Source organism: Dongshaea marina, from assembly GCF_003072645.1.
Classification (GTDB): domain Bacteria; phylum Pseudomonadota; class Gammaproteobacteria; order Enterobacterales; family Aeromonadaceae; genus Dongshaea; species Dongshaea marina.
Window position 1 is genome coordinate 4,949,187 of sequence record NZ_CP028897.1, and the last position, 57,671, is coordinate 5,006,857.

50 protein-coding genes and 3 pseudogenes (1 of these 53 only partly in view) are annotated in these 57,671 nt (G+C 50.2%); 14 read left to right on the top strand and 39 right to left on the bottom strand.

Features of this window, described 5'->3' with window-relative positions; all coding sequences use genetic code 11:
- Positions 1-5: 5 nt before the first annotated feature.
- From DB847_RS23245 to DB847_RS23260, 4 genes and pseudogenes are all read right to left on the bottom strand, one after another.
- A complete protein-coding gene (locus DB847_RS23245) occupies positions 6-896 on the bottom strand; it encodes an SPFH domain-containing protein (RefSeq protein ID WP_108652800.1) in 891 nt (296 codons plus the stop codon).
- A 389-nt stretch (positions 897-1,285) separates the two neighbouring features.
- A pseudogene (glmS, locus tag DB847_RS23250) lies at positions 1,286-3,120 on the bottom strand (glutamine--fructose-6-phosphate transaminase (isomerizing)).
- A gap of 3 nt (positions 3,121-3,123) precedes the next feature.
- The gene (locus DB847_RS23255) at positions 3,124-3,912 is read right to left on the bottom strand and encodes a DeoR/GlpR family DNA-binding transcription regulator (protein ID WP_108653080.1); all 789 of its coding nucleotides are present in this window, start codon (positions 3,910-3,912) and stop codon (positions 3,124-3,126) included.
- 130 nt (positions 3,913-4,042) lie between these two features.
- Positions 4,043-4,783, bottom strand: coding sequence for a substrate-binding periplasmic protein (locus DB847_RS23260; protein WP_108652801.1), 741 nt, complete (start codon positions 4,781-4,783; stop codon positions 4,043-4,045).
- Between the two features lie 230 nt (positions 4,784-5,013).
- Here DB847_RS23260 and DB847_RS23265 point away from each other — a divergent pair, with 230 nt between their 5' ends.
- A complete protein-coding gene (locus DB847_RS23265) occupies positions 5,014-5,721 on the top strand; it encodes a Dph6-related ATP pyrophosphatase (RefSeq protein WP_108652802.1) in 708 nt (235 codons plus the stop codon).
- A gap of 40 nt (positions 5,722-5,761) precedes the next feature.
- On the opposite strand, the gene DB847_RS23270 is transcribed toward DB847_RS23265, so the two are convergent.
- Positions 5,762-6,508, bottom strand: coding sequence for a substrate-binding periplasmic protein (locus DB847_RS23270; protein ID WP_108652803.1), 747 nt, complete (start codon positions 6,506-6,508; stop codon positions 5,762-5,764).
- 261 nt (positions 6,509-6,769) lie between these two features.
- Here DB847_RS23270 and DB847_RS23275 point away from each other — a divergent pair, with 261 nt between their 5' ends.
- Positions 6,770-7,480 carry a substrate-binding periplasmic protein gene (locus DB847_RS23275; protein ID WP_159084822.1) on the top strand — a complete coding sequence of 237 codons (711 nt, stop codon included), beginning with the start codon at positions 6,770-6,772 and terminating at the stop codon, positions 7,478-7,480.
- A gap of 57 nt (positions 7,481-7,537) precedes the next feature.
- Here the strand turns inward: DB847_RS23275 and DB847_RS23280 are convergent, their stop codons facing one another.
- From DB847_RS23280 to DB847_RS23295, 4 genes are all read right to left on the bottom strand, one after another.
- Positions 7,538-8,140, bottom strand: coding sequence for a fructose PTS transporter subunit IIA (locus DB847_RS23280; RefSeq protein WP_199911670.1), 603 nt, complete (start codon positions 8,138-8,140; stop codon positions 7,538-7,540).
- A gap of 3 nt (positions 8,141-8,143) precedes the next feature.
- Positions 8,144-9,856: a sugar phosphorylase gene (locus tag DB847_RS23285; protein ID WP_108653082.1), complete on the bottom strand. Its 1,713-nt coding sequence runs from the start codon at positions 9,854-9,856 to the stop codon at positions 8,144-8,146.
- 11 nt (positions 9,857-9,867) lie between these two features.
- Positions 9,868-12,495 (bottom strand): glycoside hydrolase family 38 N-terminal domain-containing protein, encoded by a 2,628-nt coding sequence (locus tag DB847_RS23290; RefSeq protein WP_108652805.1) that lies wholly within the window; start codon positions 12,493-12,495, stop codon positions 9,868-9,870.
- A 62-nt stretch (positions 12,496-12,557) separates the two neighbouring features.
- Entirely contained in the window at positions 12,558-13,961 is a 1,404-nt protein-coding gene (locus DB847_RS23295) for a PTS fructose transporter subunit IIC (protein ID WP_108652806.1), read from the bottom strand.
- Between the two features lie 175 nt (positions 13,962-14,136).
- On the opposite strand from DB847_RS23295, the gene DB847_RS23300 reads away from it, so the two are divergent.
- Entirely contained in the window at positions 14,137-14,784 is a 648-nt protein-coding gene (locus DB847_RS23300; protein WP_108652807.1) for a MurR/RpiR family transcriptional regulator, read from the top strand.
- A 100-nt stretch (positions 14,785-14,884) separates the two neighbouring features.
- Here the strand turns inward: DB847_RS23300 and DB847_RS23305 are convergent, their stop codons facing one another.
- Positions 14,885-15,790 carry a LysR family transcriptional regulator gene (locus tag DB847_RS23305; protein ID WP_108652808.1) on the bottom strand — a complete coding sequence of 302 codons (906 nt, stop codon included), beginning with the start codon at positions 15,788-15,790 and terminating at the stop codon, positions 14,885-14,887.
- A 105-nt stretch (positions 15,791-15,895) separates the two neighbouring features.
- Between DB847_RS23305 and DB847_RS23310 the strand changes: the two genes are divergently transcribed.
- Positions 15,896-16,381, top strand: coding sequence for a GNAT family N-acetyltransferase (locus DB847_RS23310; RefSeq protein ID WP_108652809.1), 486 nt, complete (start codon positions 15,896-15,898; stop codon positions 16,379-16,381).
- Between the two features lie 284 nt (positions 16,382-16,665).
- On the top strand, positions 16,666-17,409 hold the full coding sequence (locus tag DB847_RS23315) for an oligogalacturonate-specific porin KdgM family protein (protein WP_108652810.1): 744 nt from the start codon (positions 16,666-16,668) through the stop codon (positions 17,407-17,409).
- 305 nt (positions 17,410-17,714) lie between these two features.
- Here the strand turns inward: DB847_RS23315 and DB847_RS23320 are convergent, their stop codons facing one another.
- A complete protein-coding gene (locus DB847_RS23320) occupies positions 17,715-18,347 on the bottom strand; it encodes an alanyl-tRNA editing protein (protein WP_108652811.1) in 633 nt (210 codons plus the stop codon).
- A 96-nt stretch (positions 18,348-18,443) separates the two neighbouring features.
- Here DB847_RS23320 and DB847_RS23325 point away from each other — a divergent pair, with 96 nt between their 5' ends.
- The gene (locus DB847_RS23325; RefSeq protein WP_108652812.1) at positions 18,444-19,370 is read left to right on the top strand and encodes a LysR family transcriptional regulator; all 927 of its coding nucleotides are present in this window, start codon (positions 18,444-18,446) and stop codon (positions 19,368-19,370) included.
- A 132-nt stretch (positions 19,371-19,502) separates the two neighbouring features.
- On the opposite strand, the gene DB847_RS23330 is transcribed toward DB847_RS23325, so the two are convergent.
- Complete coding sequence (locus DB847_RS23330) at positions 19,503-19,826, bottom strand: chaperone modulator CbpM (RefSeq protein WP_108652813.1); 324 nt, start codon at positions 19,824-19,826, stop codon at positions 19,503-19,505.
- 9 nt (positions 19,827-19,835) lie between these two features.
- Complete coding sequence (locus DB847_RS23335) at positions 19,836-20,801, bottom strand: DnaJ C-terminal domain-containing protein (protein WP_108652814.1); 966 nt, start codon at positions 20,799-20,801, stop codon at positions 19,836-19,838.
- Between the two features lie 385 nt (positions 20,802-21,186).
- Between DB847_RS23335 and DB847_RS23340 the strand changes: the two genes are divergently transcribed.
- The 4 genes from DB847_RS23340 (at position 21,187) to DB847_RS23355 (ending at position 26,062) form a co-directional block, all read left to right on the top strand.
- Positions 21,187-21,855, top strand: coding sequence for a DUF1007 family protein (locus DB847_RS23340; RefSeq protein ID WP_159084823.1), 669 nt, complete (start codon positions 21,187-21,189; stop codon positions 21,853-21,855).
- Complete coding sequence (locus DB847_RS23345) at positions 21,852-22,901, top strand: nickel/cobalt transporter (protein ID WP_108652816.1); 1,050 nt, start codon at positions 21,852-21,854, stop codon at positions 22,899-22,901. The genes DB847_RS23340 and DB847_RS23345 overlap by 4 nt, the downstream gene beginning before the upstream one ends.
- Positions 22,902-23,676: 775 nt before the next feature.
- The gene (locus tag DB847_RS23350) at positions 23,677-23,901 is read left to right on the top strand and encodes a YgdI/YgdR family lipoprotein (protein ID WP_108653083.1); all 225 of its coding nucleotides are present in this window, start codon (positions 23,677-23,679) and stop codon (positions 23,899-23,901) included.
- 295 nt (positions 23,902-24,196) lie between these two features.
- Positions 24,197-26,062, top strand: a complete 1,866-nt coding sequence (locus DB847_RS23355; protein ID WP_108652817.1) for a putative ATP-dependent zinc protease — start codon at positions 24,197-24,199, stop codon at positions 26,060-26,062.
- 553 nt (positions 26,063-26,615) lie between these two features.
- On the opposite strand, the gene DB847_RS23360 is transcribed toward DB847_RS23355, so the two are convergent.
- Positions 26,616-27,116, bottom strand: coding sequence for a hypothetical protein (locus DB847_RS23360; RefSeq protein WP_108652818.1), 501 nt, complete (start codon positions 27,114-27,116; stop codon positions 26,616-26,618).
- A 1,042-nt stretch (positions 27,117-28,158) separates the two neighbouring features.
- Between DB847_RS23360 and DB847_RS23365 the strand changes: the two genes are divergently transcribed.
- A complete protein-coding gene (locus DB847_RS23365; RefSeq protein WP_108652819.1) occupies positions 28,159-28,383 on the top strand; it encodes a YgdI/YgdR family lipoprotein in 225 nt (74 codons plus the stop codon).
- Positions 28,384-28,438: 55 nt separating this feature from the next.
- Here DB847_RS23365 and DB847_RS23370 read toward each other — a convergent pair whose 3' ends face one another.
- Complete coding sequence (locus DB847_RS23370; RefSeq protein ID WP_108652820.1) at positions 28,439-28,846, bottom strand: hypothetical protein; 408 nt, start codon at positions 28,844-28,846, stop codon at positions 28,439-28,441.
- 24 nt (positions 28,847-28,870) lie between these two features.
- Positions 28,871-29,698: a CPBP family intramembrane glutamic endopeptidase gene (locus DB847_RS23375; RefSeq protein WP_108652821.1), complete on the bottom strand. Its 828-nt coding sequence runs from the start codon at positions 29,696-29,698 to the stop codon at positions 28,871-28,873.
- Between the two features lie 256 nt (positions 29,699-29,954).
- Here DB847_RS23375 and DB847_RS23380 point away from each other — a divergent pair, with 256 nt between their 5' ends.
- Complete coding sequence (locus tag DB847_RS23380; RefSeq protein ID WP_108652822.1) at positions 29,955-30,617, top strand: hypothetical protein; 663 nt, start codon at positions 29,955-29,957, stop codon at positions 30,615-30,617.
- Positions 30,618-30,670: 53 nt separating this feature from the next.
- On the opposite strand, the gene potE is transcribed toward DB847_RS23380, so the two are convergent.
- Together potE and speC are read right to left on the bottom strand one after the other, a co-directional pair.
- On the bottom strand, positions 30,671-32,050 hold the full coding sequence (gene potE, locus DB847_RS23385) for a putrescine-ornithine antiporter (RefSeq protein ID WP_108652823.1): 1,380 nt from the start codon (positions 32,048-32,050) through the stop codon (positions 30,671-30,673).
- 98 nt (positions 32,051-32,148) lie between these two features.
- Positions 32,149-34,497, bottom strand: a complete 2,349-nt coding sequence (gene speC, locus DB847_RS23390; protein ID WP_108652824.1) for an ornithine decarboxylase — start codon at positions 34,495-34,497, stop codon at positions 32,149-32,151.
- Between the two features lie 721 nt (positions 34,498-35,218).
- Between speC and DB847_RS23395 the strand changes: the two genes are divergently transcribed.
- Positions 35,219-35,542 carry a helix-turn-helix domain-containing protein gene (locus DB847_RS23395; protein ID WP_108652825.1) on the top strand — a complete coding sequence of 108 codons (324 nt, stop codon included), beginning with the start codon at positions 35,219-35,221 and terminating at the stop codon, positions 35,540-35,542.
- 60 nt (positions 35,543-35,602) lie between these two features.
- On the opposite strand, the gene glmU is transcribed toward DB847_RS23395, so the two are convergent.
- The 15 genes and pseudogenes from glmU to mnmG form a co-directional block, all read right to left on the bottom strand.
- Positions 35,603-36,964 (bottom strand): bifunctional UDP-N-acetylglucosamine diphosphorylase/glucosamine-1-phosphate N-acetyltransferase GlmU, encoded by a 1,362-nt coding sequence (gene glmU / locus DB847_RS23400; RefSeq protein WP_108652826.1) that lies wholly within the window; start codon positions 36,962-36,964, stop codon positions 35,603-35,605.
- Between the two features lie 331 nt (positions 36,965-37,295).
- Positions 37,296-37,550, bottom strand: coding sequence for a hypothetical protein (locus DB847_RS23405; protein ID WP_108652827.1), 255 nt, complete (start codon positions 37,548-37,550; stop codon positions 37,296-37,298).
- Between the two features lie 35 nt (positions 37,551-37,585).
- On the bottom strand, positions 37,586-38,611 hold the full coding sequence (locus tag DB847_RS23410) for an SGNH/GDSL hydrolase family protein (RefSeq protein ID WP_108652828.1): 1,026 nt from the start codon (positions 38,609-38,611) through the stop codon (positions 37,586-37,588).
- A gap of 343 nt (positions 38,612-38,954) precedes the next feature.
- Positions 38,955-39,383 carry a F0F1 ATP synthase subunit epsilon gene (locus DB847_RS23415; RefSeq protein WP_108652829.1) on the bottom strand — a complete coding sequence of 143 codons (429 nt, stop codon included), beginning with the start codon at positions 39,381-39,383 and terminating at the stop codon, positions 38,955-38,957.
- Positions 39,384-39,403: 20 nt separating this feature from the next.
- A complete protein-coding gene (gene atpD, locus DB847_RS23420; protein WP_108652830.1) occupies positions 39,404-40,786 on the bottom strand; it encodes a F0F1 ATP synthase subunit beta in 1,383 nt (460 codons plus the stop codon).
- Between the two features lie 33 nt (positions 40,787-40,819).
- On the bottom strand, positions 40,820-41,683 hold the full coding sequence (gene atpG / locus DB847_RS23425) for a F0F1 ATP synthase subunit gamma (protein ID WP_108652831.1): 864 nt from the start codon (positions 41,681-41,683) through the stop codon (positions 40,820-40,822).
- Between the two features lie 53 nt (positions 41,684-41,736).
- On the bottom strand, positions 41,737-43,278 hold the full coding sequence (atpA, locus tag DB847_RS23430; RefSeq protein WP_108652832.1) for a F0F1 ATP synthase subunit alpha: 1,542 nt from the start codon (positions 43,276-43,278) through the stop codon (positions 41,737-41,739).
- A 17-nt stretch (positions 43,279-43,295) separates the two neighbouring features.
- Entirely contained in the window at positions 43,296-43,829 is a 534-nt protein-coding gene (gene atpH, locus DB847_RS23435; protein WP_108652833.1) for a F0F1 ATP synthase subunit delta, read from the bottom strand.
- A gap of 12 nt (positions 43,830-43,841) precedes the next feature.
- Complete coding sequence (gene atpF, locus DB847_RS23440) at positions 43,842-44,312, bottom strand: F0F1 ATP synthase subunit B (protein ID WP_108652834.1); 471 nt, start codon at positions 44,310-44,312, stop codon at positions 43,842-43,844.
- A 67-nt stretch (positions 44,313-44,379) separates the two neighbouring features.
- The gene (gene atpE / locus DB847_RS23445) at positions 44,380-44,619 is read right to left on the bottom strand and encodes a F0F1 ATP synthase subunit C (protein ID WP_108652835.1); all 240 of its coding nucleotides are present in this window, start codon (positions 44,617-44,619) and stop codon (positions 44,380-44,382) included.
- 63 nt (positions 44,620-44,682) lie between these two features.
- Positions 44,683-45,465 (bottom strand): F0F1 ATP synthase subunit A, encoded by a 783-nt coding sequence (gene atpB, locus DB847_RS23450; protein WP_108652836.1) that lies wholly within the window; start codon positions 45,463-45,465, stop codon positions 44,683-44,685.
- A 525-nt stretch (positions 45,466-45,990) separates the two neighbouring features.
- Entirely contained in the window at positions 45,991-46,968 is a 978-nt protein-coding gene (locus DB847_RS23455; RefSeq protein ID WP_108652837.1) for a ParB/RepB/Spo0J family partition protein, read from the bottom strand.
- 104 nt (positions 46,969-47,072) lie between these two features.
- A pseudogene (locus tag DB847_RS23460) lies at positions 47,073-47,837 on the bottom strand (ParA family protein); the annotation flags it as partial.
- A gap of 24 nt (positions 47,838-47,861) precedes the next feature.
- The gene (rsmG, locus tag DB847_RS23465; protein ID WP_108652839.1) at positions 47,862-48,482 is read right to left on the bottom strand and encodes a 16S rRNA (guanine(527)-N(7))-methyltransferase RsmG; all 621 of its coding nucleotides are present in this window, start codon (positions 48,480-48,482) and stop codon (positions 47,862-47,864) included.
- Positions 48,483-48,652: 170 nt separating this feature from the next.
- Positions 48,653-50,541: pseudogene (mnmG, locus tag DB847_RS23470) on the bottom strand (tRNA uridine-5-carboxymethylaminomethyl(34) synthesis enzyme MnmG).
- Positions 50,542-51,241: 700 nt separating this feature from the next.
- On the opposite strand from mnmG, the gene DB847_RS23475 reads away from it, so the two are divergent.
- Positions 51,242-53,071 (top strand): cation:proton antiporter, encoded by a 1,830-nt coding sequence (locus DB847_RS23475; RefSeq protein ID WP_108652840.1) that lies wholly within the window; start codon positions 51,242-51,244, stop codon positions 53,069-53,071.
- A gap of 188 nt (positions 53,072-53,259) precedes the next feature.
- Here the strand turns inward: DB847_RS23475 and DB847_RS23480 are convergent, their stop codons facing one another.
- The 6 genes in view from DB847_RS23480 to DB847_RS23505 are tightly spaced (at most 1 nt apart) and all read right to left on the bottom strand, a layout consistent with a single transcriptional unit that may run on beyond the window.
- Entirely contained in the window at positions 53,260-53,964 is a 705-nt protein-coding gene (locus tag DB847_RS23480; RefSeq protein WP_108652841.1) for a 4'-phosphopantetheinyl transferase family protein, read from the bottom strand.
- On the bottom strand, positions 53,957-55,180 hold the full coding sequence (locus tag DB847_RS23485) for a beta-ketoacyl-ACP synthase (RefSeq protein ID WP_108652842.1): 1,224 nt from the start codon (positions 55,178-55,180) through the stop codon (positions 53,957-53,959). Before DB847_RS23485 ends, DB847_RS23480 begins: the two co-directional genes overlap by 8 nt.
- Positions 55,177-55,902, bottom strand: coding sequence for a 3-ketoacyl-ACP reductase FabG2 (locus DB847_RS23490; protein ID WP_108652843.1), 726 nt, complete (start codon positions 55,900-55,902; stop codon positions 55,177-55,179). The genes DB847_RS23485 and DB847_RS23490 overlap by 4 nt, the downstream gene beginning before the upstream one ends.
- A 1-nt stretch (position 55,903) precedes the next feature.
- Entirely contained in the window at positions 55,904-56,362 is a 459-nt protein-coding gene (locus DB847_RS23495) for an ApeP family dehydratase (RefSeq protein ID WP_108652844.1), read from the bottom strand.
- On the bottom strand, positions 56,349-57,533 hold the full coding sequence (locus DB847_RS23500) for a beta-ketoacyl-[acyl-carrier-protein] synthase family protein (RefSeq protein WP_108652845.1): 1,185 nt from the start codon (positions 57,531-57,533) through the stop codon (positions 56,349-56,351). Before DB847_RS23500 ends, DB847_RS23495 begins: the two co-directional genes overlap by 14 nt.
- Positions 57,533-57,671, bottom strand: the 3' portion of a protein-coding gene (locus DB847_RS23505) for a DUF3261 domain-containing protein (RefSeq protein WP_108652846.1). 443 nt of this gene lie beyond the right edge of the window; 139 of the gene's 582 nt are visible here — the last part of the coding sequence; the start codon falls outside the window, past its right edge — the gene reads right to left on this strand; the stop codon is at positions 57,533-57,535. Before DB847_RS23505 ends, DB847_RS23500 begins: the two co-directional genes overlap by 1 nt.

The following is a 57,671-nucleotide window of genomic DNA, read 5'->3' on the forward strand; positions in this document are numbered from 1 at the left end:
CAGGATTAACCTTTGGATTTACCACCCAGATTCAGTAGCGGGAATGGCTGTGGACTATCGCTGTTGAGGAAATACAGCTTAGCGGCAGGATCTTTTGCCATCTTCGCCAGCGTATCAAGCGCCTGAAGCTGGATATATCCTTTGGAGTTTGCAATCGACTTCTGGATTGTTTTGATCTTGTATGCCTCAGCATCCGCCAGGATGCGGATCCCCTTTGCCTTTTGAGATGCAGCAGCGGCCTCAGCCTCAGCCTGAGCTACCTTCTGCTGAGACTGGATCTGAACTCGCTGAAGCTCTGCTTTTTCCTGCTGAACCTGTTGCTGGCGAACCTTCTTGCTCTTGATCGCCTGCACGATATAAGAGGGTAACTGGGTATTACTAAGAAGAACCTGCTGAATATCCAGGCCGTACTGGGCGAGGCGATCCTGCAGGATCATCAGCATCTGAGACTGCAGTCGGTTCTGAGTCGCACTGTCAAAAAAGTCTTCTGCCCTGGGTACCGTTTTTGCTGCATCACGCAGCACAGAGTAAACCTGGGACTTGAGCTTTACATCGACCAGCTGCTCAGCGTTACCTGTGTTCTCCAGGATCTTTGGAGCTTGGGAGGAGATCAGGCGATACTGGATCCGCACATCAATCTTGGATGTTAGCTGGTCTTGTGTCGGCACAGGAACGCTGCTGAACAGCAGGGTCTTGTTGCGAACATCAAAAGTTGTGAAGTTATAAAATGGATTCACAAAATGAAAACCATTTTGATAAACCTTAGCTTGCACCTTTCCAAAGAGAGTTGCCACTCGCACATGACCAGCAGGCACAGAGGTGAAGCAGTTCATCAAAATCCCGAGAATGACGACGACGGCAACTATGACCGGAATCAACTTCTTTTTACTCAGCATGATCTGGTATTTCCTTATATTGAGGGAAGGGCTGTCAGCATAAGATCGTAGCCCACTGGAGAGCCTTGCTCTTGGGAAGCTTATATCTCGAGCAATGGCTGCTTCAAGCTTGTCCGCAAGTATCTGTCACTCAAAAGTCTCAAAGGTTGTAATAAATAGATGGATAGTATCCACTGAGCCAGGCACTCTACTCTCCGCAGATAGTTGCACTACGACTCAGGCTTTTACTCAACAGCACTGTCGGCTTTCAAGCATTGAGTTGCGTATTCAGAAACGAGCGGTGTATAGCTGTCAGAATCCCGGAGTTGCACCAAACAAAAACAGCCACTAATTGTGGCTGTTTTTAATCCTGATAGTGCTATTGCGCAGGTAATCTGAGCGATAGGCTCTTACTCGACCGTCACTGACTTCGCCAGGTTGCGCGGCTGGTCCACATCTGTGCCCTTGATCAGAGCCACATGATAGGAGAGTAGCTGCAGCGGAATCGTGTAGACGATCGGTGCGATGATCTCGGGAACATGAGGCAGGTTCACCACCTTCATGGTGTCATCGGACTTAAAGCCTGCATCCTGATCGGCAAACACATACAGCACACCACCACGGGCCCGCACCTCTTCCATGTTTGACTTAAGCTTCTCTAAAAGCTCATTGTTAGGTGCCACCACCACGGTCGGCATCTCTGAATCAATCAGTGCCAGCGGGCCATGCTTAAGCTCACCCGCTGCATACGCCTCGGCATGGATATAGGAGATCTCTTTGAGCTTGAGCGCCCCCTCCATGGCGATCGGATACTGATCCCCACGCCCCAGGAACATGGTGTGATGCTTCTCAGCAAAATCCTCTGCCAGCTTCTCAATGGCGCTATCCAGAGTCAGGCTGGTCTCAATGGCTGCGGGAAGGTGCTCCAGTGCCAGGCCGATCTCCTGCTCCTGAGCCGGGGTCAGTGAGCCCTGCTGGCGTGCGATTCCCATAACCATCATCAGCAGCCCCACCAACTGAGTAGTAAAGGCCTTGGTGGAGGCAACACCAACTTCGGCGCCGGCGCGGGTCATCAGAGTGAGATCCGACTCACGAACCAGAGAGGAGCCGGGCACATTACAGATCGCAAGGCTCGCCATGTATCCCATCTCTTTAGCGAGGCGCAGCGCAGCCAGGGTATCGGCGGTTTCACCGGACTGAGAAAGGGTCACCAACAGGCTGTTGGGACGCACCACCGACTTGCGATAGCGAAACTCGGAGGCGATCTCCACGTTACAGCTGATCCCGGCGATACTCTCGAACCAGTAACGGGCCACCATGCCCGAATGATAGGAAGTACCACAGGCGATGATCTGAATATTCTCAACCTTGGAGAAGATCCCCTGAGCGGCATGACCAAACGCCTCAGGGATCACCTGACGATCCTGCAGGCGACCATCGAGAATATTAGTGATCGCGGAGGGCTGCTCGAAGATCTCCTTTTGCATATAGTGGCGATACTTGCCCTTATCGGCCACATCATGACTCAGATCCGAGTCCTGGATCTCCCGCTCTACCGGCTGCTCATTTTGGTCAAGGATCTGGATCGAGTGACGGGTGATCTCCGCTACATCCCCCTCTTCAAGGAAGATAAACCTTCGGGTCACCGGCAGTAGCGCCAGTTGATCCGAGGCGATAAAATTCTCGCCGATCCCAAGGCCGATCACCAGAGGGGATCCGGATCGAGCCACCACCAGACGATCCGGATCCGCGCTATCCATGATCACAGTCCCGTAGGCTCCCTCAAGATCCTTAACCGCTCGCTGCACTGCGGTGATCAGAGTATCACTCTGCTGATAGTAGAGATGCACCAGATGGGCAATCACCTCGGTATCTGTCTGTGAGCTAAACTGATACCCCAGCCCCTGGAGGCGTTCGCGCAGCTCCTCATGATTCTCAATGATCCCATTGTGTACCACGGCTATCTCATCGGAAGAAATATGAGGGTGCGCATTTGCCTCAGATGGCTCTCCATGGGTCGCCCAGCGAGTATGAGCTATGCCGATCCCCCCTCCAGAGGAGTTGCTTCATAGGCATCGCTCAGCTCCTTTACCTTCCCCAGGCGGCGAAGCCGGCTCAGTCGATGATCATGGTCGATGATTGCCATTCCGGCAGAGTCGTATCCCCGATACTCCAGACGGCGCAGACCCTCCAATAAAATTTCAGCCACATCGCGCTGAGCGACGCCTCCAACAATTCCGCACATGCTCTACTCTCCTGATAACTGTTTGTTGCTTTGGGCGCAGATCACAGTGACGCCCGAACGTTCAATTTGAGCCCTGCTAGCTTCATCAATCCCATCATCTGTGATCAGGGTATCGACCTGTGCCCAGGGCAATTCCAGATTGGGGATCTTGCGCCCCAGCTTTTCAGATTCCACCATGACGATCACCTCCCGGGCGACCTCAGCCATCACCCGGCTCAGACCCACCAATTCATTAAAGGTGGTAGTACCACGCTCAAGATCGATGCCATCGGCACCGATAAACAGCTGATCAAAGTCATAGGATCGTAGCACCTGCTCGGCAACCTGCCCCTGGAATGCTTCCGAGTGTGGATCCCAGGTTCCCCCTGTCATCAACAGGGTCGGCTCGTTCTCCAGATCGCGCAGCGCATTGGCAACGCTCAGAGCATTGGTCATCACCACTAGTCCATGGCGTTTTCCCAGCAGGGGGATCAGCGCCCGTGTGGTGCTACCACTATCTATGATCAGACGGTTGTGATCGCGAATTCTGGCTGCCGCACAACGGGCAATCGCCAGCTTTTGATTCGAAACTTTTTGTGATTCCGATTCCACCACCATCTCACTGGGAATGGGAACAGCTCCGCCATAGCGACGTAGCAGCAAGCCATTTTTTTCGAGGGCCGCCAGGTCCTTGCGGATGGTTACTTCTGAGGTTTGAAAGAGTCCAGCCAGCTGTTCAACTGTGACTTCACCCTGTTCATTGAGTTGTCGCACTATGGTGTGACGACGCTGTTGAGTATTTCGTTTCGTCATGGAAGATAATAGGTTTCGCTTCGAAACAAAACTATAGCAGCGCGCTGCGCCCTCGATCAAGTTAAAGAGAGCATATGATCAGAAAATGATCTGAATCCCGCTGGGCCGGAATGGTCATCATACTCATAGATCACTGCCGAGATGTCGGAGGAAGCAGCTCTGCATAGGAGCTCAGGATCTGCTGCCAGCGCTCACTGGCGTGCAACTTAGTTAGGCTTTCATTGACTATCCTGAACACTTGTTCCGCTTCGGGATGTTTGCGGGAGATCCCCACATATAAAAATTTCTCTTCGAGGGGAGGTGGATACCAAACGATCTGCCTTACCTCACTTGGATGGTGTTGGCGTATCAGGTACTGGGCAACGCTGTACTCAATCACCGCAAGATCGATCCGTTTTCTGATCAACATATCCAGTAACTTGCTGTCATCTTTCACCATCGAGATATTGAGATCCATATCTTGCAGGGACTGTGGAAGCAGATAGCCTCTCACGTTGCCAATCAATAGTTTTTGGTAGTCCAGATGTGCCGGTATTTTATCCCGATGAGCATAAAAGCCGATTTTGTTTAAAAGAAATGGCTTCGGATAATAAAACCAGTGCTCTCGTTCACGGCTCCTCCATAGACAGAGGATCCCGTGAGCAAGACCGAACTGAGCTTCCTTGTATGCTCTGGACCAGGGCTTAAAGTCTACAACCAGGGTATGTCCCTGAGCATCCAGGGCACTACGAAGCAGATCAATGACAATACCACTGCCCTCCAGCTTCTGACTGCAATAGGGGGGATATTCAGCAGCGGTGAGCTTAATGGCCATCGACCATGCTGAGCCGATGCTACAAAGAAGCAGAGGAATCCATAATAATAATCGCATCACAAAGTCCGGAGCTGACCTGACTTATTGTTAGTGTATATCTCAAGTGGCCTTCCGGCGGTGAAACTCCTGGCAAAAGAAGAGGATCTTAACAGCCTCAGCCGCTTACAGACTAACCAGAGATCAGGGCTCGCCATTGGCCAGGAGCCGATCTAATGCTAGTGTCAGGACTCAAAACCTCGCCGATTTGAACCCGGCATGATCCAGAAACAACCCCGGAAAAATACCCTATGCTCAATCATCCAACAGCAGCCAATCTTTCCCTAGAGAATGTCCAGATTCATGACCAGCCTTGTGTTGTCTCCTGGAGCGGCGGCAAAGACTCCTGTTTAGCCATGTACCGGGCGATTCAGTCCGGAGCCAAGATCCGGATGCTGCTCAACATGAAGATCGAGGACGGTGAACGCTCCCGCTCTCATGGGCTGCGCAGCAGTGTTATTGAGGCCCAGGCCAAGGCGATGGGGGTCCCCCTGATGGGAGCCGCGACCTCCTGGAGTGATTATGAAAACTGTTTTGTTGCGGCACTGAGCAGACTCAGAGAGCAGGGGATCACCCATGGAATATTCGGTGACATTGATCTCATAGAGCACCTTGAGTGGGAGCAGATGGTGTGTAAAAAGGCTGATATGCTCCCTTACCTCCCGCTCTGGCAGCAGGATCGTCTGCCTCTGGTCAGGGAGTTTGTTGATGCGGGTTTTGAGGCACGGATCGTGGCTGTGCGCGCCGATAAGCTGGATAAAAAGTATCTGGGGCAACTCCTGACTCATCAGTTGCTCGAAGAGTTTGCAGCGCTTGGTATCGATCCATGTGGAGAGAATGGTGAATATCACAGCGTGGTGACTAACGGTCCCCTGTTTGAGTGGCCACTTGAGCTGACTGTGGGAGAGCAGGTATTGCGAGACGGGCTGTGGTTCCAGGATTTTGAGCTAGAGGACTGAAGAAGACCACAGGCAGAAAATTCAATGGCTATACAGAAGATTATTGAGCGTAATACTTATCATAAATTGTTGAATAGCGACTTGAACTCTTGGTCTTCTCTAAGGCGTCCGCCCACTGCTTACTATCAATCAATGGGGAATTTTTACTGGCAGCCAGCCATAAGGGCAGAGTCTGGATCACCTCCCCGAATTGTAGCTTGCCCGGATACCCGGTAACTCGCCACCCCACCACCGCCTCTGGCCCGGCGGTATAGATCGCATCAACCCTGCCCCTTGCCAGGAACTCATACAGATACTTCCCTTTGACACTGGCAATATTTAAAAAACCCATCCTCATCAATTTATCTTCCTGAGGGGTTCCGGTAATCACCCCAATTTTTTTGACCTTTCTGGCTTGCTCAATACTGGAGATCACAGGCCTCCCCTGACGGTTGATAAACATCACGGGGACATCGAAGATCTTCACTATCCATCGATAGTGATCCTCCCTTTTTTCGGTTCTGGTTAAAGGGAAAATCATGCCGTTTGGGGTATTGCTCGCCATCTGCTGAGCTCGCTTCCAGGGCAGAAACTTTATCTGGGGCTGAATACCCATCAGATGAGTCATCTCCCTAAGAAGCTCCAGTAAAAACCCTGGATGAGTCGTTGAGCTAGAGGTATAGATGGGTTCATCTTCCAGGTAAAAGGTGATTGGGTGCTGTGGATTTGCCATCACAGGGAACTGCCAGCTCAGGAAGAGAGCCGTGCAGCAGATAAGTAGTTTGATTCGCCAGTAATCGCTACTCATTCACCAAGCCTTATCCCCAGGGCTTTCATCAATAAAGAGATTTTGACTCACAACTAACTCCCAAATCCCCCTTTATTAAAGGTAGCAGCTGCCCCACACAGAATGGTTAATTACAGCAAAATGGGTCAGCTCCATACGGGCCCCTTCTCGCACCAAAGCTTTATCAGAACTAGGCTTTGATTAGATGACTGATGAGAATTGATCCAGATCATGAAGCAACTTAGGTGGATATACTGTTTACTTCTGCTCACCCCGAGCATCGTGAACGCAGCAGTAAAGTGTGAGCAGTTCACCATCAACGGGGCTCAAAGCTGGCACCCCTACTCCTATTTTAAAAATGGTAATCTGGGTGGCCCCTATATGGGACTCATCGCCGACGTGACCCGGGCGGTGATGTCTGAGCTTGGAGTCAAGGTGATAGCTGGTAAGCCCCGCCCCTGGAAGCGGTTGCTTAAGGATCTGGAGTTTGGGCAACTCGACGGCCTCTCCGGAGCTTACTTTACCGAGCTCAGAGCTAAGCAATTTATCTACTCTCCGGCCATAGGTAATGACAAGATCAGCATCTTTGTTAAAAAGGGCCACGAATTTAACTTCCAAACCCTAGCTGATCTGCTTGGCAAAAAGGGGCTAAGGCCCGCCGGCGGCTCCTATGGCGAGACTTTTGATAAGTATGCCAGGGAACACCTGCTGTTTATCGAGAGTAACGAAGATCAAAGGATGGCCTCCATGCTGATGCGAGGCCGGGCAGACTATATGGTGCTGGCTTATCACCATGGTAAAAAACTGCTTCGACAGATGGGTCTCGAGGATAAGATTGTCGCCCTGAAAAACCCCGTCACCAGCAATAATGTTTACCTGCTGTTCTCCCGAAGCTCTCCCTGTGCGGAATTGAGTGATGACTTTAAAGAGACATTTAACAAAATGATGGAGAACGGCAAGCTCGACCCCATCTACCAGAGATACCACCAGTAACTCTATGCCATTCACCTCTCCCTCCAGCGGGGCGCGGATAGCGTCCCGCTCCCGAGATCAGAGCATGAAGAATAGTATAAGCACCAGGATCACCCCAACCAGTAACACCAGAGGATAGGCCTTGTCACTATAGTCCCTGGCCAGCAGCTCACCTGCTGACGGATCACCCTGCTCTGTTTCATCCCCGGTGATCTCAGCTTCGTCGCCACCCAACAGGCACATCACCTGCTCAGGGGTTTTCGCCCGCATCAGCAGCTCGCGAAACTCATCCTCCACCAGCGAGGAGGTGAGTGTGGTCAGGACCTCCATGTGCGTCGAACCGGCCTGTGCCGGGGGAATGGCCAGCAGGAAGATCATGGTGACCGGCTCATCGCCATCGAGCCCCTGCCAGGCCAGCTCATCTTTTAGCAGGGCACAGGCAAACACCGGCTCTTTTACCGCTTCAGACTTACCGTGAGGCACGGCCAGCGACTCCCCCAAAGCAGTTGGCCCTTCACTCTCGCGGGTCATCACGGCTTCCAGGAATTTCTGCTTATCATGAAGCTTGCCGCTGTGCTCCAGCCTGTCGCACAAAGCCTCAATGGCACTTACCCTATCCTCAAAGCTGGCATCAAGCATGATCAGCGACTCTGAGGTCAGGCTGGCGAGTTGAATAGTCATATCTTAGACCTCCTTTAACCAGACGAATTGATAGGGCTCAAGCTCAAAGTCTTGGGTAAACCTGCTTTGGCTTACCAGATCAAAACCAGGCTTGGCTAGAGCCACCGGCTGCTTGTCGCTGCTGATATTCAAAATATAAGTAATAGTATCGGCCCCGTTGCCACGCCTGAGGGCAAACAGCTTATCCCCAAGCTCCAGGACCTGCTGAGCCGCCATCGGAGAGAAGGCGGCCTGGCCCTTACGAAGCTCCAGCAGGGTGGCAAATTGTGAGAACACCAGCTGGCGCAGCGAGCCAGAGCTATCAAGTTCCTGCTCAAGCGGCTCCAGCTTAAGTTTTTCGCGATTGATCCGCCGGTTAATACCAGATTCCAGCATCCCCTGACGATCATTACTGCTGCCCAGCAAGCTGTGATAATAGATGGCTGGCACACCAATCAAGGAGAGCAGGATCGACTGGGCCGCCAGGAATTTACGCGCCTTGAGCTGATTGCTATCGGTGGGCTCGCACAGGGCACTCAGGTAGTTGATGTTCAGCTCATAGGGGGACTGGCTACCATCGCCGTTGCTCTTATAGGTCACCCGGCCCCCTTTGCGCTCCGCCTCGTGACAGATGAACTGGCGCTCGCTGTCGCTGAGAATTCCCTCGGTCGGCCTCATCCCGATGCCATCATGGCTGGCCAGGAAGTTGAAGTAACTGGTTTTGCGACCAAGACTAAGATTCTCCATCGCCTCTGCCGACAGCTCACGGGCCCACTGACTCAGGATGCTGCTGTCTTCACGCAGCAGTGCATGCAGGGTCAGGGGAGGCAGAGGGAACTGATAGACCATATGGGCCTCATCTCCCGCTCCAAAATAGGAGATATTCTCCTGATGGGGCACATTGGTCTCTGTGATCAGCCGGGTCCCGGGAGCCACCAAGTCAACAATCTGTCGCCACAACTTGATGATCTCATGGGCCTGAGGCAGATGGATACAGCGAGTGCCGAGTTGCTTCCAGATAAATCCGATGGCATCCAGGCGGATGGAGCGACCACCATTTGCGACATACTGGAGCAGGATATCAATACTCTCCAGCAGCACCCCGGGCTCGGAGAAATTAAGATCCACCTGATCCTCAGAGAAGGTTGTCCACAGATGCACCTGCTCGCCATCTTCCTTGGTGAAGGGAGTAAACAGGGGATGAGTTCTGGGGCGTGTCACCGAGGAGTAGTCCTGACTCAAATCGCCCTGGATAAAGAAGTTCCGGTACTTTTCCTCCCCGGCCAGATAGCCCCGGAACCAGTCGCTGCTCTTTGAGATATGGTTGATCACACAGTCATACATGAGATCGAAATGTTCAGCCAGATCATTAAGATCTGGCCAATCCCCCAGGATAGGATCCACCTTCCTATAGTCCAACACACTGAAACCATCGTCCGAGGTGTAGGGAAACATAGGCAGGATATGGATATCGCTGATCTTCCCTTTCAGATAACGATCGGCAAAGATCTTAAGCCCCCGCAGCGTTGGCTGATCCTGACAGGCTATGCTATCCCCGTAGCAGATCAGATAGCAGGTTGTCTCATCGATCCATTGGGCCTTATTACTCGTGCCCTGCCACCTGGCGATCAGATCCATAATCTTCTGGCTGATTGATGACAGATCCTGATCCGGATATATCCGGGCGATCCTCTGCTCCAGCTTATCTTTGAATAGATCAGCCTGTTGTTTGTTCATCTGGATATCCATTACTGATCCTCTCTGAGTATTAACTGCAGATCTATGCTGTTATTGGGTTTTACCAGAGCCTTGGGATTATCCAGATCCTGCTCGCGATAGTTAACGATACGCACCCTGGCAAAATGACTGAATTGCTCAAGGTTCAGTGACTGCGGCTCGAGTCCCGGGTTGTAGAGGCGCAGGATGATCGCATCAGGCTGCTCCAGAGAGTGGGCGATGGATGAAAGCTCCAGCGGCTCTTCAACCTTTAGCAGGCTGAACTCTGATGGCATCTCGCGCTTTGCAAAGTCCACCTGGAAGCGCTCCAGACGATTTTGGAAGCTATTGAGGCTCTGCAGCTGATAACCAAAGGGAGGGTGAAGATAGGCTCGCTCCTGCTCACGGATCGCGGCGTGACTCGCCTGCTCTGTCAGGCTGATGGCAAAACTAAACTCCATGCTCTTTTGTAGTTGGGCATCCGGGGTAAAGACCCGGGTATTGTTGATCCCAGAAGCCCTTCCCGGACGCCACAGCAGATCATTATTGCCCAGCACCCCGACCGACTTAAACAGGGTCAGGGCGATCTGGCTTTGTCCTGAACCTGATAGAACTTGATACTCTTTGAGGCCACGGCCTGTCACCAGCATGGCCCGATTATCCTGAGCAATGGCGACCACCCCATCGGTGGTCTCAATATCCACCGGGCACTCACGGTATCTGTCCCGCCAGTCATCGGCCACGGCAGCCACCGGGCGATTGATGGTGGCAAAAGGCAGGGTGCTGATAGACTCCTCGCTGTGAATATCCGAGTTCAACAGCAGGCGTAACCTGTGATCTTTGATGCCATTGTCGGTCTCAAGGTTAACCTCGAGCCGTGACTGTCCGGCCCGCAACACCAGCTGTAACCTTACCTCCAGCTCGCGGCTTTGCTGCTCAAGCTCGCGTTCCTGCAGATCCGCGGGAAGCTGCAAGCGGGTCTTAAGGATCATCTCCTGACGCAACGGACCCTGCTGACAGCTTATCAGCTCAAAGCCCTCAGAGTAGATTGGTCGGTCTCCCTCAAGGGGCGAGAAATCGTAGGAGTCTCCTGCATCGGCCTGGTTCTCAAAGCGAATCAACTCCCTGATAATGCGATCGCTTTGCAGCTGATGAAGCACCAGCTCTCCCTGCTCTAAGCTGAGTTTGAGCTGGTCATTTTCGATGTAGTTAAGCTGTTTCTCCCGAGCTTTGCCGGAGCATGGCTCAGCGAGTAGCTGATAGCAGCGATAGCCCATCGCCGGTAGCTCTGAGACCTCGGCTTGCAGAACAAAACGGTAGTAGGGTGGAACCGCGATCTCTCTTTCACCATCCTTGGTCACCTCGATGATCCTGCCACCATCCAGGGTTTCACGCTCCAGTTGCTGGCAAGTGAGCTTTTCACCATCCAGGGCCAGACAGATCTCGGGTTCACGACTGAAGATCTCCACCTCAGTGGGCCCGCTATAGGGCTTGATTCGGGAGTTGAAGACTAGCACCTCTCCCTCTTCACAAACCTGGGTGGCGATATTCTTCACCACCAGGTTGTAAAGACCCTGGCTTACCTCTTCGGCCTGCTTTAAGCGATGCATGATATCGGCATTGGTTGCATCACTGTTGCAGCCTCCCATGCTATCGTGGGCATGGCACTCCAGGATCTTCTTCCAGGCCAGATCCACCAGCTCGGTATGAACTTCGATCTGATGCGCCCGGGCGATAGCGATCACCGGCTCCAGCCTCTTTAACAGGAACTGCTCTATCTCGAAGTTGAGCTTCTTGATGTCATAGCGCACCGAACCTATGGTCTTGTGAATCCGCGCATAGCGAGGAGTTTTCAACTCCCCCTGGTAGGTCTCAAACCCAGATCTATGCTTGCGCAGGTAGGCGACATAGTCCTCCATCGAGGAGATCTGGTAGCTGTCCCCAGGTGAGCGCTCACTGGCAGTGGCCAGGATCTCCGGCAACCTGGGGTCTATATTGACCTGATCGCCTCCCGAAGGCAGTAACAACTCATCTAACCCGGACAGCTCGCGGATTTTGTCCACCATGGGAAAAATCTTGTCATCAAGATGAATAGGTGTGTCTTGCATATTCTTGGCAGCGCCATAGCCATGCACCAGGTTATATGCGATCACCTCTTCATCTCCCGGAGAGCGCCACAGGAAATTACACTGGCTCACCTGGGTGTCGTAATCGATACCGCGCCAGAAAATGATGTTATCTATACCAAAACCTTTGAACAGAGTTGGCATCTGCGTGTTGTGACCAAAGGTATCTGGCAGGTAACCCACGGCCATGCTATGGCCCAGCTGCCCGGCAATCTGCATCCCGTATTTGAGGTTTCGAATAATCGATTCGGCGGCCACATTGTAGGTATCGGTCTGGGTGTACCAGGGGCCGATGAACAGGCGCCTTGCTTTCACCAGGGCCGCCATCCGTTCGCGCATCTGCGGCTTTATTTTCAGATAATCTTCAACGATGGCAGACTGACCATCCAGGTGGTAGCAGTGATAGCTCTGCTGACTCTCCAGGGTCTCGATCACCCGGGTGAAGTTATAGCTGGCCAGAACATCACTATCTTGCTGAGTGAAGTACCACTCACGATCCCAATGGGTGTGGGGAATGACATGAACTTTTGCCATGTAGCTGTCTCTTTATTTTACGAAATAGAGGGAAGAGCTGATCCATGCCAGCTCTCGAAGAATCAGTCCCGGGCGCTTGCAGGTTTAGTGCATAGCAGCAGGGAGACGGCGATAAATCCGGAGCCAACGAACACACAGAGGGTATAGCTGATGGGATCGGAAGAGAGAAGCCATCCCCAAACCGCAGGCAATGGCAGGCTCTGCCAAACCTTCAACACCACAGCCAGCTGAGTTCCGATCACGGAGCCCAGGATCATCACGGGGATCATCTTGGGGTTTTTCAGGATGAAGGGGATGGCCCCCTCAGAGATACCGATCAACCCCAGCATGAAAGAAGTTTTACCCACCGTCTGCTCTTCACGGCTGAACACCCGGGGGCGGAACTTCCCATCAAGCAGGGCGGCCATTCCAACACCTATCGGTGGGATCACAATTCCAAGCTCCCGGGCGATCAGGTCAAAATTTTTCCCCATGCCGTTCAGGCCCAGGGCCACCGAACCTGCCGCCTTATTGATGGGCCCGCCGAGATCAAAGGCGGTACCTGCGGCAATCACCATGGAGTAGAGGCCTCGCCCGGCATCTCCCGCCTGGGTAAAGAGATGGATCATCGCCTGGTTCACCGCGCCGAAGAAGGGATTGATCACATAGGACATGGCCAGCACCATCACCACCCCGGCGATGAGTGGTACCAGCAGCATGGTCTTCAGGGTGGTCAGCTCTGTTTTTATCTTGATGTGATCATTGAGATAGCGCACCAGGTAGCCAATCAAAAATCCGATGGCGATGGCACCAAAGAACCCGGAAGGAACCCAGTCGTGGAGATCGAAGAAGCGCTTATAGGGCTCATCTGTCATCACCCCGCCGATAAAGGCCGGGATCAGCGCCGGTTTTCCCGCTATCGAGTACGCCAGATAGCCGGCAAACACCGGGTACATAAACTTGATGGTCATGAAACCCAGATGATCCAATGTCTCAAATGGGGTGCCACTGATATCCATGAACTGCCCGGAGATCTTGGCAATCGCCATCAGCAAGCCACCCAGCACCACCACCGGCAGCATATAGCTGATACCTGTCATGATATGCCCAATGAAGACCTGATAGGCGGAACGCTTCTCATCGATGGGAAGATTCGCGCTGCTAGATGTTCCCTTTTCGCGCTTCATCGCCTCAGGCAACAGGGCCTCGAAATGCTTGATCAGCTCCTGAGTCCGAACCTTCAGAGGATTCGCCTCCTCAAAACGCTCCATCTCAGAGATGGGAACATCGATCGCCAGTACCACGGCATCAGCTGTTGCTATGTCGTGGGCCGTGAGTCTGTTTTTGATCCCATCGCTTCCCTGGGTCTCGACCTTTACCTGATACCCCTGTTTCTCAGCCCAGCTCTGGATCTTCTTGGCTGCCATAAAGGTATGGGCTATCCCGGTTGGGCAAGCGGTAACTGCGACCAGTTTTTTCTGTGCCATGCTGTTGTTCACCCCTGTTCATCACTGGGGTCAGTATAAAAAGCCGCTGACGTACTTGAGTAGGGTTTCCTCGCACAACTCATGTATCGTGATACTTCTGGGAGTTAGCTCACAGAAATTACCGCCTGTTTCACGCCTAATGACCCCCAAATGTTGTAAAGATCCAAGCTGTCACATGAAAACTTTCCAGGGTGTTGAGCGAATCATCTATGAGTTCCTAATCGGTCATGCCGGCGAGCTCGCAACCATCTCAGCCAAGGAGATAGCTGCCAAGGCCTTCACCACTACCACCTCGGTAAACCGGGTCAGTAAGAAGCTTGGTTACGCCAGCTACACTGAGCTGCGCTATAAGCTGGCCAGAGATCTGAGCGAAAATCAGGGCGGTCAGCAGCAACAGCCTCAACAACAGGAGCAGCTTGAAGCCTTTGCTATGGGGTTAAAAGAGGCGCGGGTGGTTTACCTCTACTCCCGGGGCGCCTCTCTGGTGAGTGGCAGCTACCTGTCGCGATTTCTCTCTTTGACCAACATCCCCCATCTGGTGATCACAGATATTCATCAGCTCACCCTGGCAAGCGAGGGAGTCTTGGTGGTGATCAGTAAATCCGGGATGACTCAGGCGGTGATCGAAATGGCGCATAACGCCAAGCGCAAGGGGCTGAAGGTTTTTTCGATAAGTCACCGGGATTCGACCCTGGCCAAGTTTAATCACAGGAATCTTAGTGATGTTGGGGCGATCGACAGCATCTCTCCCTATAGCCGGGAGAGCCAGCTGCATATCCTCAAGCTGGTGGATAGCCTTGGCGAGCTGCTGTTGCGCCCCTGAGGCGGCTTACATCCGATCTTCACCTGCCACTGAAAGAGCGGTCGTTTAGAGGCTGTTTCTGAAAGCAACTGCCCATGCTCCGAGTATCGGCATGAGCGATTTAACAGAGGTTTTGATATTCAGAGAAGCTCTGAATAAACCACTCAATTTTTGGATCGTTATGGCGTGTCTTATGCCAATAAAGTGTAAGCTGATAATTTGGAACCTTCAGAGGCAGAGGGGAGACTTTCAGTGAAAGATTGTCTTTAATTCGCTCGGCATACAGCTTAGGCACCGTCAGTAAATAAGGGGTATTTTGCACAAAGTAGGGAGCCGCCAGTATGCTTGCCGTTTTAATCGAGATCTGACGCTTCTTCTTAGACTTGGCCAGTGAGATATCCACTATGCCTCGTCTCTCGTTCCAGGGCGCAACAAGGATATGCTGAAAGTTTAAAAATGCTTCTAAATCAAGCACCTTCTGAATCGGGTGGGAGTGGCAGCGAACATTCACATAGCAATCTTCCAACCAGGCCATGTAGGCGACACTTTCTGAGAATTCATGCTGATGCGCATAGCCACACACCAGATCCAGGTTAGCTGATTTAAGCTCAGACTCAGGTAACCGCTCCTCAAGTTGTAAAAACTCAACTTTGATCGAGTTGAATCTGTGAGTTAAATAACTGATGAAGGGCTGAATACTCAGACATGTGTAATCTGTCGCAGCAATCTTGAAGGTATGCGGTTCATCCGGGGAGAAGGGGTGTGATTCCTCAAGGCCTTTACTGAGCATGCTTAACCCGGGCAGTATCAGTGAAAATAAGCGGTGAGAGTACTCTGTCGGATGCATTCGATTATCGATGCGGATGAACAGTTCATCTCCGAGGCGCTCCCTGAGTCTTTGCAGTGCATGACTGCAGGCAGACTGGCTCAGACTCAGCTCCTGTGCAGTCAGAGTTACAGAACCTGTTTGGTACAGGCTGGCAAACAGCTTTAGTAAGTTGAGATCAATATTTGGAAAACTTATCATGCATCAGATTCATTTAGTGGTTTGATACTATGCATTTCATTCATCAACATTTTTCAATTACACTCCTGTTGATTCAGTCAAATAGATAACAGATAAGGAGAGTTTATGCTCTTTCTGCGCCCCGCATCAATCAATGATATCGAAAGAATTTCAGAGATAGAGACTCTCTGCTTTCCTCAGTCTGAGGCAGCAGATCTTGATGCCTTTAAGCAGCGATTTGCTGTATTTCCGGAGTGTTTTATTGTTATTGAGGTCGATGGAAAAGTCGTGGGACATATCAATGGCTGTATCAATAATAAATTGGAGATCACCGATGCATTATTCGAGAACGCCTCATTACATCAGCCTGATGGTATGTACCAGACAATTTTTGGACTGGCCGTTGATCCCAAGTTTCAACACCAGGGGTATGCATCCAGGCTTATTCAGGCTTTTATTCAACAAAGCAAGGAGAGAGGCTTGAGAGGCATAGTATTAACCTGTAAAGAGCACCTGGTTAATTATTATGAGCGCCACGGGTTCAAGCTCGAAGGACAATCAAACTCGACCCATGGTGGCTCACTCTGGTTTGATATGACCCTTATTTTTTGAGTCCCAATCAATCCGCTGCAAGCCAGGAAAGCAGCGGAGGGAAGCTGAGCTCAACCCGCAGAGTGACTCTGCCAATCATCATCGCAAATTTCAATGTATTCCAGGATCTGGATGGGAGTTAAACCTTCAGGGGAGATCCATCTACTTTCCAGCGGTTATTTTGCGAGCCGGATCAAACTTGTATCGCCATACAGCGAATGTATTACGGTAGCCTTTACCGGACTTTTTACCGATTCCTATACTGCCCCGGACTCTCCCACTCACAACATTGAGAAAGGCGGCCTATGAAAACTCAACTCCTTGCCTGTGCAACTGCACTCACCCTTGGCACAACCCCGGCCCTGGCCGGTGACACCAAACTGGATGTTCGATTCGGCTATAACACCACATCCGAAAACAAGGATAGCCGGGTCAAGTTTATGCACACCTTCAACAGCGGTTTCTATTTCAGCGCCGAGGCGGCCCAAAGCCATAATGATGGTTACTTCTCAGGCAATGACAGCAATGATCCTGAGATTGAGGGAACCCGGGGAACGGCTCAGGAGTTTGAGGCTAACTACAAGTTTGAGCTGGATAACGGCTGGTATATTACTCCGGCACTGGTGACTGTTCTCACCTCTGGCCGGACCGACTATCGCCCCTACCTCAAGGCAGGTACCAGCTTTGATAACGGTATCTCATTCAGCGCCCGCTATCGATTCAACTGGTCTAATGATGCCAATGGTAAAACCCTGCTCGATGGCAGCGGGACCACCCGCGATTCCTCGAATCAGTTTGATCTGTGGATCTCCAAGAGCATAGGCGACTGGGGACTCACATATAACCCACGCTACCGCTATCAGCAAGGGGTTGATCAGGGAACGGGGCGCGATGATTACTGGGAGCACACCCTGGTGATCAGCAACCAGCTAAACGAAACCTGGACTCCCTATATGGAGCTGGTCTCTCTGGATAAAACCTATGTGAATAGCACCGGCGAACATAAAAATGACTATGCGGTTCGTCTGGGTGTCGTTATCGGCCTGTAATCGCCTCAGAGCAAGGATGCTCGCCCCTCCTCCCTCTTCTTTCAAACCAGATAGCTAATAAGTCGGCCCGGTGAACTTATTGAGGGCTTTTCAGTCTTACCCTATGACTGATCCTGAGCATGTTGCTAAAGAGATAAACCGGAGAGACTATGTCACTCAAATCATTTGGTGTTGGTGCCGCCCTGGTCGCTGTTGGCCTGACTGCAGAGGTACTGTTCTTTATCTTTTAATACTCGGGCTGCCTGGCAGCAGCCCGCAATTTGAATAGAAGAAAGATATCCCGAATGTTGCTATTGAGCGATCGCTTAACCCTCAATGTCATAGCGAATCGTAAGCTTCCCCTTCTTATTTTTTATACCCATAATTCTGATACTCCCAATATCTGTTAAATCATCAACATGCGTACCACCACAGGGATAGGCAATCAGATCATCAAAGCCAACCATCCGGTAACCCTGACCGTCAAAATGTTGATTCTGCTTTCCCCCTTGCCGGATTAATTGATTCACCTGATACTCCAACTCTTCCGGCTGTGGTAAATCAGCGGCATCATAACCTGTGAATGCGACTCTTCCCTCTCCGGGGAAGTGGTGTCCCTGAATGGCTCTCCACCCCAATGTTTCCCCCAGGTAACCAATGACGTGACCAGCGCTATGCAATCGGGAATGAACTTCACGAGCCTGTGTATCTAAGATAATTTCCGCATCACCCAGCTTCACCGGGTTAGCAAGCAGATGATAGATCCCTGTATCACAACATCGTACAGATATAACCTCCTCCCCATTTATCGTTCCCTTATCACTCGGCTGTCCCCCACCTTGAGGATGAAAGATCGTATCATCCAATATGACCCTATATCCGGATTCGACCGGATCACATTGAACAACCTTTACATCGGCTCTGATATTGCTGCTGTCATAATAAGAACGTATAGACATTAGGTTCCCCCATAACTGGATTAATCTCTGGTCATCAAGGATAAGTGCAGGCTAAACTCGTGACAATAAACTAAAAATAGAAAGGGGTTTTGCTCTGTGCGCAACAATAAAGCCATAGATCATCTCTATGAAATGGCGATCCTCGTCCAGGTTGTCAAAACAGGGAGCTTTTCCGAAGCGGCCAAACGCTTAGGCCTTGCTCCCTCTTCGGTAAGCCGAAGCATTAAGAAGCTCGAAGCTGCGCTCAATGTCTGTATATTACAAAGAACAACCCGAAAATTCAGGTTGACTGAACAAGGCAAACAGATCCACCAGCATTGTCTGGACATGTTAATCTCTGCCGAGCAAGCGATTGAAACATCAAACAAAACCGTCCAATCCCCGAAAGGGACATTGCGCATTGCCGTTCCTAAAGCTGTGGCCTACTCCTTTATTCACCCCCATATACCAGCCTTTTTAGAGCTGTATCCTGATATCAATATTCATCTGATACTGGATGATTTAGATCGTGATATCGTCGATCAGAGAATTGATATCCAATTCAAAATAACCCAGTCGCCTCCTCCGGGAATGATGGGAAGATCCATGATACCTATCCAGCATGTATTGTGCGCCTCTCACCAATATATCAAGCAACGTGGTACACCTAATCACCCAAGGGATTTGGCGAATCACAGCTGCTTGTCTCTTGGCCAGCACCCCGCTGATGCTAAATGGCGCTTCACAAAGGATCAAAAGAGCACTCAGGTAGATGTCACCGGCCGCTATGTTGCTAATCACTCCCGAATTAGGATGGAAGCCGCTCTGCAGCATATTGGGATCGCCAGCCTTCCATTATTTGTCGCTCAACCGACCATTGAAAATGGTCAGTTAATTCATATCCTTCCTGACTGGACATTCCATACGGATTATTCAGGTGACTTATGGATCCTCTATGCATCAACAAAACACCAGCCCGCTCACTTAAAAGCCTTTGTAAGCTTCATATGCGACAAACTTTCAAAATCAAGTGGCCCGGGCTAAATAACTGTTCGACGAATGGGATCGATTGTCATTTCTGATTATGGTTTGTTTAAGTCGGCTCTCCAATATGCCGTACTAAAGAGGAGCCTCTGAGGGGTGACTGTGTTGGCCACCCCAGCCACAGATGGATGATTACCCCTTGGCCTTTAGCTGAGCAAGCTCTCTGCGCAACTCATCGAGCTCATCTAAAAGATCTGACGCAACCGCAATACCCGGAAGGTTTAGCTTGAGATCCCGTTGCAGGCGCAAGGCCCGGCGCAGCCGAAAGAAGTTATTCACATCAAACTGCCAGCGGGAGGGTAAAGCCCCCTCCTCGACGGGATCGATCACCCCATGAGAGACCAGATCAACCACCACCTCGGCACAGATATGCTCGCATTCACAGATCTCCACCAGAGAGTAGCGAGTCTGCTGATCCAGTATATGCGTTTGTGTCACTGTTATTTGAGTTCCCATCTCTTCCCCCTAAACACCCAGTGCAGCTCTTGGATTGAAGGTTTCAGACTCAGCTAATTGCTGGTAAAGCCTGGTTGCCTCCTCCGAGTGCGATTTTGGAATGGTGATATTCAAAGTCGCATAGAGATCGCCCTCAGGGTGACCGGACCAACCCTTGCCCTTGAGCCTTAACTTCTGACCATTGGTGCTATTAGGTGCGACTTTTAGCTTCAACTTTCCACCCAGGGTCGGCACCGTTACCTCAGCGCCCAGGACCGCCTCCCAGGGAGCGACGGGCAGATCCAGATAAAGATCCTTACCCTTGAGCGTAAAGACCGGGTGTGGTGCCAGATCGATCTCCAGATAGAGATCGCCATTCTCTGCTCCTCCGATCCCGGCTCCCCCCTGACCAGCAAGGCGGATCTTCTGTCCCTGTAGTACCCCAGCCGGGATCTTCACATTGAGAGTCTTGGTTCGCTGAGAGAAAGCTCCCTGTTCATTCACCTCCGGAATCGAGAAACTGATCTGTTTTTCACAGCCTGAATAGGCCTCCTCAAGAAACAACGCCAGCTTGTACTGGGCATCTTCACCACGCATCTTAAAGGCGTGATGCGCTCGCCTCTCCCCCTGTGCCTGGCCATGGTATCCGCCGCCACCAAACATAGATTCGAAAAAATCACTGAAGTGCTGGGGATCGGTTTGGGTATATCCACCACGTGAAAACCCTGAAGCTGACTGCCAGTTGGGCGGTGGCTCAAATCTACCATCGGCACGTCGCGCCCCACCGGCACGTAACTGATCATACTCGGCACGTTTTTCCTGGTCCTTGAGAACCTCATAGGCCTCACCAACCTCTTTGAATTTCTCTTCGGTCTTACTGTCTTTACTCAAATCCGGGTGATATTTACGAGCCAGCTTTCGATAAGATTTTTTGATCTCATCTGTGGTGGCGTTCTCCTTGAGACCAAGGATCTGGTAGTAGTCTTTAAATTCCATCTGCGTGTATCCCTGATGCTGGTGTTACATCTTTCACAAACAGCGTACGGCTGAGTTTCCATACTCCTGCAGATTGCTTCATTGAGCAACATCGACGGGACACTTTTGTGCGGTACACTGTGACTGCAGCTCATAAATTCCACCATGAGCAAGCCGCCCCAAAAAGCACCCCTCCCTTAAACCATGAGTCCTCCCCATCGGCAGAAGAACCAGGATCTTCACCGAAGTTCCCGACAGATTCGGACAGGATTCATCTACAAAAACAGCTAGATAGTTACAGCTTCTCGGGCTAACCTAACCGGCAAAGGCTGGCCCGGTTGGCCATTTTCTGTTGAGCTAAGCAGGCTGAGGAATAGTGAAAATGTGGCGATGGAGATTGAACGGCTTGATAAAACAGATAATGCTGATCGCTCTTTGCATGGTGAGTACCCTGGCAGTGGCGCATCCACACTCTTGGATTGAACTTCACACCAGGTTTATCGGCAATGATAAGGGGCAATTAACCGCCCTGAAATACACCTGGGTGTTTGATGAGATGACCTCCTCCTATACCCTGGATGGAGAGGATCTCAGCGCCAAAAACAGAGCCAAAACACTGAACAGGGTCGGAGCTTCAATCGTCTCAAATATGGCCTATTATCACTATTTCAGCTACCTGTATAACAAGGGGCAGCCGGTCAAATACCACCTGGCCACCGAGCCTCACCTCGCCTATGACAAGGGTAAATTATCCCTGAGCTTTACTCTGCCGATAGCTCACCCCCTGGCGATGCAGGGCAAACAACTTGAGCTGCTGATCTATGACCCAACCTACTATATCGATATGAGCTACCCCCATACTCAACAGATACAGCTAGACCCGATCCTAGCCAAGTCCTGTCAAATCAAACTAATCTCCGCGAATCCGGATCCCAAGCTGGTTGCCTATGCCGCTTCGCTGGATGTCGATCACAAGTCCGACGATAGTCTTGGTCAATATTTTGCGCAGCGCCTTGTTATCAATTGCACGGCCAATCATCCCCCAACATCCGTAGTCTCCAGAGGGAAAAAATGAATCAAACCAAAGCGAGGCAGGGAGTTGGGTTGCTTATCTCCCTCATCATTATCGGGGCCGTTGGCTACGGCTTATGGCTGGTGTGGCCGAAAATCTTACTCTTTGCCATCGTTGAGCAAAAACAGTTGGTATCGCTTTTAACCCAGGAACTTCGCCAACTGCAAGGCTCTGCCGGTATCGGCTGGGGATTGATTGGGGCAAGTTTTATCTATGGTGTAGTCCATGCCATAGGTCCGGGACACGGAAAAATGGTGGTCAGTACCTACCTGGCAACCCACCCCACCCGGGTGAAAAGCAGCCTGGTGATCACCATCACAGCGGCCCTGATGCAGGCCCTGGTTGCGATCACTCTGGTTACCCTGATCCTGTTTGTGTTTCAGCTGTCGATCAAGACGATCAACAGCCAGCTGTTTACCCTGATCCGCATCAGCTATCTGCTGGTGCTGCTACTCGGCATTGGCCTTATCGTGCAAAATCTACGCAAACTACTGCGTTCAAAATCTCACTCCTCCCACCATCACCATGGTTGTAGCTGCGGCCATCAACATGTTCCAAATGACAGAGCATTGAGCGACGCCGTCACCCTGCGCACCAAGCTCGGCCTTATCTTAAGTTTCGGTATTCGCCCATGTAGTGGCGCCATCCTGATCCTGTTTTTCTCCTCCCTGATGAAGGTGTATAGCTATGGAGTGATCTGTGCCCTGGTCATGGCCCTCGGCACCGCATTAACCATCTCAACCCTTGCTCTGTGCACCCTGTTTGGGCGTCGCTCCGTGGTGACCCTGCTTAAAAGATGCTACCTCAGGAAAGGGGAGCCCACTCACAATAAGGGCAGAGCCAGGGCAATGACAGGCATGACAGGGGGAGTGCTCTTGATCCTATTATCCTTGCTGTTATTCCAAAGCGAGCCAAAAGTCATAGGCCCCGCCATCTTCACCACACCTGTGGTTAAAGAGGGAGCCCCTGAGACCTCCTCTCGGAAAAATCCATTTTTAGCAGCTCCGACTCCGCAGCAACAAAACTGGATTGCAGATACCACGGAGTAAGGGCTTGTCTGAGCAGATGATCTACCAGGCCCTGTTGATGTGTGACCGCACGCTATGAATCCATCTATGGAAGCTCCACCGCATCATCCCTGACGCAGAGGTTCTGCGTATTCACAATTCAACAGCTGCCAAAAATGATCTACTAATTGGAGCAGCTATTTAGAGCATTTTTCGTTTAATCAGGGTAGCTATTCCCGCCCCTCAAGTTCAAGTGCTGCTGTGAGCTTTGTTAAGCTGACCTTTTGCAGCAAGGGTGGAGTTGCAATGCAACGTAGCGAGAGGCAGGGAGGCTGAACTGGAAAAGATTATCAGGGAAGATAATCGATGCAGCAGAGCAACATGGATGTGACTTGCGAGTCAGTGATCAAAGTCAAAGCTGCTTTCATGAGATGAACCGGTTTATCCGGAAAACGCTCTAGATGCACCCGGAAGTGGTAATGGTATGACTCCCGTCATAGTTTGTCTCAAACAGTTTCAGCCAAAGATATTGCCTTTTTCTTGAATAGAAGGTCGAGACAACCTGTTTTCCCCGGTCTCAAAAGCAGCTTCAGCCAGTGCGTATTAGCCACAACAAGCTTTCAAATCAAGGCTCAGCTTTAAGTTTTGGACCACTCTATTTGTGTGGTGAACTGAAGGTATAGCCTTAGTGTCGAAGGTAAAACCTTGAAGCTAAGTCATGGTCGCTGATTTTTTACTCCCCGTGAAACACTTGTACCTCATGGAAGGGGTTGCTATCTTGGCTAGACTTTATGCACTTAGGAATAGGGTGACAAACATGTTGGTAAAAAATATTGTCGCTGGCAGCTGTGCCATGCTGTTAGCTCTAACACTGATAGGCTGCTCCAGCCAATACGTGATGACCACCAAGGATGGCCAAACTCTTGTTTCCCAAGGAAAACCTGAAGTGGACTCTGACACAGGGATGATCACGTATGAGGATGCACAGGGTAATGTTCGCCAGATTAACCGCGATCAGATCTCAGGGATGATCGAAAAATAATCGGGATTACCTCTCATCTGGATATCATCTACGACCACTTAGGAAGTATGAGCTTCATCATTGATGACTCTTTTTCAGCTCGTTGCTAGTGTCCACCCTGGCAGCGAACTGAACATGAGAGCTCTCACCACCTTAACTTCCATTGGAACCAAAATATCTTTCCAGCGATCCCCTTATATCTATGCTCCATCCCATACCCACAAACTAAGCATTTCACTGATTATCTGCGTTCAGATATCGTCACTAAGCAAGGTTATTAGATACCACTTATCCTATTAACCAGGAAAATATACAAATGAAAAAAATAACTGTGATTTTGTCTCTGTTTAGCCTGTCATGTTGGGCACTCACCTCTTGGGCAAAATCCCCCTCTGGCATGACACAGGATCCTATGTATCATTTCGACGATAAAATGATCTTGGGTCGAGTCGAAAATGTTTATTACAACATTTCAGGGCTCAGTGGGGTTCCATTTCCTGGAAAGGTAGACTCAGGAGCAGATACGACATCTATTCATGCTGAAGATATTCACCTATACAGCCTCAACCCTGAGTATAAAAACTTAACCGATAATAAACTATTGTGGGCAGTCTTTGGCAACCTAATTGGAACTCAAGGCCAGTGGGATGAAGATCTGTTCTCAAAAGCAAAATGGTCTGATGACTCATTCAAGCCTTACAAAGTTCATGTGACATTTAATATTACTCACCCTTACACGGGAAAAAAGATCAAGGTTGATCGAGATTTAGAGCGTATTGGTGTTATTCGTAGCCGAAGTAGCAGCACACCCATCTTACGGCCTGTTATTAACCTTCCTCTTACTATTTCAGGTAAAACCATCATGACTGAGGTCAACCTGACGAATCGGAATCATTTTTCAGCGCCAATTCTAATTGGCAAGACATACTTAAAAGATCATGCTCTGGTGATGGCTGGCTATGAGTATCTACAAGAGCAACCTAAAGCAACTCTCATAGGTAAAAAAGAAACTGTTCATATTTATGGTGTTCCCTATCAGGTTTCTATCTCTCTATCCAGTAAATACTCAAATGCTCATGCATTAGATATCAAGATTGATAGAAAGAATAGTAAGGTGTCCTTTGTCCTGGAAGGAGAGAATAAAGAGCATAAACCCATAACACTTCCACTGGTGCGCATGCTTAAGACTAGTAAGGGAGAACGCCCACTCGTCTATCTGCCAGTAAAGATAAATCAGAAAATAAATTATTGGCTGGTATATCTAAGCGATCGCGGTAACTTTAAGAGTCAGATCAGGCTTGGTCAAAATGTTATAGACCAACATTATGTTGTTGATACAGAAAAAGAAAATATATTAGCAAAAAGCGGTGCACCTTTCAATAAAGAACAACATCCTGATTCTCTGATTATCTCACCAAATGAAAAAATAACAATAGATGATAAATTTGAAGTGCCGGCCTATCCTACGTTTACTGTCAAGACACCTTTGTTAAAGTTACCCAGCTATAAAACAATAAAAAACAGCGCTGGCGAAAAAGTGGTTTTTTCCTTAAAGAATGACAAGGGTGAGTTTGAATCCATAACAAAGGATGTCATTAAAAATATAAAAGTCGGAGAGAGAATCCGTCCTGTTGTTTCTGGGAACATCTTTATTAATAACAAAAACACCCCAGTAGATTTCGCATTAGCCAAGCTAAAACCTGGAAAGATAGAGCCATCTTTTATTTTGGGACATAAGATGATTAAAGGGAGTATTCTGGTAAATTCTCGAACTGAAAACCTTTTAAGCCCTCACCCCTTGTTTATAGCTGACCATATAGAATTAGCAACCGTAGAAGGATTAATATTTCCTGTTAAGCTAGATACTGGCGCGGATATGAGCTCAATCAATGCTCAGAATATCAAGCTATTTCAAAAAAATGGTAAAGAGATGGTTAGCTTTCTTTACAGAAATAATATGGGACAACAAAAAGAATTTACTCGCGATGTGGTTGGAATCAAACGGATCAAGGCTAAAAAAGGAGAGAAGCCAAACGTTCGACCTGTTGTTGAAATGCAGGTGAGGCTTGGTAAGCTCGACAAAAAAATCCGAGTCAATCTACAAGATCGCGATCGTTTCCACTACAGCATGATTCTAGGCAAAAATTTTCTTAAATATGGTGTGATAGTCAATAGTGATTAAATATCATCCTTGTAGCTAAATGACTAGCTACCATTGATGATCGCTCGGACAGCGACCGAGCGATCATCAAACTCCCCCTCTTAATAGCTGATCCTATCACTGCTACATCTGTTGATGTGTGACCGCAGACACGCCATGAATCCACGCATGGAAGCTCCACAGCGTCATCCCTGACGCAGAGGGTCTGCTTATTCACCATTCAACAGCAGCCCCAAGTGATCTACTATTTGTAACAGTTATTTAGAGCTGTTTCGGATTAATCTGGTTCATTATGTTCAGCTCAACGAAAAGAATTTCAGGCTTTGCTAAGCTGACCTTCGACAACAAGGACGCTGCAGTAGAGCGGCCAGGGATGGTATTGCGAGTCAGCGTGTAAAGCCTGAGATTAATTACAGCATTGGCTCCATTTATGGAGAAAATGCTCTAGACTTGGGATAATCAGGGGAATGCACCCTGTATCCCTGTCTTTAGATTGAGCCGGTGTTCATAGCCTCCTGCTTTACCACAAGCAAAATGCATGAGTTGAGCTAGTTCAAAAGTTATCTAACCCCATTCATGCTTCAGGCTCTAAGCAAGTCGATGTATCCGCAACGCCTCCTGATCCATTTGAGCCACTTTTGTGAAGCAAGATCCAACAGGGGTCGTACTGTGTTTTTGGGAACACCCGAAACCATACATTATGGTAATTATGAAAGTGATAATTGGCTGAATAGGTGATCCCATTCGTGGTGAATGATGCTTTTGTGTATTTATAGTCATCACCAGCACAAAGTCGGATATTGTTAAGGGTATAGGAACTCTTCCCTGCTGGAATGTTTGCCGTAAAATGCAATACCTTAGTATCACCACTTTTTTTGCTTTCACCCCTGGTCGCCATCCGATTAGATTGCTGCTCGCAATATACATCTATATTGACCTTTGTGATTGCAGGAAAACCAACTGAGCAAGCCATAGACCAGCCACCGACAGCTTCACAACTGATGGTTAGGTGGGAGTTGCTTGATGCAAAACAAAGAGCGGGCAAAAAGATAAGGGATATTATTATAGTCTTCATTTCTAATCCTTAGATTAATGTTCAACAAAACTATAAGCATATAATTAAAACCAATTATTACCTGGACGCATAGGTTACGTCTCAACTGATTTGATTTAATAAATCAATATCTATTACATATGAGTTATCAGGCTCACAAAAAAAACAATATAAATTTTTATTATCCACCCACGACCAAATCAAAATAACACCCGGTGACATGTTGCTGCAAGTTTTCATTACTAAATTATCAATTATTTACTAAACGCCTATTGAGGAGCACCATAAAAATAGAGGGATAATAAACACCTATCAAAGCCAGAACCTGTGCTGTAGGAAAACCGAATGCAAGCCTATTTTTCTCATCAATCCGACTCAGACAATCTATGCAAAACCAGACTGTCAGTATGATAAATGCCACATAAAAACTAATAGTAGCCAAATTATACAAGATCAGCTTCACTAATCATTTAACCCATGCGGCTTTCTTAACCTAAATAGCTGATCCTATTACTGCTGCATCTGTTGATGTGTGACCGCAGACACGCTATGAATCCATCCATGGAAGATCCACCGCGTCATCCCTGACGCAGAGGGTCTGCTCATTCACAATTCAACAGCTGCCTCAAGTGATCTACTCTTTGGAACAGTTATTTAGCCGGGCCAAATCCATGTTTATTGAAAATCATGGCTATGCTACGCAGCTAACAAAGAGGCCCTCCATTTCACCGGGGTTAAACGCCCCCCCGGGTGACACCGATAGTTTTTTGAATCCTCTGTCGACTGCAATGCCGCTTGATCGCCCTTTTGATTCTGGATCTCTTTTTTCTTGCAAGACTCTCGAGGTCGGCTGAATCTCAACAAGCTGCTTCAAATCCAGGTTTAGTTATGAGTCTTTGTGCTGGCTATTCTTTGAGCTAACCTGAATTTACCTCCATGACCTGACAGACAGCGAATGGGGCGACATCAGCTCTGGTAATCTTTATCCCTCTAAGGATGTATTCCTGGCAGATGGGGTTACCAGGTTGACTGCTCTAGATTCACTTAGGAAGGAGTAACGAAGATGTTGGTAAAAAATATTACTGCCGGAGCCTGTGCCATGCTACTTGCTCTGACACTGATAGGCTGCTCCAGCCAATACGTGATGACCACCAAGAATGGCCAAACTCTGGTCTCTCAGGGAAAGCCCGAGATAGATTCGGATACCGGGATGATCACCTACGAGGATGCACAGGGTAATTATCGTCAGATCAACCGTGACGAGCTATCACAGGTAATTGAAAAATAATTGATGAATCCGATATCGGGGCCAGCAGTGATAGTCACTTCTGGCCCTGACTGCATCATCCCAGTTCAGTCTTGGCAACCCGCTTGTACCAGCCGGAGATCATCTTTTGCCCGCTGCCCAGGCAGCCCGACCACAAGGCATGTGATTTTGGCTCATAGTACCCCAGGCAGTGACCACCGAACTTCGGCTCGAAAACCAGCACTAGCTGGCCAAAGCTTTGCTGGTTATCGAGACACTGCACCAGGTTAGACTGCTCCCTGCCATGGGTAAGATAACTCACCCTGAACTGACCTTTGTTCGCGGTTGGCTTGAGAGTGATTTTAGAGACTGTTCCGGAAAAACTTCCAACCCAGTCTCCGGCAAGAGTGGCACATTGCAAAGGCGAGGCCTCACCCTTTGCAAAAGAGACCCGTGATACACCACAGAGTAACAGAAGGAAGATAACAACTGGGATTCTTTTCATGATGACTCCTTGAAAGAGGGCTTGCTAACGAGCCGCCGGATAGGTGAAAAAGATAAAGTGGATCATATTGAGCGAAAAGTGCAGCAAGATCGCCGCCTCCAGGCGTCGCTTCAAGAGATAGGCTCCACCGTAAAACAGGCCGCTGACAAAGGCCAGGGCAACCAGAGCAGGGCCGCCCGGGTAGTGAGGCAATGCAAACACCAGGCTCGCCACCACAAGTGCAACCTTTGGTCCCAGCACAGGAGTCAGCAGGCGTCCCTGCAACAGCCCACGAAACACCACCTCTTCACTGATACAGACCAGCACAAGATTGATCAGGGCCCAGAGTGGTAGCCAAAAAGGAAGTGTCAGATCGGGGCGGATAAACCCGCTCCCCCAGCCAATGGCGATCATCAACAGGATCGAAGGCAGCATAATCGCCCAGGACCTAAGGGCCTCCAACCATTCACTTAGTTTGTGAGCAAAGGGTTGTAAAAAAGCCAGGATCACGAAAGCGATGGCTGGTTTATCAAAATTAACCCAGGTTCTGATCGGCAGGGCTTTATCCGAGAGATGGATATTATCCAGCCACAAATAGTTATTAAAACCTGGCAGCAGGTGGACAATGGATGCCAAAGCCAGCAACAGCAACAGGCTCCAGGCAATAACAGGGCAGCGACCTTTACGACTGGTCACCCAACCCAGGGCCACAGAGATCAAAAGAATCAGCAGACCAGTCCAGGTTATACGCTGTAAAACTAATCCTGCGATCACACTTAGCCCAAAGAGTCCCCAGGCGATCCGTTTGTCTTTGAACCATAGCCCAAGAGTCGCCATGATCAGCAACAGGTAGGGAGTAAGTAGTATCGTCATATCAAAGGTGCTCGATCAGGAATAAACCAGAATGATACTCATTTGCATCCAAGTGCGAAATCATAAAAATCCCGGGCTTTCATTTTTTGATAACAGAAGATTATTCTGGCTGCAGACTCAAAAAGCCAATTAGGGTGGCATGCCAAGCACTATTTTTGCCCCCATTTAACTTACTCTCCCACTGTCCTTACGGAATCGGCTAAGATAGTCCCAGCTCCGCTTAATGCGGATATCTATTGATAAAGGACTCTCTACAATGACCCGATCGCTCAGATATGCCAGCCTGCTGGTTCTCACCAGCCTGCTTCTTATTCCCTCCTGTTTTGCCGCTTCCCCGCAACAGCCGAAGGCTCCCGGCAAAGGAATTGAAACCATAGTAATCGTCCGCCACGCAGAAAAACCCAAAGCAGGATTAGGACAGCTCAGCGTCACAGGGCTTAAGCGATCTTTGTTGCTACCTGAGTTCTTTGCCAAGAACTTCCCTAGGGCAGATTACATCTTTGCACCAAACCCCGCGGTGAAGCACTTTGAAAATCATGGCGACAAGCAGTATCACTACTACATCCGCCCACTGGCAACCATAGAGCCTACAGCGATCACCTTGGGACTGCCGGTAAACGTCGGGATCGGCCTTAATGATCACAACAAGCTGGTCGAGGCACTACTCCAGTCTAAATACCACTCATCAACCATCTATGTGGCCTGGGAGCACTCACAGATAGTCAAGATCGCCAAAGAGATAATGACTCGCTTCGGTTCGGATGCAAAGGTACCTGACTGGAAGAACAGCAACTTCAATATGTACTTTGTCTTCACCATTGACTGGAACAAAAAAGAGAATCAACTCACCTTCAAGGTCGGTGACGAAGGCTTCCATGATCTGGATAAGCAGGCTGTGCATCCGGCTTATCTCAATTAAACCCTCAAAAATAAAGCGGCCCTCATGGGGCCGCTTCTCGATGAGCCGTAAAATCAAAGCATCATAACAGGATCCAACTCCTTTTCATCCGGATCTACCACAGGCTCTGTAATCTCAGATTCCACAATTGTGGTTTTCTCAAAATCATAAGCCTTGAAGCCATAGATAAAGTAGCCGGCGATCGTCACCAGGGCTCCCCAGAACACAGCACTCATTCCTGCGGCATACAAGCCATAGAAGCTATAGATCAATGCAACCATGCAGATCAAGAGGTTACGTTGATAGACCCGCCCCGTTATTCCGGATTTTTTCATGATACAGATCAGGGCAGACAGGGCCAACACATAGGGCACCACATTGGTAAAGACCGCCAGGTTCACCAGTACCTCAAACTGTTTGTTGAGATTTGGCGAGATGGTCATCAGGGCCATCACAGTCTGTACCGCTGCGATAAAGCACATCCCCAACACAGGCGCATCGGCCCGATTAAGTTTGCTGAAGAACTTTGGAAACATCCCCGCATCGGCCGCGGCCTTAGAGACCTGGGAGATGGTAAACTGCCACCCCAGCAAAGAGCCGATACAGGCGATTACTGCCAATACCATCACAACCAGACCCACAGTTGGATTAAACATCTCGGCAAACACCATTCCAAAAGGTGCCGTTGAGCTGGCAAGCTCGGCATTGGGGACAATCCCCTGCATTACGGCAGTAGATAGGATGTAGATGATCGCCGCCCCGCCGGTTCCCAACAAACAAGCCAGAGGAACATTCTTTTTCGGGTTATCCACTGCATCTGAGTTAGCGCAGGCGGATTCCATCCCTAAAAACGCCCACAGAGTCAGAGCGATACTGGAAGACACTGCATGACCAAATGGCAGGTGGTGCGGATTCCAGGCCGCCATGAAGAGATCTGGCTTAAACCAAAACCAGCCGATCACACACAGGCCCGCAACCGGAATAATCACTCCCCAGACGGTAACTGAGCCGATCCGTCCTGTCAGACGTGGCCCTCCAAAGTTAGCAAAGCTGGTCAGCCAAAGCAGCACAATTACCCCGATACAGATATGAACCGGCGATGATCCCAGCCAGGGAAAAAAGGGCACCGCATAACCCACAGCCGAGATCGCAATGGCGACATTGGCGATCGCCAGTGAGATGTAATAGGTGTAAGAAGCCATAAAAAATGCCGACTTCCCGTGAGCCTCCTCGGCATAGGCAGACATGCCTCCCGAGCGGGGACACAAAAAACCACACTGGGCAAATGCGTAGGCAATTGCCATTGAACCCACCGCAGTCACTAACCAGGAAAGCATGGAGATTGTACCCACCTGAGCAAGGTTCGCCGGAAGCATAATAATTCCGGAGCCCATCATATTTACAGCCACAATAATAGTGAGCTGCATCAGCCCCATTTTTTTATTGGATGACATAATCAAGCCTTATAAAACAGTAACGTCAGGAAACAGATAATTATTTTTGGCGGAGCCCCGAATAAGACTCCGCATTTTTATTTATGAAAACAAACTAGTTATTCCCGTACTGCGTAGGTATAAAACTTAATTCTTCCATCCACATTTTCCTGATAGACCCCCTGAACCTCATAATTAAATCCGGCAAAGCGGTTAAATGAATCTTCAAAGGCCAGGAAGTAATCGATCATCGGCTGGGCATTTTCATCCCAACGCTCTCCCGGAACCACAATACCGATCCCCGGTGGATAGATGAGAGCCAGAGTTGCGGCAATTCGCCCCTTAATATCTTCAATTGCAACATAGTCGACATCATTGCCAATCAGGGCGTGATTCGCTTCCTGGGCCGAGATCGCCTGCTCAGGGAAGCTGCTTGCCCTGAACGCCTTACGCTGCAGATCCTTGATATTCATGTCACGATAGAAGTGGTGCATCTCGTCACACACCTGCTGGATGCTGTATCCGGCGTAACGCTCGCTATGGGCGGCATACAGACTAGGTAGCACCTCACTCAGGGGCGCATCCCGATCATAGAGCTCCTTGAACTTCACCAGCTTGGCGATCAGGGTATTGAGCTTGCTTTCATCCTCGGCCGGAGTCATCAGGAACAGGATGCTGTTCAGATCGCATTTTTCCGGAATAATGCCATTTTCCCTGAGAAAATTAGCAACCACGGTCGCCGGTACCCCAAAATCCAGGTACTCACCGGTGTTGCGATCAATCCCTGCCGTTAGCAGCATCAGCTTGTTCGGGTCGACCATGGCATAGCCCTCGGCATATCCCTGATAACCATGCCACTTCGCTTTGGGATCAAAGGTCCAGCACTGCTGCTCCTGCTTGAGGACCTCGGTCGGGATCTCTTCCCAGGCCTGCCCAAGCAGATCTTCGGTATGCTCAGAGTTTTTAATGGTGACCCGATCCGGCACAAAGGGATCAAAGAACCACTGCTCTCGCGGCGTCTGCCCCTTCTGTCGATAGTGCCCGGCCAGCTCCCTGAGCTTCTTGCGGGTCTCAATGCCAAGCTCGATGCAGCCATCCCACAGCATCTGGCCACTTTTTCCTTCATGGATCTTGGCGTTAACATCCAGCGAGGCAAACAAAGGATAGAAGGGGGAGGTTGAAGCGTGCAGCAGGAAAGACTCATTAAAGCGCTTGTGGTTGATGTAGCGCTCCTGCCCCTTGAGGTGGCTATCCCTCTTATGGATCTGGGAAGCCTGAGAGAAGCCCGCCAGCTGCTTATGCACCGACTGGGTTGAAAAGATCCCGGGCATATCCGGCGTCAGGTTCTCAAGACGCATAGGGCTGTGGTCTTTAAACAGGGGATGAAATGCGTTATAGCCGATCCAGGCTTCATCCCACAGAACGTACTCACACAGGTGTCCTATCTTCTCCATCACCCGCTTTGCGTTATATACAGTACCGTCATAGGTAGCCAGCTCAATAATTGCCAGACGGAAAGGCCGCTCCTGAAGATAACGCTTGGGATCTTTCACCTGAGGATTATTTTTTATCTGCTCTCGAAGATAATTTTCATCCAGGGCATCCCAGTCGATCGCACCCACCATACCATGAGCATTACGGGCAGCTGGCAGATAAACAGGAATCGCCCCGGCCTGAACTAATGCACCATGATGATTTGATTTATGGTTATTTCGATCAAAGAGAACCAGATCGCCTTTTTTGAGCACTGCATTATTCACGACTTTATTTGATGATGATGTGCCATTTAAAACAAAATAGGTTTTATCGGCACCGAATACTTTTGCCGCATGTTGCTGAGCCCGACACGCAGCTCCCTCATGAATCAATAGATCGCCTAAATCAACATCGGCATTACACAGATCATCGCGAAACACGGTTTCACCGAAGTGTTCAAAGAAAAGGCGTCCCGCCGGAGATTTTTTATAAAACTGTCCCCCCTGGTGTCCCGGGCAATCAAAAGCGATATTGGCATCCGCATCATAGGAGAGCAGCGCCCCGAAAAATGGTGGGAGCAGGCTTTGGCCATAACGGTGAAGGCTACCAAGAATCTGCTTTGTGTAGTAAGTAGGTGTTTGCTCTCCAAGGTAGATATATCCCTCAAGCTCACTGAGTCCCTGATAGCCAACCCGTGAGCCAACTGAAGAGACAGGGTAGCGCTCGGCTATTCCCCAGATCGGAGCCTGACATCCGCTTCCCCGAATCGTTTTAACCAGTTCGCGGGCCATATCGACACGGGAACTATCGATTGAGATAATGAAAGCCCCAATGGAAGCATCCTTGACGAGATCGCTGCCACAATTTTGACTAATCGCAAGCTGATAATTTTTTTCTGAGATGGTTGATAGCAGCTCTTGTAACTGAAGATTATTTTTATCAGCAACAACAGCAACTTTCATGTATTTATGAAAATCAATAGACATAGCCATGACTTTACCTTAATAAAAAGAATAGCCAATCAGTAACAGGGCAAATAAAATCCTGTCACCTTGACATTATCGGTAAAAAAACATAGACTATCTTCGGTTATATGATTTAAACACCATATAACTAGATAGCAGTTCAAATTTTCGATTCCAAGTTGATTATTAACTGTTATTAAATTTGACGGGCGGCTGGAATGAATTGGCGTTCGGCCAGCCGCTTAGTCAATATTTAGTTTACCCATACAACCTCTTCCTGGTGGCTTTAAATATACGCAGCAACTATAAATAATCAGCCGCGTTTCGAAACAAAGAGAAGCCATTACTCAAATGACACCGGAAATGTTAACACTAGTTTTTTTAGTGTCAAATCTAAAACGCAAAAAGTTGACCCCTATCAACAATACCACAACAAACACTTCCTTAATTAAACATCTAAATATATTTAAATCACTCCGGGTGTAATATTAATTACTACATTAATTACTTTTTATTATTTAAATACATTTAATTGCCCCCAGTATTGAGATATCAACAGGGATTGTATTATAGTTAGCCATTCAATTTGTGGGTGTACGAAAATCATACACCGATTGACCGAATAATCGCTTTTCAAAGACACTAAAACTAGCATAGTCACGAGAGAGGCACGATCGCACTGGTTGCTTATCACACTGAACAGCTTATCCCCTGCTCATAACCAGCGATCACTTGTCAGGAAAGAACCATGAGTGAGCAGCATATAGAGCGCGTCTTAAAACTACTGATTGCCGAACGCCAAAAGAAAGGGATCACCCTCAACACCATATCCAAAAGCACCGGGATCAGCCTATCAACCATACAATCTTGGTTCTCGCAGAGCAGAAAGCCAAACAATATTAGTAAGTTAAGAATACTTATCGACTATTTTGAAATTGATGAAGGTACTTTGGAGTGTCAGGATGAGGCATCCGTAGACTACGAGATGTGGTTTATTCAGCTTTCGCTGGAGGAACAGAGGATGATCTATGAGATGTCCCATTTCTGGAAAAAGAAGCTGCAACTCTTTTAAAGATTGATTCACAGGCTGTGGTAATCACCTCCCGGCAACTACCACAGCAAACCGCAAATATTACTTCTTCTTCACCGGCCGCTGCCAACCCTGGATATGGCGCTGCTTAACCCGGGTCAGAACCAACTCATCCGCCCCGACATCGCGGGTAATGGTAGAGCCTGCGGCAACGGTCGCACCCTTGCCAATGGTCACCGGAGCCACCAGCTGGGTATCAGAGCCGATAAAAGCCTCATCCTCGATCACCGTCTGGAACTTGTTGGCTCCATCATAGTTACAGGTGATGGTTCCCGCTCCGATATTGACCCCACGGCCTATGGTCGAATCCCCGAGATAGGTCAGGTGATTTGCCTTAGACCCCTCCCCTAAGCTAGATTTTTTCATCTCAACAAAGTTACCCACATGGGAGTTACGGGCCATTTGAGCACCGGGACGCAACCGGGAGAAGGGCCCTATGGTGCAATCATCAGCAACGGTCGCATCTTCAATCACACTATAAGGACGCACCAGGGTGTTATCGGCAATTGAGCAGTTTTTCAGGACGCATCCGGCACCTATGGTTACATTGCTTCCCAGGGTCACCTCTCCTTCAACCACCACATTGATATCGATCTCGACATCCTGACCACAACGCAATTCACCGCGCAGATCAAAACGAGCCGGATCCAGCAGGCGAACCCCCTGCATCATCAGGCGTTGTGCCTGGCTCTTCTGATAGAGGCGCTCCAGCTCAGCCAGTTGCAAACAGTTGTTGGCACCATGGATCTCATCCACACTGTTTGGGTGGACCGCAGCAATCGTTTTGCGCTCTGAGTGCGCCATGCCAATGATATCCGTGAGATAGTACTCGCCCTGAGCGTTATCATTGCTCAGGCTGTTCAGCCAGCCCTTGAGCTCTTTGGCTCCGGCGATCACCATCCCGGTATTCACTTCATGGATCTCCAGCTGCTCAGGGGTTGCATCCTTCTGCTCAACGATACCAACCACCTGACCCAGGTTACGCACGATCCGACCATAGCCAGTCGGGTTATCAAGCTCAACGGTCAACAGGGCGATCCCACCCTGTGGCTTAGCCTGAATCAATCGCTCCAGAGTCTCTGGCGAAATCAGGGGAGAGTCGCCATAGAGTACCAGCACATCATCCTCATCGGCGATGGCCGGGGCCGCCTGCGCCACCGCATGGCCGGTTCCCAGCTGCTCGGCCTGATACACCCAGTTAAGCCCCTGTTGACTAATCCGTGACTTAAGCTGATCACCACCAAAGCCATACACCAGATGAATTCCGGCCACTCCCAGAGAACTCACCGCATCAATGACATGCTGAACCATAGGTTTGCCAGCCACAGGATGCAGCACTTTGGGAAGAGAAGAGTTCATGCGGGTACCTTTTCCCGCAGCCAGAATCACAACATGGGTCGCCATAATTATCCTCAGTGAGTCGCTTATAACTGCTTAAAATTTATCGGCTCATCATACCAGCAAAGCCTTGTTTCCAATAGACGACAAGCCTTTACAGGCATAAAAAAAGCCAGTCCGGAGACTGGCTTTTGCCGCAGATATCGCTGCTCGAATTAACGGACACGCCGTTGACGAGTAAACTCGATAACTCGCAACTGAGCGATCGCCTTGGCCAGTTTTTGCTGGGTTAACTTGCTGTTTCAGACTGCCGAGATGTAAAGATTTAAGACTTGGGTTATCTGATCCAGAAGTGATAAGCCCAGCCGAAGAAGGATGGGCCAGGCTCAAAAGATAACTAGCCCCCTAGAGCAGCCTGTTGAGAGATGTAGTGAGCCAGTTCCATGTTCACCTCTGAGGTATAGTGGGCATTATTCCAACTGAAATAATACTGATCCTCTTCCGGGCTGGTCAGGCAGTTATTATTCTGACCAAGGCTAGGATCAATGTAAGCTCCGGAATCCGCATTGATACAGGTCTTGCCAGCATCAATAGCCTCCTTGTACTTCACTTGTGCCGCCAGAGTATCCAGCTCTTTTCCTGAATCGACCACGAATACTTTGCTATTTACCTGATTAGGGATAGCTGCTAGCCCTTATTATAACTTTGCACCGCGTAATCAAGGATTCGATTAATATTTCCCCCAACGACAGGTACATGCCAGTAGGTATATCCCTCATGAAGGTTAGACAGGCTCGGCAGGGTCATCAGCACAATTTTGTCGTCCTTGCCAGCTGATGAAATCAGTCTCTGTACCTGGGTTTGGACAGAAGCGACCAATGGCTTGACGAGCTCATTATCCACCTGATCTTTGATCTTTTGTGGGACTTTTTTATCGAACTGAGGCGTCAGGAACATACTAATCCCACTGACACTCAGTTTACTCTTGAGATACTTGGCAATGTCATTACCACCGATATAGATAATATATGTGGATTTCTGATCTGCCTTGTTGAGACCAAATCGCTTTGAATCTTCCTGATAAAGCGAAACCTGAGTGGCTAGGTTAGGGATCTCAAGATCATCAAACTTATAGCCATGTTGCTGATCATAGGAACCATCCTGAGTGTGTTCCTGATATAGGGCTCGCTGTTGCATGATGCTGCTTGATGTGCAGGAGCCTGGATAATCGGAACCATTGTCATGGTAGCACTTCCCTGCCTCTCCTTCGGCTAAAGCACTACCCCAAGCGTAGTTGATACTTTGTACCTGCCCCGGGGGATTTTTCTGTAACTGATACCAGGAGGTCAGTGCAGGCGCCTGACCTGAAGCGATCTCTTTGTTAAATATAAAATATAGAGGCCAATTAATACTATAGAGCTGCTTTTGTTGACCCTTGATCTCTCCCTGCTCTCCAATACTCTGCTGTAAAAAATCCTGAGTTGGAAACAGGTATCCCTGCTGATCGGATGTGCCATATTTTTCTGATGGCACCGGATTGCTAATAGGGACATAGAGATTAAAGTTATCTAACTTGGGTTTGCTAACATCTGAGGGCTCCGGGTAGTTGTCCGTGTCACTCAGGCTATCGCCGAATATGACATAGTTTGTAGTGGAGGCGAAACTGGATGCAGATGTGAGTAAAAGAAGAAACAAAAGAAATCTGGATTTCATACTGGCTCTCTCTTGGTTTATCTTGAGCACTTGATTTAGCTAGACTCGAGAAGTATAAATCATGCTAAACTTAGCACTAATCCCCTCTGCCAGTCTTTTGTAAACCATCAGAAAACTATTTAAAACGCGCTCTTTTTTAAAAAATTTCAGGTCTTCCTCTTAGGTCTCGATAAATCTTATCTTCAGCCCATACTTCAGCATTGCACTCTCGAACCAAACCTCACCATATACCAGCCCCGGAATTGTCCTCACTTGCCCCTTTTTAAATTGAGATAGATTTTCCTACAGGCATAAAAAAAGCCAGTCCGGAGACTGGCTTTTGCCGCAGATATCGCTGCTCGAATTAACGGACACGCCGTTGACGAGTAAACTCGATAACTCGCAACTGAGCGATCGCCTTGGCCAGTTCAGCCTCAGCCTGGGCGTATTCAATATCGCCGTGAGAGTTACTGATCTGGTCTTCGGCCGCCTTCTTGGCTTCCTGAGCCTTGGCTTCATCCAGATCAGTGGCGCGGATCACCGTATCTGCCAGCACAGTTGCCGTACCAGGCTGGATCTCCAGCATGCCACCGGAGATATACATCACCTCTTCGGATCCATGCAGTCGCACAATCTGCACCATTCCCGGACGGATCTGAGTCAGCAGGGGCGCGTGACCATGGTAGATCCCAAGCTCCCCTTCTAAGCCGGTCAGACTCACTGATTCGACCGCTCCGGAGAACAGCATCTCTTCGGCGCTCACCACATCCAGATGGAAGGTCATTCGTGACATAGGGTTCTCCTCGTCGAGATTTACAGGGCCTTGGCCTTCTCGACTACCTCATCGATGCTACCAACCATGTAGAACGCCTGCTCAGGCAGATCATCGTACTCACCGTTCAGGATGCCCTTAAAGCCACGAATGGTCTCTTTGAGAGGAACATACTTACCTGGTGAACCGGTGAATACCTCGGCCACGAAGAATGGCTGGGACAGGAAACGCTCAATCTTACGCGCACGGGATACGGTCAGCTTGTCATCTTCTGACAGCTCATCCATACCCAGGATCGCGATGATATCTTTAAGCTCTTTGTAGCGCTGCAGAACCATCTGAACCGCGTGAGCAGTCTCATAGTGATCCTGACCAACCACCAGAGGATCCAGCTGACGAGAGGTTGAATCCAGTGGATCAACCGCAGGGTAGATACCCAAAGAGGCGATCTGACGGGACAGTACCACGGTCGCATCCAGGTGGGCGAAGGTGGTCGCCGGTGATGGATCCGTCAAGTCATCCGCGGGAACATAAACCGCCTGGATCGAGGTGATAGAGCCGGTACGGGTCGAAGTGATCCGCTCCTGCAGAACCCCCATCTCTTCAGCCAGAGTTGGCTGATAACCTACCGCAGATGGCATACGACCCAGCAGTGCCGACACCTCGGTACCCGCCAAGGTATAACGATAGATGTTATCAACAAAGAACAGAACGTCACGACCTTCATCACGGAATTTTTCCGCCATGGTCAGACCGGTCAGTGCCACTCGCAGACGGTTTCCTGGTGGCTCGTTCATCTGGCCATAAACCAGGGATACCTTATCGAGAACGTTAGACTCCTTCATCTCATAGTAGAAGTCGTTACCCTCACGGGTACGCTCACCAACACCGGCAAATACAGAGAAACCTGAGTGCTCGATCGCAATGTTACGAATCAGCTCCATCATGTTTACTGTCTTACCTACACCCGCACCACCAAACAGACCGACTTTACCACCCTTAGCGAATGGACAAACCAGGTCGATAACCTTGATGCCGGTTTCCAGCAATTCCTGGGAGTTTGCCTGCTCTTCATAGCTTGGAGCCTCACGGTGGATACCCCAACGCTCCTCTTCGCCGATTGGGCCCTTCTCATCGATAGGGGTGCCCAATACATTCATGATACGACCCAGGGTAGCTGTACCCACGGGAACCTTGATCGGCTCACCGGTAGATACCACTTCCAGACCGCGCTTGAGGCCTTCAGAGGCGCCCATTGCGATACAGCGAACAACGCCGCCACCCATCTGCTGCTGTACTTCCAGAACCAGTTCATGATCCTGGGAAGTCAGTTTCAGAGCATCGTATACCCGGGGAACTGAGCCCTCTGGGAATTCTACGTCCACAACCGCACCGATTATCTGGACGATAGTACCGTTACTCATGTTAAATCCTCTAAACCTTTGTAATCACTCAGCCTACACAGCCTGGGCGCCCGCACAGATCTCACTCAGTTCCTGAGTGATGCCTGCCTGACGAGCCTTGTTGTATACAAGCTCCAGATCTTCAATCAAGTCGCCAGCATTATCTGACGCAGCCTTCATCGCGACCATACGGGACGCCTGTTCACAAGCCAGGTTCTCAACTACCCCCTGATACACCTGAGATTCGACATAACGAACCAGGAACTGCTCCAGCAGTGCATCGGTTTCAGGCTCATAGATATAGTCCCAGCGATGTCTCGCCAGCTCACTATCTTTGGCCTTGGGTAGTGGCAGCAACTGATCTACCGTAGGATGCTGGACCATGGTGTTTTCAAACTTGTTGTACGCCAGGTACAACCGGTCGATCTCACCACGCTCATACGCTTGCAACATCACTTTTACCGTACCGATCAGGTCACTGACTGACGGGTGGTCACCCAGTCCGGAAGCCTGTGCTCTGACCTGGCCACCATGCCTTTCAAAAAAGCTGGTTGCCTTATTTCCGATCAGGGCAAAATCAACACCTGCATCCTGTTCGTTCCACTGCTTCATATCACGCAGCGTATCTTTAAACAGGTTGATGTTGAGGCCACCACACAAACCACGGTCGGTTGAGATGATGATATAGCCAACGCGCTTTACTTCCCGCTCTTCCAGGTAGGGGTGCTGATATTCCAGGCTCCCCAACGCGATGTGGCCGATCACCTTACGAATGGTTTCAGAATAGGGACGACTGGCAGCCATCCTGTCCTGAGCTCGACGCATCTTCGACGCCGCAACCATCTGCATAGCGCTGGTGATCTTTTGAGTGTTTTTAACACTCGCGATCTTTGTACGTATCTCTTTAGCGCCGGCCATCTCTTTCTCTCCGCTAGTACAAGGCTGCCCTCAAGGCAGCCGGAACAATCAACTTACCAAGTCTGAGTCGCCTTGAAGCTGTCCAGCATAGCTGCCAGCTTGCCTACGATCTCATCGTTGTAATCAGGATTGCTGTTGATCTGAGCCATGAACTCGCCATGCTCAGTCATTGCGTAAGAGAGCAGAGATGCCTCGAAGTCACCGATTTTCTTCAGGGTGACATCGCCGAGATAGCCTTTCTCAGCCGCAAACAGAACCAGGGCCTGCTCAGCAACTGACATTGGGCTGTACTGCTTCTGCTTCATCAGCTCAGTAACTTTCTGACCGTGATCGAGCTGCTTGCGCGTTGCATCGTCCAGGTCTGAGGAGAACTGAGCAAATGCCGCCAGTTCACGATATTGAGCCAGTGCGGTACGGATACCACCAGACAGCTTCTTGATAATCTTGGTCTGAGCTGCACCACCTACACGAGATACTGAGATCCCCGGGTCAACCGCAGGGCGGATCCCTGAGTTAAACAGCTCGGTGGTCAGGAAGATCTGACCGTCGGTGATCGAGATTACGTTGGTCGGTACGAACGCAGATACGTCGCCCGCCTGAGTCTCGATGATTGGCAGAGCGGTCAGAGAGCCGGTCTTACCTTTCACCTTACCGTCGGTGAATTTCTCTACATACTCATCATTCACCCGAGCAGCACGCTCCAGCAGACGAGAGTGGAGGTAGAATACATCCCCTGGATAAGCTTCACGTCCTGGTGGACGCTTCAGCAGCAGGGAGATTTGACGATAAGCAACCGCCTGCTTAGACAGGTCATCATAGATGATCAGCGCATCTTCACCACGATCGCGGAAGTATTCACCCATGGAGCAACCTGAGTATGGAGCCAGATACTGCAGGGCAGCGGCTTCAGACGCAGATGCAACTACGACAATGGTGTTTTCCAGGGCGCCATGCTCTTCGAGCTTACGCACCACGTTGGAGATGGTGGAAGCCTTCTGGCCGATCGCAACATACACACAGCGAATGCCAGACTCTTTCTGGTTGATGATGGTATCAACGGCGATCGCTGTCTTACCCGTCTGACGGTCACCGATGATCAGCTCACGCTGACCACGACCGATTGGGATCATGGAGTCGATAGACTTAAGACCGGTTTGAACCGCCTGGTCAACCGACTTACGCTCGATAACCCCTGGTGCGATCACTTCAACCGGAGAGAAACCGTCATTTTCAACGGGTCCCTTGCCATCGATCGGCTCACCCAGGGTGTTAACCACACGGCCCAGAAGTTTTGGACCAACCGGAACCTGCAGGATACGCCCGGTTCCTTTAACTTTCATGCCTTCAGCCAGGTCAGCGTATGGTCCCATGACCACCGCACCAACTGAATCACGCTCAAGGTTCAGTGCCAGCGCATAACGATTGCCTGGCAGCTCGATCATTTCACCTTGCATCGCGTCGGCCAGGCCGTGAATACGAATGATACCGTCACTTACGGAGACGATAGTACCTTCGTTGCACGCCTCACTGACAACGTCAAACTGCTCAATCCGCTGTTTGATCAGATCAGCAATTTCAGTGGAATTAAGTTGCATGCTCTTTGTTTCCCCAATTATGACCGAAGTGCTTCAGACAAACGATCCAGCTGACTGCGGACACTACCGTCAATCACCAGATCCCCTGCTTTTATGACCATTCCCGCCATCAGGGAAGGATCGACACGACAGTCCAGTTTCACTTTGCGTTCGAGACGTTTTTCCAAAGAGGCCAGAATCTTCTTCTGCTGTGCCGCATCCAGCTTCTTAGCTGAAACCACTTCGGCACACACCTCTTTTTCGTGTTCGATCTTCATCTCAGTAAAGAGCTTGAGGACCGCAGGCAACACTTCCAGTCGCCCATTTTCAGCCATCAACTTAATCAGGTTCTTTCCGTGCTGATCCACTTGATCACCACACACCTGAACAAAGATATCGGCCAGTTTCTCGACATTGATTGCACTACCAATCAGGTTTTCAATGGTCTCATTCTGAGCCACCTCAGCGGCAAAGGAGAGCATCTGCATCCACTGTTCGATGGTGCCTTTCTCAACGGCAAAGTCGAAAGCTGCTTTGGCATAGGGACGAGCAACAGTAGTCACTTCAGACATAGCTCGTTCCCCTTACAGCTCGGCTACAATTTTCTCTACGATGTCGCTGTTTGCAGCTTCATCGATCTGACGCGCCAGAATCTTTTCTGCGCCAGCAACGGCAAGAGAGGCAACTTTCTTGCGCAACTCTTCTTTCACGCGATTGCGCTCAGCTTCCAGCTCGGCTTGCGCCTGAGCCAAAATCTTATCTCGCTCGGCCTGAGCCTCCTGAGTCGCCTCATCAACAATCTGAGCCTTGCGCTTATTTGCCTGCTCTATGATTGCCGCAGCCTGAGCTTTCGCCTCTTTTAGCTGCTCTTTGGCATTCGCCTGGGCCAACTCAAGATCTTTACCTGCACGCTCTGCAGAAGCCAGACCATCGGCGATATCCTTTTGGCGCTTTTCAATCGCTGCCATAAGGGGTGGCCAGATGAACTTCATACAGAACCAGACAAAGATAATAAATGCGATAGTCTGGCCGAGGAGTGTAGCGTTCATATTCACAACACAATCCCTCTTCGAAAATGGGTCTTCAAAATACTGCTAAAATACTTGCGAACCAGAACCAGGGTTAGGTCAGAGCAAACATCACGTACAGACCCAGAGCAACAGCGATCATTGGTACCGCATCGACCAGACCCATCATGATGAAGAACTGAGTACGCAGCATAGGCATCAGATCCGGCTGACGAGTGATACCTTCCAGGAATTTTGCACCCAGCGCACCCACACCAATCGCAACACCTACCGCAGCCAGACCAATCATGATTGCAGCCGCAATATAGAGCATATCAATGCTAATAGTCGCCATATTTCTCTCCAGTTTAAAATAATATACAGATTAAAGTTATTCGTTATTTTTCAGTAAATTACATCAGTGCTCTTCGGCTGCCATCGAGATATACATGATGGTCAGAGCCATGAAGATAAAGGCCTGCAAGCTGATGATCAATACGTGGAAAATTGCCCATGGAACACTCAAAATCCACTGAGCATACCAAGGCAGCATTGCCGCGATCAGGATAAAACAGAGCTCACCCGCAAACATGTTTCCGAACAGTCGCAGACCCAGCGAGACCGGCTTTGCGATCAGCTGTACGACTTCAAGGAGAAAGTTAAACGGAATGAGGGCCCAGTGTTTACCCAGAGGTTGTAACGTCAGATCTTTAATGAACCCGGATATACCTTTGAACTTGAATGAGTAGAACAGAGTCAGCACAAACACGTCCAGGGCCAGAGCCATACAGATATTAACGTCAGTGGAAGGAACAATGCGCAGATATTTCACAAGTCCTGTGCTTTCCGCGGCATAAGGGACATAGTCGATAGGGATCAGATCCATCAGGTTCATCAGGAAGATCCAGATGAGCAGTGTCAAAGAGAGCGGCGCAACAAGATTACTCTTGTTGTGATAGATCCCTTTAGCAAAATCATCTACATACTCGACAATCATCTCGATACAGCATTGAAGCTTTCCGGGTACGCCACTGGTCGCCTTGCGGGCAACCATGTAGAACAGACCACAAAAGATGATCCCCAATACAACAGAGAAGAACATGGAATCTGCATTTATCGACCAGAAACTATTCGGATCACCCAGCACAAGGTTGTGCAGGTGATGCTGAATATATTCCTGGGAAGTTAATGGTGCAGCCATTGTTTTTCCTAGTTCTGTGTTTACAACAAAAAGTGACCCTAAAAACTGCTAAGGGTACTGGTCATGTGACGGGAAGAAGAGAGAAGAATGGAAAACTTCAGCGAATCGTTGCTTATCGTTTAGTTCTGATCCCTGCTCCACGCAACCACTTCGCTCCATCCGTTGGGCGTAATTATCTTAGCGAGCACTGTCACGAAGACGCCTGATGATAAGAGCAACAGACTTCTGTCATCCAACAGAACGTTTCCTCTAAATCACAACGGCTGGCGAAGTCACTGCCAGGAATAACAGGAAGAACCAACAGGCTAATCAGATTAGCTGTAACACGGCCCTGCCAATTACCCCTCATCAACGGAAGAGATGACACTCAAGTGGAATCTCTCCCAAGCAGGTGTCGATTATACCCCCGCAAAGTCCGATTGCAACAAACTAAGAGCCCTCTTTAAGAGGCTTAACCAGTCGTTTTCCTGTTGTTTTCCTTGGGTTGCAACAAGATGAACCACAACAACCGGTTGTTACCACTGGTTATTCAGTTACAACAAAAGGTGAAATATTACTTACAATCTTGTCAAATTCCTGTAGCGAACGATAACTTATTTCCAGCTTCCCTCGCTCTTTTGACTGAGCCCGGATCTTGACATCTGTCCCTAACTGTTCACTTAATCGCCGGGCCAGGCGATCAATATCCGGATCAGGCTGAGATTTCGGCTTGTTTTGCTTGGGCTCTTTTACTTTTTTTACCAACCTTTCTGTCTCCCTAACGGAGAGCTCTTTTTGAACAACCTGACGTGCAACTTCAGATTGCTGCTCTCCCTCAAGGGCTAACAGAGCCCTGGCATGGCCCATCTCAAGATCACCATGTTCCACCAAAAGTTGAACATCTGTATTGAGTTGGTTAAGGCGCAGCAGATTACTCACCGCAGCCCTGGATTTACCCACGGCTTCAGCCAGCTGCTGATGCGTCATCTCAAACTCTTCAAGTAAACGCCGCAGGGCCACCGCCTCCTCAATGGCGTTAAGATCTTCACGCTGAATATTTTCTATGAGGGCGATCGCCACTGCCGCATCATCGGCCACATCCTTGATGATACAGGGAACCTGCTCCAGACGAGCCAGCTGAGCCGCACGCCAGCGACGCTCACCGGCGATGATCTCAAAACGCTCATCGCCCAGTGGACGAACCACGATCGGCTGGATAATCCCCTGAGCCCGGATCGAATTGGCTAACTCCTCCAGTGCGCTCTGAGACATATCCTTACGCGGCTGGTATTTTCCCCGGGTTAACCACTCCAGCGGCAGCTCACGCAAGCTGCTCTGCTCATCTTCACCGGCAGAGACCAGCTTAGGCTGTGCAGTCACTTTGGGTTGCAAAGGCTTGGCAGGCTCAACCTTCGCTGGTTTTTGCTCAGTGCCACTGTCATCCAACTGTTTTTGCATCGCCTTGTTACTGTTTCCCAACAAGGCATCCAATCCCTTCCCTAAACCACGCTTTTTTTGAGTCATACTTCACCCTGCATTGGTTCTGCTGATGTGGACTTACTCCTGGAGCTGCCAGCGGTTTTGTTATTGGTGGCAGATGCATTTTTTTGTGATTGTGTGGCCTTCCCCTGCTCCTCACGGCGCAGGATCTCGGACGCCAGAGCCAGATAGGCTTTGGCACCGGCAGATGACTTGTCATAGAACATCGCAGGAGAGCCAAAACTTGGCGCCTCAGCCAGCCTCACATTGCGCGGGATCACGGTCCGGTAAACCGCAGAGTCGAAGTGCTGCTTGAGCTGTTCAGATACCTCGTTCGCCAGCCGGTTACGATGGTCAAACATGGTTCGCAAAATCCCCTCAACATGCAGATCCGGATTCACCACTGCCGCCAGTTTACCGATTGTATCCATCAGGGCAGTAATCCCTTCGAGAGCATAATACTCACACTGCATGGGGACGATCACCGAGGTCGCCGCTGACATGGCATTGACCGTCAGCATATTCAAAGAGGGCGGACAATCGATGAAAATGTAATCGTATTGATCGAGGAAGGGTTTCAGAGAGTTGCGCAGGCGAACCTCCCTGGCAAAAACCTCCATCAGCTTGATCTCGGCCGCAGTCAGATCCGCATTGGCCGCAATCAGATGGTAACCGCCACTGGTCTGCTCGACCCGAACCTCATCCAGTGGCATCTCATCGATCAAAAGATCATAGGCGGTGCGCTCCACCTCGTACTTATCCACACCGCTGCCCATGGTGGCATTGCCCTGGGGATCCAGATCGATGACTAAAACATTGCGCTTCATAGCTGCCATGGAAGCAGCCAGGTTGATACAGGTGGTCGTTTTACCCACACCACCTTTCTGGTTACAGATTGCTATGACTTTTCCCACTTAGCCCCCTCATATCCTATCGGGTTAGTTGTTATATCCAATCACCACCAAGTGGCGCTCACCCTGCAAACAGGGCACAGCGAGAGGATGGATCGCTTCAACAGAGAATGGCGCACTCAGTTGATTCAGCTCATCCTCCGGAACAACCCCTTTCAGCGCAAGAAAAACCCCCTGCTTTGAAGGGAGGTGTTTGCACCATAATAGCATCTCTTGAATGGATGCAAAGGCCCGGCTTAACACACCATCAAATCCCTGCTCCGGTTGGAACTGCTCAACCCGAGACTGGACCGGGGTAACATTGGTCAACCCCAACTCGTGAACCACCTGACGCAGAAAACGCACTCGCTTTCCAAGACTATCGAGCAACACAAACTCCTTGTCCGGATTGGCGATAGCCAACGGGATCCCCGGCAGTCCCGGCCCTGTGCCCACATCGATAAAACGCTGGCCACTCAGAAGAGGTGATACCACCAGGCTATCCATGATGTGTTTGACCAGCATCTCCTCGGGATCCCGTACCGAAGTCAGGTTATAGGCCTTATTCCACTTGTGCAGCAGACCGACATAATCCACAAGCTGCTGAACCTGCTTGTCTGTCAGGCTTAAAGATGTTTGCTCTAGCAGTGATTGTAATTTCTGTAACACGATAAAAATCCTTGGTCTGCTTCCCCCGATATCTATCCGTCACTACGTGACGAGCCAGGTTCCACAGGTACACTTAAACAAAAGCACCCTGGCAACAGCGACTAATGCGTCTGCTAATCAGAGTGCTTAAATAAAACCAATATACTCACAATCCCCTTACAGGAAATTGATCAACTCGACTTTTTCAGTAAGCCACGCTTCTTCAGATGGATCAGCAACACAGAGATAGCGGCCGGGGTAACCCCGGAGATCCTCGCGGCCTGTCCGACCGTCTCAGGCTTAGCGCTGTTAAGCTTGATAATCACCTCAGAAGACAGACCGGGAACCTCCTGGTAATCGAGATCCAGCGGCAGACCGGTTTGTTCATGGCGCAGGTGTTTTTCAATCTCGTCGCGCTGACGCTCAATGTAACCTGCGTATTTCACCTGAATCTCTACCTGCTCGGCAGCCTGACTATGGTCAACCCCCTGCCCCAGCTCCTCGATCTCGACCAGATCCTTGTAAGTCACCTCGGGGCGACGCAACAGCTCTTCCAGACTATTTTCCCGGGTCAGAGGATTCTTTAGGATCTCATTGACCTTGTCTGCCGCCGGATGCTTTGGATTTACCCAGGTCTCACGCAGTCGCTGCCGCTCTTGTTCTATGGTTTCCAGCTTGAGATTGAAAGCCTGCCAGCGCCTGTCATCAACCAGCCCCAGCTCTCGTCCCGCCTCGGTCAGGCGTAGATCGGCATTGTCTTCACGCAGCAGCAGACGATACTCGGCGCGGCTGGTGAACATCCGGTAGGGCTCCTGGGTTCCCAGGGTAGAAAGATCATCCATCATCACCCCGAGATAGGCCTGATCGCGGCGCGGGCACCAGGCCTGTTTTTCCTGAACCTGAAGTGCAGCATTTAATCCCGCCAGCAGGCCCTGGGCGCCGGCCTCTTCATAGCCAGTGGTGCCATTGAGCTGGCCGGCAAAGAATAATCCCTGGATCCACTTGCTCTCCATGCTGGATCTAAGATCCCGAGGATCGAAGTAGTCATACTCGATCGCATAGCCCGGGCGGGTGATCACTGCATTCTCAAACCCCTTCATGGATCTGACGATCTTCATCTGCACATCAAACGGCAAGCTGGTTGAGATCCCGTTCGGGTAAAGCTCGGTGGTTGAAAGACCTTCAGGCTCCACAAAGATCTGGTGTGAATTACGATCCGCAAAGCGCGTCACCTTGTCCTCAATGGAGGGACAGTAACGTGGACCCACTCCCTCGATCACCCCGGCGAACATGGGGCTGCGATCCAAAGAGCCGCGAATAATCTCATGGGTCTGCTCATTGGTATGGGTGATATAACAAGGGATCTGCTGCGGATGATCCGCCCTGGATCCCAGGAAGGAGAACACAGGTACAGGATCATCGCCTGGCTGAGCATCCATCACAGAGAAATCAACACTTCGCGCATCGATCCTCGGTGGCGTCCCGGTCTTGAGACGATCCGTGCGAAACGGCATGGATCTTAAACGATCCGCAAGGCGGATCGAGGGTGGATCACCGGCCCTGCCGCCCTGGTAGTTGTCTAAACCTATGTGGATCCGCCCATTGAGAAAGGTCCCTGCGGTCAGGATCACTGTCTTGGCCAGGATCCGAATTCCGGACTGGGTGACCACCCCTGGATCTTGTCTTGATCCAGGATCAGATCATCACAGCTTTGCTGAAATATCTGTAGATTTTCCTGGTGCTGAAGCAGGGTGCGGATCTTTTCACGATATAAAATGCGATCGGCCTGAGCCCGGGTTGCGCGAACTGCTGGTCCCTTAGAGGCATTCAGGGTACGAAATTGAATGCCACTACAATCAATTGCGTGAGCCATCAGGCCACCCAAGGCGTCAATCTCTTTCACAAGATGACCTTTACCTATCCCGCCTATTGCCGGATTACAGGACATCTGGCCAATCGTTTCTATGTTATGGGTCAGCAGAAGGGTTTTCATCCCCATGCGCGCTGCTGCTGCACAGGCTTCTGTACCAGCATGACCCCCACCAACGACGATCACGTCAAATTGCTCGTGATATTGCATAGATACCTCTGTTTAATAAACCGTTTTGCAGGAATAGTGCTCAGACTCAGGAAAGGGCCGGTTATTCTATCTGTTTGTGACCGAAAGGGAAACGGATTTCTGCGAGGCAAAAAGGATCGTGGATCCGGGGTTATAGATCTTAAGATCATATATGGATCTTTTATTGGATCTTTTATTAGGATCGCGGATCCGTGTGGAAAACCCTCTTTTGATCATAGAGATCATGATGTTAGCTCAGATCCTTTGGTGTGGATAAGCTCTGATCCTCCGGGGAACAAGTTGCGAATAGAATCCCTTGTTATCCACATGCGCCTGGCGAGCTGTATTTAATACATAGGATAAGTTTGAGTAATTCACCGCTTTGATCAGTGGTTATCCACATCCACCCTGTGAATCATTTGGTTTTCTGGGATCTTTTTTCTGGGTAAAGCTGTTAATAACTTGGTGGATATGTGCTTTTATTGGGTGATCCATGATCGTAGGAACCCCTTGCCTGGCTTGGTTTTTCCCTGAGTTTTCGTTACGGATCTTGTTGTGTGGAATGATCTAAAGGAAGATCTGGTTCGGATCTGGTTATCCCCATCTTGTCACCCGATCCTTAACAGGATAATGATCTTTGGGGGCAGGATCATTGCTGGGAATGTGTGGCAAGCCTCTTTAGAATGGATCATTCGAGGATTCAACTGGAAAGGAGTCTTGTGTGCATGAGTTGCTCGTAGTTTCCCTGGCGGGGATCGTTGGTATCGGGGTTGTTTGTCAGTGGCTTGCCTGGAGGATCCGGCTGCCGGCGATCCTGTTTCTGCTGTTGGCCGGGATCATTGCCGGCCCTTTGACCGGCTGGCTACAACCAGACAAAGTATTTGGTCCCCTGCTTTTCCCCCTGGTTTCGATTTCGGTGGCCATCATACTGTTTGAAGGGAGCCTTAACCTTAAGTTTGATGAACTGGCTGGTGTTGCAAAAGTGGTGCGGCGCCTGCTCAGTAGTGGTGTGCTGATCATCTTGCTGGCTTTGACCCCTCTGGCTCACTATCTGTTTGGTTTCCCATGGGATCTTTCACTGCTATTTGCATCCATGCTGGTCGTGACCGGTCCCACAGTGGTTGGATCCATGCTACAGACGGTGCGTCCCTGCGCGAAGGTGGCAAATATTCTCAAGTGGGAGGGGATCCTGATTGATCCCATAGGGGCGATCCTGGCTGTTATCGTGTTTGAGTATATAGCGGCCTCAGGATCCACAGGCCATACACTGCTGGTATTTCTTAATAGCTTATTGGTGGGTTGTGGGTTGGGGAGTATCGCGGGTTATGGTCTGGGGATCCTGCTCAGGCGACACTGGATCCCTGATTTTCTTGAAAATACAACCACTCTGGGATTTGTACTGGCTATCTATATGGTATCGGATCTGATCCAGCCAGAGTCCGGGCTGCTCACAGTGACCATTATGGGTCTATGGTTAGCCAACATGAAGAGTGTGCATATCGCAGATATCCTCGACTTTAAGGAGACCCTTAGCCTGTTGCTGGTTTCAGGGCTCTTTGTGGTGCTGGCTGCACGTCTGGATTTTTCACAGATCCAGCAGGTGTTCTGGCCTGCCTTGCTGCTGATCGCCCTGCTACAACTGGTGATCCGCCCTCTTAAGGTGTGGGTTGCAACCTTTGGTAGCTCCCTGAGTTGGTCGCAACGATTGCTTGTAGGCTGGATTGGCCCTCGGGGAATTGTCGCCGCTGCGGTTGCTTCTGTGTTTGCCCATCACCTTAAAGAACTGGGATACCAACAAGCCTCTTTGCTGGTCCCCCTGACTTTTATGGTGATTATTGGAACTGTCGTTCTGCAAAGTATTACGGCGCGCCCTCTGGCTCTGCTGCTAGGGGAGGCGGCGCCTCCGGCCAGGGGATTTCTTATTATCGGTGCGAATCCCGTCGCCAGGACCATAGCCAAGGTGCTGTCTGATAACGGCATTGCGATTCGGATGACGGATCAGAGCTGGGATAACATCCGTGAGGCGCGGATGCTTAATCTACCCTGCTTTTACGGGCACCCGGTTTCAAAGCATGCAGAGCTGCACCTGGATCTCAGTGGTTTGGGGCAGGTGCTTAATCTCTCCAGCCATACTGACTTTGGCTCTCTTATCAATGCTCACTACCTGGGGGTCTTTGGTCGTAATAAGGTCTTTACTCTATCCATTGCTAAGCTGGAGCAGAGCGAGCGACTTGAGTTGGCGGATCAATATCAGGGCGATCTTCTGTTTGCCGAAGGGATGAGCTTTGGCAAGCTTGCCAGCTTGATCAGTCAGGGGGCATCGATCCGTACCACCCGGATCACTGAACAGTTTGGGATGGGGGATCTTTATAAAGAGTATCAGCTGGTTGTTCCGCTGTTTGCTCAGGATCCGGCTGGCCGCTTGCATCTGTTTACTGCGGCTAATAAGCCTCAGGTTCGCGCCGAGTGGCAACTGATTAGCCTGGTCTCAGAGCGTATCGTGCGAAGCGATGGTGACTCTGAGACTTCATCCTCAGGGGAGCTGGAGTAGCCTGATAACTTGTGGATAACTCTTTGGATTATTTGCTTCATGGGGGTTGGCTTTAGGTTTTTATCCGGAGCGGTTCGGCTCTTATCTGGATGTTCTGCGCCCGGCTGGGAGTCGAACCGAATCCTGTCTGCTGTTAGAGCCAACCCGCCGAGACTGGTATTGGTTTCACTCCGTTTTTTGCGGCTGGCTCAGCTTTGTGTCAGCAGGGGCAGGGCAACTGGCTGGCACTTCAGGTCGGCTGTAATCTTGTGGAGCTGCCATTGAGGGAGAGAGTCGCGTTGACAGGCCGCAAGGTAGCCTGTGTCGAGTTGCCAGAGAGCCAGGTGATACTGGTGTTTATCCAGGTAGTTGGTAAGCTTCAGGGGCGTAGACAGGGATAACTCTACCTTGTTGAGCCCTGCGTTGAGGCCTTGTCCGTGACTCTTTAGGAGCGCCTCCTTGAGGGTCCAGAGTTGGTAGAAGCTCTGAGTTCGCTGTTGCAGCGACAGCTGTTCCAGCATCCGTTGTTCACTCTCACAGAAAAAGCGCCTCGCGATGTTGAGAGGATCTCTTGGTCTTGGTTTGCACTCGATATCCACACCAACCTGGCCCTCATCTGCTATGGCTAGCACCAGGGTGTCGCCGCTGTGGCTCAGGTTGAAGCTTAGGCTTGAGTCTGCAAGCTGAGGGCGTCCGTACGGGTTGTGGATAAACCTCAGATCACTAGGGTGACAGTTGCAACGTTTTGCCAACAGCTGACGCAGCAGCAGCCTGCTCACCAGGTACTCATGACGGCGTTTGGGGTTGGTCAGTGCGTGCTGGGTCTGCAGCTCTTTTGTGCTGAGCCAGGAGTTATCCGCATTGAGCGCGCCAGGATCCAGATCCTGGCTATTAATCAGATAGATATCAGCCACGACGGAAGATCAGCGAAGTATTGATCCCGCCAAAGGCGAAATTATTACTCATAACAAGATCCGTGTGGATCATCCGCCCCTGATCCTGAATATAATCCAGGGATCCACAGCGAGGATCGACCTGTGCGAGATTGATGGTGGGGGCAAACCAATTCTCACGCATCATCTCTATGGCCAGGTGTGCCTCAATCGCCCCGCATGCCCCCAGGGTGTGACCAAAATAGCTCTTCATCGAGCTGATGGGGATCCTTGAGCCAAATACCCGTTCGGTGGCTGTTGTTTCAGCAATATCCCCGCGCTCGGTCGCCGTGCCATGGGCGCTCACATAACCGATCTGATCCGGATTCAGTTGTGCATCCTTCAAGGCTAACTCGATCGCAACCTGCATGGTTTCAGCTGTGGGCTGGGTAATGTGTTGGGCATCGCAGTTGGTGCCATATCCCACGATCTCCGCCAGTATGGTCGCCCCTCTTTGCCTGGCATACTCATACTCTTCGAGGATCAGGGTGCCGGCACCCTCACCGATCACCAGCCCATCCCGCTCCTGATCGAAGGGGCGGGGGGTGCTCTGTGGGGTGTCATTTTTAACACTGGTTGCGAACAGGGTATCAAACACTGCGGCCTCGGTCGGGCAGAGCTCCTCTGCGCCTCCTGCGATCATCACGGTTTGTTGACCATGTTTAATCGCTTCATAGGCATAACCGATCCCCTGGCTTCCAGAGGTGCAGGCACTCGAGGTGGTATAGACTCGCCCCTTGAGGCCAAAAAACAGGCTGACATTGACCGCCGTGGTGTGGGGCATCAGCTGAATATAGGTGGTCGCATTGATCGCCCGGGTGCTGTGCTCATTGAGCATGGTGCTCAGGGCTGACAGCGGGGAGGTGCTACCGATGGATGAGCCATAGGATATTCCGGTTTGTCCACTCTCAAGTATCGGATCCTTGAGGAGGCCTGCCTGTTCCAGGGCGCGTTCCGTGGCCAGGGTTGCCATTCTGGAGACCCGTCCCATAGAGCGTACCTGTTTTCGGCCATAGTGGGAGGGTAATTCGAAGTCGTTTACCGGCCCCCCCAGGTTGGTATTCAGGCCATCAAACTTGGCCCAGTCGGCCATGTAGCGGATCCCTGTTTTACCCTGCTCTATGCTCTGTCTTATTTGTGGCCAGCTCTGGCCCAGTGAGGTGATGCTGCTCATCCCGGTGACGACGACTCGTTTCATACCAGACCTCCATCGATTGCGATCACCTGACGGGTCACATAGGCTGCAATATCCGACATCAGGTATGAGACCAGGCCAGCCACCTCCTCGGGTTGCCCCATGCGCCGGGCCGGGATCAGTTTCAGGGCTTGCTGGGTTTCTGCATCGCTGACCATGTCGGTTTCAATTAAACCGGGAGCGACACAGTTGACGGTGATCTTGCGCTTGGCAAGCTCCAGCGCCAGGGATTTGCTGGCTCCGATAATCCCGGCCTTTGCCGCACCATAGTTGACCTGGCCACGGTTTCCAGCAATGCCTGAGACCGAGGAGAGGGTCACGATGCGCCCTGGCTTACGGGTGCGAACCATGGGCATGATGATGGGATGCAGAACATTGTAAAAACTATCCAGGTTAGTGCTTAAAACCGCATCCCAGTCTTCGGCTGGCATCGCAGGGAAGGCGTTATCTCTGCAGATCCCGGCATTATTGACGACACCGTAATAACAGCCATGCTGCTTGATATCCTGCTCTATTTGTTGCTTGCACTGCTCCCTGTCAGCAACATTAAACTGCAGAAGCCGTCCTGCTACACCCAGCTTTTGAACCTGCGAGAGTGTATCTTCGGCGCCACTTTGACTTCCCATGTAGTGGACCACAATATTGAAACCATCTTTAGCCAGTTGCAGGGCGATGGCTTTGCCTATGCCCCGGCTTGCGCCTGTGACCAGTACAGTTCGAGTCATATTATTTTCCTGACAGGTATTCTTCTATTTTAGATTTTTCCGGCATAAAGGTATTGATTCGGCCAGTTGCCAGTAGTTGCCCATCTTCTGTGTGGATATTGCAGTCGAAGCTCCCCAGGGTCTCTTCCAGATAGATGAGGGAGGCAGATATATGCAGTACCTGACCGGGCAAAAAGTACTCACAGTGTGCCGTATACTTGCGGCTACCCAGTAAAAAACCCAGCTGGGGTGTCTGTCTCTGCTGGTAGAGCTGCCAGCCCCGATACACGGCAATGGCCTGTGCCATGAACTCGATTCCTATCCAGTTCGGGACCCCCTCGGGCTGATAAAAGGGGTTGGCTTCGGTGATCGTCAGCTGACAGGTAACACTATCGTCCGAAGTTGCGATCGCCTGATCGAGCAGGATCATCGGCTCTTGATGGGGGATCAACTCTTCTATGGCTACTTCACTGATTTTCATCGTTTTTTCCGATTATTACACTCGCGTTGCTGCCACCGAACGCGAAGGAGTTACTCATAAAAATGGGCTGCTTCCATGTCTGGCCTGGTTTGACCAATCCGATGATTGGCAGCTCCGGATCCCGCTGCTGATCCCAGATCTGGGCCGGAAGGCGTTGTAGGGGATCTTGAAGTAACAGAGCGCAGAGTGCAATCTCTGTTGCACCTGCGGCTCCCAGGGTATGTCCTGTCAGTGGTTTGGTTGAGCTACAGGGCATGTCTGAGCCAAACAGAGAGTGAATTAAGGCCGCTTCCATCGCATCATTTTTGGGAGTGGCGGTTCCGTGAAGATTGATATACCCCAGTTGCTCCGCAGTGACTCCTGCCATCTCCAGCGCCTGTTCAATCGCTAGTTTTGCTCCATTTCCGGTGGGGTCGGGGGCCGATATATGGTAACCATCGGAGGACTCACCGGCTCCCATCAGGCGCAAAGGGGCCTTATCCCGGGTCAGTAACATCAGGGCTGCTCCTTCACCTATGGTGATACCATTACGATTTTGGCTAAAAGGATTACAGATTGCTTCGCTGACGGACTCCAGACTGTCAAAGCCGTTGAGGGTTAGCTGGCAAAGGGTATCGCATCCCCCCACCAGAACCGCATCCAGCATGTTGCTTTTAACTAGCCTTGCGGCGGAGGCAAAGGCCTTGGCGCTCGACGAACAGGCGGTGGAGATGGTGTAACTCGTACCCTTAGCTCCGCTAAAGGCAGCCAGGAATTCACTGATTTGACCATACTCTTGCTGGCGATAGTGAAAATTAGCCGGCCACTGTTGGTACTGTTTGAGGTGGGTAACCGCACTCTCTCCATCGGATATGCCACTGGTGCTGGTGCCCAGGACGATGCCAACCCGGGAGGCGCCGTAGATGTTGATGGCGTGTTGAACCTCGGCTTCCAGCTGACGATAACAGTGAGCGAGTAATCGATTATTACGACACTCCCATGCTTCAAATGGCTTGGGAAGTGGCTCGAGTTCTGTCGGGACATGTGCCGCCATACAGCCTCTTTGACTGATGAGCGAATGATAAGGCCGTATATTGGATTGTGAAGCGGAATACAGATTGTTCAGGATCTGCTCAGGTTCATCACCCAAAGCATTGATCATCCCCAGCGCCTTGATGTAGATACTGCTCATCAATGTTGTGCCTGAATTGTTTCTATGGTCAGTGAATAGTGTCGCTGAATATGTCGATAGGTGATCTTGCCGCGCCAGTGATCCGGATATTGATAGTTAATCTGGATCAGCGGTTTGCCATCGACCAGCACACTGCGC

Bases quoted from the DNA above. Each gene is read 5' to 3' on its own strand.
- glmU (WP_108652826.1), bottom strand. From the start codon at position 36,964: ATGGCGACCCATGTTGTGATTCTGGCTGCGGGAAAAGGTACCCGCATG.
- DB847_RS23265 (WP_108652802.1), top strand. From the start codon at position 5,014: ATGCTCAATCATCCAACAGCAGCCAATCTTTCCCTAGAGAATGTCCAG.
- DB847_RS23360 (WP_108652818.1), bottom strand. From the start codon at position 27,116: ATGAAGACTATAATAATATCCCTTATCTTTTTGCCCGCTCTTTGTTTT.
- DB847_RS23375 (WP_108652821.1), bottom strand. From the start codon at position 29,698: ATGACGATACTACTTACTCCCTACCTGTTGCTGATCATGGCGACTCTT.
- DB847_RS23290 (WP_108652805.1), bottom strand. From the start codon at position 12,495: ATGGCAAAAGTTCATGTCATTCCCCACACCCATTGGGATCGTGAGTGG.
- DB847_RS23280 (WP_199911670.1), bottom strand. From the start codon at position 8,140: ATGACTATTCAACTCGCCAGCCTGACCTCAGAGTCGCTGATCATGCTT.
- DB847_RS23260 (WP_108652801.1), bottom strand. From the start codon at position 4,783: ATGCGATTATTATTATGGATTCCTCTGCTTCTTTGTAGCATCGGCTCA.
- DB847_RS23270 (WP_108652803.1), bottom strand. From the start codon at position 6,508: ATGAGTAGCGATTACTGGCGAATCAAACTACTTATCTGCTGCACGGCT.
- DB847_RS23495 (WP_108652844.1), bottom strand. From the start codon at position 56,362: ATGAAAATCAGTGAAGTAGCCATAGAAGAGTTGATCCCCCATCAAGAG.
- DB847_RS23245 (WP_108652800.1), bottom strand. From the start codon at position 896: ATGCTGAGTAAAAAGAAGTTGATTCCGGTCATAGTTGCCGTCGTCGTC.
- atpG (WP_108652831.1), bottom strand. From the start codon at position 41,683: ATGGCCGGCGCTAAAGAGATACGTACAAAGATCGCGAGTGTTAAAAAC.
- atpE (WP_108652835.1), bottom strand. From the start codon at position 44,619: ATGGCGACTATTAGCATTGATATGCTCTATATTGCGGCTGCAATCATG.
- DB847_RS23500 (WP_108652845.1), bottom strand. From the start codon at position 57,533: ATGAGCAGTATCTACATCAAGGCGCTGGGGATGATCAATGCTTTGGGT.
- DB847_RS23315 (WP_108652810.1), top strand. From the start codon at position 16,666: ATGAAAACTCAACTCCTTGCCTGTGCAACTGCACTCACCCTTGGCACA.
- DB847_RS23305 (WP_108652808.1), bottom strand. From the start codon at position 15,790: ATGATAAGTTTTCCAAATATTGATCTCAACTTACTAAAGCTGTTTGCC.
- DB847_RS23370 (WP_108652820.1), bottom strand. From the start codon at position 28,846: ATGAAAAGAATCCCAGTTGTTATCTTCCTTCTGTTACTCTGTGGTGTA.
- DB847_RS23410 (WP_108652828.1), bottom strand. From the start codon at position 38,611: ATGAAATCCAGATTTCTTTTGTTTCTTCTTTTACTCACATCTGCATCC.
- atpB (WP_108652836.1), bottom strand. From the start codon at position 45,465: ATGGCTGCACCATTAACTTCCCAGGAATATATTCAGCATCACCTGCAC.
- atpH (WP_108652833.1), bottom strand. From the start codon at position 43,829: ATGTCTGAAGTGACTACTGTTGCTCGTCCCTATGCCAAAGCAGCTTTC.
- DB847_RS23335 (WP_108652814.1), bottom strand. From the start codon at position 20,801: ATGGAATTTAAAGACTACTACCAGATCCTTGGTCTCAAGGAGAACGCC.
- DB847_RS23320 (WP_108652811.1), bottom strand. From the start codon at position 18,347: ATGTCTATACGTTCTTATTATGACAGCAGCAATATCAGAGCCGATGTA.
- DB847_RS23395 (WP_108652825.1), top strand. From the start codon at position 35,219: ATGAGTGAGCAGCATATAGAGCGCGTCTTAAAACTACTGATTGCCGAA.
- DB847_RS23455 (WP_108652837.1), bottom strand. From the start codon at position 46,968: ATGACTCAAAAAAAGCGTGGTTTAGGGAAGGGATTGGATGCCTTGTTG.
- DB847_RS23330 (WP_108652813.1), bottom strand. From the start codon at position 19,826: ATGGGAACTCAAATAACAGTGACACAAACGCATATACTGGATCAGCAG.
- DB847_RS23285 (WP_108653082.1), bottom strand. From the start codon at position 9,856: ATGAACAAACAACAGGCTGATCTATTCAAAGATAAGCTGGAGCAGAGG.
- DB847_RS23490 (WP_108652843.1), bottom strand. From the start codon at position 55,902: ATGACTCGAACTGTACTGGTCACAGGCGCAAGCCGGGGCATAGGCAAA.
- atpA (WP_108652832.1), bottom strand. From the start codon at position 43,278: ATGCAACTTAATTCCACTGAAATTGCTGATCTGATCAAACAGCGGATT.
- DB847_RS23295 (WP_108652806.1), bottom strand. From the start codon at position 13,961: ATGGCACAGAAAAAACTGGTCGCAGTTACCGCTTGCCCAACCGGGATA.
- DB847_RS23350 (WP_108653083.1), top strand. From the start codon at position 23,677: ATGTTGGTAAAAAATATTGTCGCTGGCAGCTGTGCCATGCTGTTAGCT.
- atpD (WP_108652830.1), bottom strand. From the start codon at position 40,786: ATGAGTAACGGTACTATCGTCCAGATAATCGGTGCGGTTGTGGACGTA.
- DB847_RS23380 (WP_108652822.1), top strand. From the start codon at position 29,955: ATGACCCGATCGCTCAGATATGCCAGCCTGCTGGTTCTCACCAGCCTG.
- DB847_RS23355 (WP_108652817.1), top strand. From the start codon at position 24,197: ATGAAAAAAATAACTGTGATTTTGTCTCTGTTTAGCCTGTCATGTTGG.
- DB847_RS23300 (WP_108652807.1), top strand. From the start codon at position 14,137: ATGAAAACTTTCCAGGGTGTTGAGCGAATCATCTATGAGTTCCTAATC.
- DB847_RS23255 (WP_108653080.1), bottom strand. From the start codon at position 3,912: ATGACGAAACGAAATACTCAACAGCGTCGTCACACCATAGTGCGACAA.
- DB847_RS23415 (WP_108652829.1), bottom strand. From the start codon at position 39,383: ATGTCACGAATGACCTTCCATCTGGATGTGGTGAGCGCCGAAGAGATG.
- DB847_RS23485 (WP_108652842.1), bottom strand. From the start codon at position 55,180: ATGAAACGAGTCGTCGTCACCGGGATGAGCAGCATCACCTCACTGGGC.
- potE (WP_108652823.1), bottom strand. From the start codon at position 32,050: ATGTCATCCAATAAAAAAATGGGGCTGATGCAGCTCACTATTATTGTG.
- DB847_RS23365 (WP_108652819.1), top strand. From the start codon at position 28,159: ATGTTGGTAAAAAATATTACTGCCGGAGCCTGTGCCATGCTACTTGCT.
- DB847_RS23345 (WP_108652816.1), top strand. From the start codon at position 21,852: ATGAATCAAACCAAAGCGAGGCAGGGAGTTGGGTTGCTTATCTCCCTC.
- DB847_RS23310 (WP_108652809.1), top strand. From the start codon at position 15,896: ATGCTCTTTCTGCGCCCCGCATCAATCAATGATATCGAAAGAATTTCA.
- speC (WP_108652824.1), bottom strand. From the start codon at position 34,497: ATGGCTATGTCTATTGATTTTCATAAATACATGAAAGTTGCTGTTGTT.